Origin of the sequence: Spongiactinospora sp. TRM90649 (assembly GCF_029382225.1) — a bacterium.
Classification (GTDB): Bacteria; Actinomycetota; Actinomycetes; order Streptosporangiales; family Streptosporangiaceae; genus Spongiactinospora.
Genome location: NZ_JARLTC010000006.1, coordinates 229,948 through 287,618 on the forward strand (window position 1 = coordinate 229,948; position 57,671 = coordinate 287,618).

Consider the following 57,671-nt stretch of genomic DNA (forward strand, 5'->3'; position numbering starts at 1 on the left):
ATAACGCGTCCATACTCCCATGCCGGGTGGTCCGAGGGACAAGAGTGTTCCGCACCGGCTCTTCAACGTGGATGGTCAACACGTCTAAGCTGAACGCAAAAACCCCTGCCGAGCAGAGGCGGTAGCGTGTCGATTTCGCACTTCTCCCGGGATTCTGGTCGAGTGCCCGCCATTTGGGGCAAAGTGCCCCAGCAGAATCGAAACTTCACCGGGCGCAGTGACCTGCTCGAAGGGTTGCGCAGGGGGCTCAAGTCCGAGGTCACCGCCGTCGTGCCCTTCGTGCCCAAGGCCCTGCACGGCCTCGGTGGAGTCGGCAAGACCCAGCTCGCCATCGAATACGCCCACCGGTACCGCAGCGAATACGACCTCGTCTGGTGGATCCCCGCCGACCAGCCCATGCTCGTCAAATCCTCACTCGCCGGCCTCGCCCGCGAACTCCGTCTCCCCATCGCCGCCTCCGCGGGCGTGGAGGACGCCGCCGACGCCGTGCTCGACGCGCTGCGCCGGGGCGAGCCGTTCGACCGCTGGCTGCTCATCTTCGACAACGCCGACGACCCGGAGGAGATGAACGACATCGTCCCCCGAGGGCCCGGGCACGTCCTGATCACCTCCCGGAACCACAGCTGGCAGGGCGTTGTCGACACCCTCACCGTCGATGTCTTCCGCCGCGAGGAGAGCATCGAGTTCCTCATGAAACGCGTGCCCAGGGGCATCAGCGAGGAACAGGCCGACCGCCTCTCCGACGCCCTCGGCGACCTCCCGCTCGCCCTCGAACAGGCCGGCGCGTTGCAGGTCGAGACCGGCATGTCCATCGACGACTACCTGCGCATGCTCAAAGAGCAGACCACCCGCGTGCTCGGCGCCAACAAGCCCTCCGACTACCCGCTGTCGATGACCGCCGCCTGGGCCCTGTCGGTGTCACAGCTCGCCGGGCGCATGCCCGAGGCCGTCGAACTGCTGCGCTGCTGCGCCTTCTTCGGCCCCGAGCCCATCCCGCGCGACCTGTTCGACCAGATGCCCGAAGCCTTCGCCACCGGCTCCCGCATGGGCGAGATGCTCGCCGACCCCATCCAGGTCAGCCGCGCCATCCGCGAACTGGGGCGCTACGCGCTCGTCCGGATCGACTCCGAGAACCGCACCATCCACATGCACCGGCTGGTGCAGGCGCTCCTCCGCGACGAACTCGACCCCGCCGAATACGCCGCCTTCCGGCGCGAGGTCCACTTGCTGCTCGCCGCCACCGTCGTCTCCTACGAGGCCGACGACAACACCACCTGGCCCCGCTACAGCGGCCTGCTCGGGCACATCACCCCATCCCAGGTCGCCGAGAGCCGCGACCCGCGGATCCGCGCCTTCGCCCTCAACATCGTCCGCTTCCTCTACTCGTCGGGCGACTTCGAGTCATCGCGCGAACTCGTCGAGAGCTTCATCGCCCGATGGGTCGCCGACGGCGGCGAGGACGACGAGCACGTGCTGTCCGCGCAACGCCACCACGCGATCATCATCCGCGAGCTCGGCGAGATCCAGCAGTCCTTCGAGCAGAACCAGCGGCTCATGGTCCGCATGCGGCAGATCCTCGGCGAGGACCACCGGGAGACCCTCCTCCTCACCAACAGCCACGGCGCCGACCTCCGCTACCGCGGCGAGTTCGCCGCCGCACTCGAACACGACAAGGAGTCCCTGCGCAGGCACCAGGCCGTGTTCCGCGCCGGGCACCGCAGAACCCTGCGCGTGATGAACAACCTCGCTCTCGACTACCTGCTGCTCGGCGACTACGCCACCGCCAGGGAACTCCAGGCCCGCACCTTCACCATGCAGCGCCAGGCTGAGTCCAAGTCCAGCACCGTCAACATCCTCTCCTCGTGGAACGGCCTGGCCCGCGTGGTCCGCCTCAACGGCGAGTACCGCGAGGCGTGCGACATCGGCCAGGACGCCTACGAGTTCGGCGTGCAGCAACTCGGCGCCGAACACCCCTGGACCCTCCGCGTCGCCAAGGACCTCTCCATCGCCCGCCGTCGCGCCGGGCTCGTCGAGGAATCCCTGGAACTCGCCTCCCACACCTTCGAACTGCAAACGCGCGGCTGGGGCGTGGACCACCCCGACACCCTGGCCTCCGCCCTCTGCCTGGCCAACGCTCAGCGGGCCTTCGGCCAGACCTCCGAGGCCCTCGAACTGATCGAGGACATCACCGCCCGCTACCCCCGCATGTACGGCGACAGCCACCCGTTCAAGTACGGCTGCGACTCCAACTACGCGCTGATGTTGCGGGTCAACGGCGACGCCGAACGGGCCAGGGTCATCGACGAGGCGGCCCTCGAAGGCTACGACCGGGTGCTCACCCGCGAACACCACTTCACCCTGACCTGCGTCATCAACCTGGCCAGCGACCTCGCCACGCTCGGCGAGGTGGAACAGGCCAGGATGCTCGGCGAGGACACCCTGGGCAAACTGCGCGTGCTCCTCGGCGAGGACCACCCGCTGACCCTGGCCGGCGCCGCCAACCTGGCCATCGACCTGCGAGTGCTGGGCGATGACGAACGCGCCGATGTCCTGTGGGAGGACACCGTCGCCCGCTACACCCGGGTGCTCGGCGCCGAACACCCGGACGTGCGGGTGATGCGCGCGAACCAGCGGCTCGACTTCGACTTCGACCCGCCGGCCCTCTGAAGCTCAGCCGCCCGCCTCCGCGGCGGCGGTGCGCTCCCGCAACAACCTGATCGCCTCCCGCACGACGGCCGACCGGGATCGGGCCCTGCCCTCCGCGACGCAGGCGGCGAGGAAAAAGGCGTCCTGTGGGGTGAAACTGAGCTCCAAGGAGACGTTTCGAAGGCTCACCGCTTCGTATTTTATTTGCTCGTGGGGCCGTCGGGATTCGAACCCGAACTGTGCGAGACCTAAACTCGCCGCCTCCTGCCGTTGGGCTACGGCCCCTTTATTCTTACCTGCGAAATTGGCCGTCTGTGAATGGCAGTTCGGGCACAGAAATCGTAGGTTGGATTTCCTGTTGTCAAGCCAGTCGCCATTTATGTGGTCGACGTGCAGGGTGAGCGGCCTGCCTTGCCAGACGTCCTCGATCCTACAGCGTGCGCACCGGTGGGGCACCCCGGTATTGAGCAGCGCACGTCGGAGCAGGCCGGGCTTGGGTCGCGGGCGGTCCGGCGGCCACCTGACGAGGACCTGGCTCGGGGTGCGCCTGCGCAGGGAGGGCTGCCCGCGGCGGTGCGCCTGGCCGAGGAAGTGGGGGGTGTCGATGCCGAAGTGCTTGAGGCGGCGGCTGATGTGGGCGTGGGAGCCACCGGTCCATTTGACGCCGAGGCGGCGCAGGACGTCGGCGATGCTGAGGGAATCGGCCGCCGCCGCCGCGAGGAGTTCGCGGGTGTACTTCTCGTTGCCGGGCATGGGGCAAGAGTAGAAGGCGGCACCGACATTTCCCCGGCGGCTGGGATGCGCCGGGGAATGTGCCAGAAAATGTCGCAATAAAAGCGTTGAACCGGAAATTCAGGAAAGGCCGAGCTTCTTCTTCAGACTCGCGACGTGTCCGGTGGCCTTCACGTTGTAGAGGGCCAGTTCCACCTTGCCGTCGGGGTCGATGACGACGGTGGAGCGGATCACACCCACCACCGTCTTGCCGTACAGCTTCTTCTCGCCGAAGGCGCCGTACGCCTTGTGCACGTCGAGGTCGGGGTCGGACAGCAACGGGAAGGTCAGGGCGTCGCGCTCGGTGAACTGGGCGAGCTTGGCCGGCTTGTCCTTGGAGACGCCCAGCACCACGTAGCCCGCGTCGGTCAGCTCGCCGAGGTTGTCGCGGAAGTCGCAGGCCTGCTTGGTGCACCCGGGCGTCATCGCGGCGGGGTAGAAGTAGAGGATCACCCTTTTGCCGCGGTGGGCCTCCAGGGACACGCTGGAGCCGTCGGCGGCGGGCAGCGTGAACTCGGGGGCGGCGTCGCCGGGCTCAAGCCTGGTGTCGTCGGCCACGGGGTCCTCCTCGGTGCCGCGTCCCGGCGGACCGGGCGCGTGAATTATGGGAATAGAGTTCCAGGTCAACTTACCGGCCGCCCAGCGTGCCGGGGGCGGCCGGCACCTGAAAGACTGATCGCCGGCGGCGGCGACGAGAGGAGAGCCATGGCGGACATCGACCCGGATGAGCTGGAGCGCACGATCGAGCGCACACGTGCGGACCTCGCCCGTACGGTCGACGCCATAGCCGATCGGGTGAGCCCCAAGCGGGTGGCCGAGCGCGGGGTCGCCCGGGCGCGGGCCAACGCCGAGCACCTGCTCTCCACGGTGAGCGCGACCGTCGGCGACATGGTGGGTCTCGGCGGTCCGCCGCGTCCCGTCTACGGGCCCGACGCGGAGCTCCCGGCCGACGGCCGGTCCGATGACCTGTGGGTGGACGAGGACCGGGTGCGCGAGCTGGCCCCGGTGCTGATCGGCGTGGGCGCGGTGCTCGTGGTGGGCGCCGCGGTGTGGATGTGGCGCAGGCGCCGTCGCTGAACCTCAACCTGGGCCTGCGCCTGGCCTGAGCCTGAACCGGCCCGTGCCAAGAGCCGGGTGTCACAGGAAGGTCTGGCCCTCGCCGCGGTAGGTTGGGGCGGTGCCCGCGAGCGCGTCGTCCTCGATCAGGTGCAGCGTGTCGAAGTGCTCGCACAGCTCACCCGCCTTGGCATGGCGGAACCACACCCGGTCGCCCAGGCGCAATTCGTCGGCGGGCAGGCCGAGCAGCGGGGTCTGCACCTCGCCCGCGCCCTCGTCGCGGTCGTAGCGCAGGCCGGGGGGCAGGTAGGGCTGGGGGAGCCGGGTCGCGCCCGGCGGGCCGGAGGCGTGGTAGCCGCCGCCGAGCACGGTGACCTGGCCGGGGCCGGGCCTGCGGACCACGGGCAGGGCGTAGAGCGCGGCGGGCCTGCCGCGAAAGCCCCGGTAGAAGTCGAACAGGCGGGGGTGGAAGAACCCCGATCCGGCGGTGACCTCGGTGACGGCGCGCTCGTTCGCGGTGGCGTGGACGCTGCCGGTGCCGCCGCCGTTGACGAACTCCAGGTCGGCGATCTGCCGTACGGCATGCGCCACCCGCCCCCTGCGCACCATCAGCTCCCGCGCCGACGCGCTCTGCATGAGCCGGATGATCCGGGCGCGCGCCGGGTCGCCCGGCGGCGCGTCGCCGACCCCCGCGATCTGCGCCTCGTAGGCCATCAGCCCGGCGAGGCGGAACCAGGGCCGTTTGGCGATCTCCACGGCGAGCGCGACGGCCTGCTCCGGCCGGCGCACGGGGGAGCGCCTGGCTCCGGCGCGCAACCGTCCGCCGAGGGCGAGGAAGGCGGTGTCGATGTCGATGCAGAGCCGGATCTCGTGTCGGCCGCGCACGCCGGTGACGGCCTTCTCGATGAGCTTCAGGTGCGCGGTGCTGTCCACCATGAGGGTGACGCTGGTGGCGGCGGTCTCGTCGGCGGCCAGGCGGGCGAGGGCCTGGGCGTCGGCGGTTGGGTAGGCGACGAGGATGTCGCGCACCCCGGTGGCGGCCAGCCAGAGGGCTTCAGGAAGGGTGTATCCCATGACGCCGCGGAAGCCGTCCATGGCGAGGATGCGTTCGAGCAGCGCGCGGCAGCGGATGGACTTGCTGGCGATTCTGATGGGCTTGCCGCGCGCCCGGCGCACGAGGTCGGCCGCGTTGGCCCGGAGCGCGGCGAGATCGACGACGGCGAACGGTGGGGAGAGTTCGGCCGTCACGCGATCGAGCCGCGATCGGTCGTCCATGAAGGCAGGGTAGCGGGGGTGGACCGGTTTTAATATGAGTTCATCTCATATTTTTTGACGAATGTTTCTTCCGGTAAATTCTGCTACGTCCACACCCCTTGATCTTGCAAGCGCGCGGTTCGTTCGCGCCGGGCCGCGGCGGCCGGGTGTAGGAGTGGTCGGCGTGACGAGTTCGCTGCAGCACATCCTGGATCGCTCGGGCACCTCCGGAGAAGACGGCCACGAGGCGTCCCGGCGCGCGGCGGCGCGGGCTTTGCGCCCCACCCGCGCACCTGCCGGGATCGTGGCCGCCGCGCTGCTGACGGCGGTGCTGCTGCTCCTCGCCGCCGAGGCGATCGGCGCGGTGCTCGGGACCCCGTTGCGGGTGGTGCCGTTCGAGCGCCTGGTCGCGGTGGCCTCGGCGCGGGCCTGGTCGGATCCCCTCGTGCAGGTGGTGGCGGCGGCCTTGGTGGTGCTGGCGGGCGCGCTGCTGGTGTCGGCGGCGCTGCCGGGACGGACCAGGCTGGTGCCGGTCCAGACCCGTGACCCGCTGATCGTCATCGGGTTCACCCGGGCGGGGCTGCGCCGAACGCTGCGGGCCGCCGCCGAGACGGTGGACGGCGTGGGCCGCGTCCGCGTGCGGCTGGTGGACGGCCGGATCGAGATCGTCGTGACCGCGGGAGACGAGCCGCCGGGGGCGCTGCTGCGCGATGTGGGCGCGGCCGTCGGCGATCGCCTGGCGGGCCTGGGCGCGCTCGGCGCGGGCGAGGTCGTGGTCCGCCTGCGCCGGACGGGGGGCTGAGCGGATGCGCGCCTACCTGGGCAACCGGATCGGGCTGGCGGCGGTCGGCGTGCCGGCGCTGCTGGCTGGGGGCTACACGATTCTGCGCGGGCGCGGGGCGCTGCCCGGCCAGGCGGCGGCCGACCGGCTGCCCGCCGGGGCCGTCGCCCGCGCGCTCGCGGCGGACGGCAGGCTGCGCTGGCTGCTGGCGTTCGTCCTCGGCGTGCTGGCCATGCTCGCGCTGCGCTGGCTGATCCGCGCCCTAGGCTGGGGGCGGCTCGGACGGCGGGCGGGCGCCGCCGTCGCGATGTTCGGTGTGGGGCTTAAAGAAGTCGAAGGACTGCACGGGGTCGGAGTCAGGGTCGTGGGAGATGAGAGGCTTCGGGTCGGCCTCGCCTGCGCGCCACACACTGATGTCTGCGCCCTGGTCGCCGAACTGGACGGCGGGCTGGTGGGCCGTGTGCGGCGGGCGGTCCGGGACGACGGGCTTCCCACGCTGGTGCGCCTGCATGTCCGCCGCCGTTAGCTGCGGAGTGTTCGGCGGTGTGCCGTCGCGCACGGGCCACGGCTGCGCCTCCTTGACCGGCTCCGGCGGGGGCGCCTGCGGGTCGACCCGGGGCAGCGGCGCGGTGACCTCCTCCGATGCCAGCGGCGTGCGCGGCGGCGCCGGAGGCGGCCACGGCTCCTGCCGGGAGGCGGCCACGGACTCCTCCTCGGGGTCGGTGCCCGGATCCTCGGCGGGCGCGGCCGGCGCGGCACGCCTGGCGAACGCCAGCCCGGCGGCCAGGCACGCGAACGGCACGGCCGGCACCACGTAGCGGTGGTCGAAGGCCGCGATGAACGGCGGCAGCGCGATCAGTGCGACCGCCACCGCGAGCGGCGGCAGCACGACCCCGCCGAGCCGCCGGATCCGCACCAGCAGCCCGCCCAGGCCGATCGCGAGCACCACGCCCAGCAGCGGCCCGCGCAGGTAACCGTGCTCCTGGTAGGCGCGCAGCCAGCCCGCGTACGGCTCGACCACCCGCACGTCGCCAGGGCTGCCCTGATAGGCCGTGGTGATCTGGGTGGCGGTGCGGTCCTTGGAGGCGATCTGCGAGGGGTCGAACGGCTTGACGGCGCCGGGGAAGACGTAGGCGCTCTGCGGCCCCTTGACCGGATAGACCCGGCGTTCCCAGGCGAAGACGGAGGCGGTGTCGAGCGCGCCGGTGCGCAGGAAGTCGAGCGGCTGGGCCATGATCGCCCGGGTGGCGAACGACGCCGCCAGCGCGTTGCGGTCGACGCCGTTGAGCGCGTCGCTGTTGTAGGGAGAGTCGGCGCTCCAGATGTACTGGGGCGGAGTGAGCCGCTGCCCGAGCGGCTCGCGCGGGCACAGCGCGGCCTCCGGCCCCGGCGGGCGGATCACTCCGCAGTCGGCGAAGGTCATCACCCGGGCCCACAGGAAGACGTTGCTGCGGGTCAGCGCGAGTTCGCCGTGCTCGGTGCGGAACCACAGGGCGTAGCCGCCCAGCCCGAGCGCCGCCGTCAGCGCGGTGGCGAGCACGGCCTTCCACCCGGCCCTGGTGAGCAGCAGCGCGACCACGACGACGGTGACCAGCGCCAGGCCGACCGTCCTGGTGACGGTGGCGGCGGCCAGCAGCAGCCCGGCGGTCGCCGCCGCCCAGACGGCGGGCCGTTCCCGCCAGGTCACCAGGGTCAGCGCGGCGATGGCCAGGAAGGTGAACAGCAGGTCGGCCATGACCAGGTGTTCGAGCTGCACCTGGTGGACGTCGAGCAGCACCGGCAGGGCGGCCAGCGACGCGCCCCAGCCGGGGAGCCGGCCGCGCCGTCTGCACAGCGCGTAGACGCAGGCGGCCATGGCCAGGCCGAGCACGTGCTGCAGGACGACGACCAGCGGCACGCTGCCGAACGGCCGCAGCGCCGCGAGGAACAACGCGTATCCCGCCGGGCGCGACTCCAGCGGGCGGGGGTCGAGCGAGGCGTTGAGGTAGGCGAAGGAGTCGGCCCAGAACCACAGCGCGGGCTGGTAGCCGAGCACCGCCAGGGCGCGCAGCGCGACCCCGGCGAGCAGTGCGAGAAGGAACACCCAATGGGAGCGGAGAAAAGCCACCACCGCCTCCTCCGCCTCGCCTGCTTCACGTGGCCCCGGCGGCGCACGTGGCTCCCTGGCTGCACTGTTCTCACTGGCTCACTTCAGGCAGACCATCTTAGACGCGGATGACACGCCGCCGGGTCGTCTCAGCACTCGATGACGTTGACGGCGAGACCGCCGCGGCTGGTCTCCTTGTACTTGTCCAGCATGTCGCGTCCGGTGTCCTTCATGGTCTTGATCGCGCGATCCAGGTGGACGAAATGGCGTCCGTCGCCGCGCAGCGCGATGCGGGAGGCGGTGATGGCCTTGATGGAGGCCACCGCGTTGCGCTCGATGCAGGGGATCTGCACCAGGCCGCCGATGGGGTCGCAGGTGAGGCCGAGGTTGTGCTCGATGCCGATCTCGGCGGCGTTCTCCACCTGCTCGGGGGTGCCGCCGAGGACCTCGGTGAGCCCGGCGGCGGCCATCGAGCAGGCCGAGCCGACCTCTCCCTGGCAGCCGACCTCCGCGCCGGAGATGGAGGCGTTCTCCTTGAACAGCACGCCGATCGCGCCCGCGGTGAGCAGGAACCGGACCACGCCGTCGTCGTCGGCCTGGGGGACGAACCGGTCGTAGTAGGTGAGCACGGCGGGGATGATCCCGGCGGCGCCGTTGGTGGGCGCGGTGACGATCCGCCCGCCCGCGGCGTTCTCCTCGTTCACGGCCAGGGCGAACAGCGTCACCCAGTCCATGATCTGCATCGGGTCCTTCTCGGCGGACTCCGAGGAGAGCCGCCGGTGCAGGCGGTGCGCCCGCCGCTTGACCTTCAGCCCGCCGGGCAGCACGCCCTCGCTGGCGCAGCCGCGCCGCACGGACGCGGCCATGACGTGCCACAACTCCAGCAGCCGGTCGTGGATCTGCTCGGGGGTACGGCCGAAGGCCCGCTCGTTCTCCAGAATCAGCCCGGAGATCGAAAGGCCCGTCTCGGCGCACTGGGCGAGCAGTTCCGCGCCGGTGGAGAAGGGGTGCGGCAGCACCGTGTCGTCGGGTTTGATCCGGTCGGCGCCGGTGGCCTCCTCGTCCACGACGAAGCCGCCGCCGACGGAGTAGTAGACCTTCTCGCGCAGCGGCGTGCCGGACTCGTCCAGCGCCGTGAACCGCATCCCGTTGGGATGGTGGGGCAGGGAGATCTTGCGTTCGAAGACGAGGTGGTCGCCGGTGACGAACGGGATCTCCCGCTCGCCGTACAGGGACAGGACGCCCGAGGCCCGGATGGCGGCCAGGCGCTCGTCGATCGTCTCGACGTCGACCGTCTCCGGCTTGTCGCCGGAGAGGCCGAGCATGACGGCCTTGTCGCTGCCGTGCCCCTTGCCGGTCAGGCCGAGCGAGCCGTACAGGACGGCTCGCACGGTGGCCACCTTGGGCAGGAGGCCGTCTTGGCGCAGGCCGCGCGCGAACCGGTGCGCGGCGGCCATCGGCCCGCCAGTGTGCGAACTGGACGGGCCGATACCGATCTTGAACAGGTCGAAGACGCTGATCGCCATCGAGGGGTGACCTAACTGTCGTGCTGGGGTGTGTCAGGAGTCGCCGGAGGTGAGGGCGGTGTACTCGGCGGCGGTCAGCAGCTCGGAGGTGTCGCCGTCGGCACGGACCTGGAACAGCCACCCGTCTCCGTACGGGTCGCTGTTGACCAGCGACGGGTCGTCGGAGACGACGTCGTTGACGGCGGTGATCTGGCCGGTGACCGGACTGAAGATGTCGTTCACCGACTTGGTGGACTCGACCTCGCCGACCGACTCGCCCGCCGTGACATTGGCCCCGACCTCGGGCATCTGCACGTACACCACGTCACCGAGCTGTCCGGCGGCGAACGCCGTGACGCCGATGGTCACCAGGTCGCCGTCTTCGAGGCCGGAGACCCACTCGTGCTCCTTGGTGTACTGGAGCTCCTCGGGAACCTCGCTCACTTCTTCCTCCTGTAGAAAGGCAGATCAACAACTTCGACGGGCTCGTGTCCGCCGCGGATGTCGACGGCCAGCTCTGCCGGCGCGTCGGCGTCCACGTAGGCCATGGCGATCGGCCGCCCGAGCGTCTGCGAGGGAGCTCCGCTGGTCACCTCGCCCACGACGGACCCGTCCTCCCGCAGCACCACCGGATAGCCGTGCCGGGGCACCCGGCGGCCCGTGGCCACCAGGCCGACCAGGCGGCGTCGGGGCGGGGTGTCGCGCGCGCGTTCGAGCGCGGCCCTGCCGATGAAATCGCCTGGCTTGTCAAACTTCACCACACGGCCGAGGCCCGCGTCGAAGGGGGTGAGCGAATGCGACAACTCATTGCCGTAAAGGGGCATACCGGCTTCGAGGCGGAGGGTGTCGCGGGCGGACAGCCCGGCGGGGCGCAGGCCGTACGGCTCGCCCGCCTTGGTCAGCGCGTACCACAGCGCCACGGCGTCGGTGGTGGGCACGAACAGCTCGAAACCATCCTCGCCGGTGTATCCGGTGCGCGCGATCAGCACCTCGATCCCGGCGACCGTCCCGGGCAGGCCCGCGTAGTACTTGAGCCCGGCCAGGTCGGCGCCGGTGAGGGTGCTGAGGATCTCCTGGGCGCGCGGGCCCTGGATCGCGATCAGCCCGATCGAGGCGGAGCGGTCCTGGACCTGGGCGTCGAACCCGGCGGAGCGCTCGGTCAGCTCGGCGGCGACCCGTTCGTAGTTGGAGGCGTTGGCGACGACCATGAAGGTCTCGTCGCCGAGGCGGTAGACGATGAGGTCGTCGAGGATGCCGCCGTCGGCGGCGCAGATCATGGTGTATCGGGCGCGGCCCGGGACGAGCGCGGAGAGATGGCCGACCAGGGCGTGGTCGAGGGCGTCACCGGCCCGCGCGCCGGTCACGTAGATCTCCCCCATGTGCGACAGGTCGAACAGGCCGGCCGCCGTGCGGACCGCGTTGTGCTCGGCGGACTCGCTGCCGTAGCGCAACGGCATGAGCCAGCCGGCGAAGTCGGTCAGCGTGGCACCGAGGTTCTCGTGGACTTCGCGCAATGGCGTGGGTCGGGACATGTGCGCAGCACCTCAGAGGAGTCGGATGTGAGCATCCTCCCCCTCTGTCACCTGTGCCTGAGAGTTTCGCCCGGGTTCTTAACCGGACTTTCACCTTCGGCGAGACCGTGGCGGAGACTCCGCCCGGGCTGCTTTCCAGAGGTCGCCCTACCCGGTCGGTCCTTTGCCTTGAGAGGTTCGCGGGGAGGGCTTGCTCCTTCAGGGGCCCTGGCCGGCTGCCAGGACGCTCTCCCGCCGGGATCGTCAGCGACGCGCGCCAGCCTATCAAGACCGGCGGCGGTCTAGGGGCCCGAGACGCGGCCGGGCCGCGATCCGCCGATCGTGACAGTGGTCTCCATCGGGCGGCGGCCGGACGCGGTGGCCGGGGCCAGTACGGCGAAGCCGCGGAAGACCAGGTCACGGGTGGCCCAGACGTGGTCGGGCGACGGGGTCCGGGGGGCGGCGCGGGTGAATCCGGCGCGGGTGAGCGCCAGCCTCTCGGCGGGAGCGGTGCTGCCGAGGTCTCCGGCGATCACGGCGGGGCGCCCGCCGTGCCAGGCGGTGGGCAGCGCGCCGATCGGGGGGCCGTTCCCCTCGCGGTGGGCGGTGGTCAGGCGGAGCGGGCGCCCGCCGTCCAGGGTGACGGTGCCGGTGGCGTAGGACAGCGCCGCGTACGGCGGGCCGCCCGCCCGCCGTTCGGTGAGCGGCACCCGCGCCAGGATCAGGTCGCCGGTCCGCCGGTCGGCCGCCGGGGCCCAGATCCGGGTGGCCGGGCCGAGCCGCCGGGTCAGCCATTCGGCCAGGTCCACGCCGCCGCCGGGCAGGCCCCTGGCGACCGCCTGGAGCAGCACCACGTCGGGGTCGCGTTCCTCGATCACCCGGGCGATGGCCTCGGGGTCCACGGCCGGGGCGGGGCCGTGGTGGACGTTCCAGGAGAGCAGTTTGAGCTGGCCGCGCGGCGGCTTGGCGGCGGGGGAGGGGGTGGTGACCAGTGCGATCACCGGGGCGAGCAGCGCCAGGGCGCATCCGCCCGCGAGGTGGAACTCGTGCGCGACCATGCCGCGCGGCGCACGCCGGGCGCGCCCGGCCCCGGCCGCCAGCGTCAGCGCCGCCGTGGCGGCGAGCGGCCACAGCAGGGCGGGCAGGCCGTCCGGAGTCTCGTGCTGGCAGGGCAGCACGGTCAGCGCGTAGCCCAGGCCCGCGCCGAGCCCCGCCGCGCCGACGCCCTCGCGCCCCGTGCCGGTGAGCGCGCGGGCGAGGAGCACCGCCGCGCAGAGCTGGGCCGCGCCCAGGGCCACCAGGACGGCGGGCCCGTCGAGGAGCGACGCGGCGGCGAGCGAGACGCCGAGGGCCGCCCCCGCGCCCCACAGGACGCCGCGCCGTCCGAACGCCGCCGTGTGCCCGGCCTCCCCGGCCACGACGACGGCGAACAGCGCGCCGACGATCAGCGTCCCGGCCGCGACCGGCAGCGGCAGCCCGGACCGGGCGGCGGCGAACGCCGGATCGCCAAGGGCGAGCGCCGTCAGGCCGAGGAACGGCCCGGCGACCCAGGCGCGCGGCCCGGCCTGGAGTGTTCCGCCCGGAGCCCGCCAGGTGAGGGCGAGCGCCGCCGCGCACAGCAGGCCGGTGACCAGCCACGCGGGCCATCCCGGCTGCCAGACCACGTCCCAGGTGGAGAAGAGCGACCGGACGGCCACGTCGAGCGCGATCCCGGTCGGCAGCCCGGCCGCCCCGGCCCCGCCGTCGGCCCTGGCGACCGCGATCACCAGGGCGATCAGCGCGAGCGCGGTGGCCGCCGGCCCGAGCGCGTACGGCGGGCCGGGGAACGCCTGGAGCGCCAGCCGTGCCGCGACCAGGGCGGCCACCGAGACGATGCTCGCCCTGGCCGCCCGGTCTCCGGCGGCCCGCACGAGCGGCCAGGCCAGCGCCGGGGCGGTGAACACCAGCAGCGCCACCGCCACCACGCCCGGCGTCCCGCCTGGGGCCGAGGCGATCAGCGGGCCGCTGAGCCGGAGCAGCTCCAGCGTCAGCACGGTGAGGACCGCGATCGCCGGACCCGACGACCCGGGGGGACGGATACGCATGAATGGCACCTTAAGCCCCATACGACACTAAAGGCGACAAATGGGGCATATCGCCCTTTGGGATGACTCCCCTCCCAGGTTGACCGACCGCCCGGCCCTCCGCAACGCGTTCCGGCGCACGGCCCGCGACGACTACGCGGCCCCGAACGGGTTGTCGATGACGTAACGTCGGCGGCCGTCCGCGCCGCGCCTGGCCAGGTCGGCCGGCGTCCCGCCGATGTCCACGGTGACGCCGACGGGCGTGGTGCCGCTGATCGACCAGTCCACGAGGAGCGGCGCGATCTCGTCCGCGACGTAGGCGGCCACGATGTCATGAGTATTCATGACAAAATGGTCATATCACTGAAACATCCTGCTCATCGAGCGGATTGGTGGTGATCCGCTCCGTGAAGCCCGTCGCGAAGAACTCCGCGGCCAGGCTGCCGGGCTTGCGCCGGGCCTGGTCGGAGAAGCAGGCCAGGAACTCCCTGGAGATCCCGAGGCGGGGGTGGCCGGCCAGCACCTCGGCGCGGAACCCGGCGGGGAACGCCTCCGGATGGCGGCCCGAGATGTCCAGCGCGGTGGACAGCTCCAGCAGGTGGCCCTCCGGGTCCTCGGCGACGTCCACCTCCGCCCACATGTGCCGCACGATGACCTCGGAGACGCGCTTCCGCCGCTCGGGCGGCCAGCCCGCCCCGGCCGCGAACGCCCAGGCGACGTGCCCGCCCGCCTCCTCGAACGGCACCGTGTGGGCGTCGAACTCCGGCACCAGCCCGATGTCGTGCAGCATCGCGGCCACGTAGAGCAGCTCGGCGTCGAACGCGACGCCGTTCGCGCCCGCGTATCCGGCGGCCCACAGGTAGGAGCGCACCGAGTGGTTCAGCAGCGCGGGCGGGCAGTACGCGGCGGCCACCTCGTGGGCGGCCCGCGCGGCGGCGGTCGCCGGGATCTCGATATCGGCCAGTCTCATCACGTAACCCTCTCGGACGGCGTTATGACGATCTTCACAGGGACTCCCCGGGCCGTCGCTAGACGCGTTCGGCGAAGCGGTCGCGGTACTGCCCCGGCGAGACGCCCAGCGTGCGCCGGAAGCAGCGGTACATGGTCTCCGGGGTGCCGAAGCCGCAGTCGCGCGCGATCCGCTCGACCGTCGCGTCGGTGGTCTCCAGCAGCCGCCTGGCGGTCTCCACCCGTGTGGCCTCCACGTAGGCGGCGGGCGTGCTCCCGACCTCGGTGGCGAACACCCGGGTGAACGTCCGCTCGCTCATCCCGGCCCGCGCCGCGAGCCGCGGCACGGTCAGCCGCTCGGCCAGGTTGTCGGCGATCCACGCCTGGACCTCCCGCAGCGGCTGCCGGGCCGGGCGCTGCGCGGCGAGCTGGACGCTGAACTGGGCCTGGGAGCCCGGCCGCTGGACGAACATGACGAGCTGCCTGGCCACCTTCCTGGCGACCTCGGGGCCGAGGTCGTCCTCGACCATGGCGAGCGCCAGGTCCATGCCGGCGGTGATCCCGGCCGAGGTCCACACGTGGCCGTCCCTGATGAAGATCGGGTCGGGATCGACGGCGACCAGGGGGTAGGCGGAGGCCAGGGTGCCGCAATCCTCCCAGTGGGTGACGACGCGCCTGCCGTTCAGCAGCCCGGCCTCGGCCAGCAGGAACGCGCCCCCGCACACTGACGCGACCCGCCGCGAACGGCCCGCCGCGTCGCGCAGCCAGCCGACCAGCTTGTGGTCGTGCCGCGCCTGCTGCCGGCCCGTGCCTCCCACGACGACGAGCGTGTCGATCGGGCCCAGGCAGTCGCCGATGGCGCCTACGGGGCCGACGGCCAGGCCGCCGCTGGACGGCACCGGCCCAGGCTCGGCGGCCACCGTCTCGATCACGTAGCCGCCCGCCTGGACGAACAGCTCGTGCGGCCCGGTCAGATCCAGCATCTGGAACCCGGGGAAGACCACGAACACGACTCGTCGGACGCTCATCCCCCAAGACTTCCGGGTGCGGGGCCTTGGCGGCAAGGACATGAATATGACGTTTTCCGCCAATCTGCGGTAGATCAGCGCGGGGCGCGGAACACCCGGCTGCGGCCCCTGAACTCGGCGATGACCTCGTCGCCTCGGTGCACGGTGACGTCGTAGACGCCGCTGTTGCCGTACCGGGTGCGCTCCTCGGCCAGCGCGCGGAGCAGGTCGCCCTCCCGCGCCGGGCGGACGAACGTGATGTCGGCGCCGGCCGCCACGGTCACCGGGCCGCGGCTGTTGCAGGCCAGCGCGAAAGCGGTGTCGGCCAGCAGGAAGACGTAGCCGCCGTGCGCGACGCCGTGCCCGTTGACCATCGCGGGCGTCACGCGCATCCACGCCTCCGCGCGCCCGTCGTCCGCCGCGCGCAGCTCGATGCCGAGCGCGCGCGAGGCCCGGTCGGCCGCGAACATGTCGTGTGCCTGGTTCATCGCCCCGCCTCGCCGCCGCCTCCGCACCGATCTCCCCAGCGTAAGATCACGGGCGCGCCGGGGGAACGCCGGGGAGGGCGGGAACGCTCCACCTGCTCACGGTTCGACGAGCCCGGCCCGGATGGCGTAGCGGGTCAGGTCCAGCCGGTCGCGCATGCCGAGCTTGGCCAGGATGTTGGCCCGGTGCCGGTCCACCGTCTTGACGCTGATCACCAGTGTCTCGGCGATCTCCTTGGCCGAGTTGCCCTCCGCGATCAGCTTGACGATCTCCTCCTCGCGCGGCGTCAGCACGCTCTCCGGGATCCGCTCGCCGTGCCTGACCCGGCGCAGGTAGTCGCGAACCAGGGCGGTGACGGCCCCCGGGTAAAGGAACGGCTCGCCGCGCATCGCCGCCCGGCACGCCTCCAGCAGGTCCCGGTCGGCGACCGACTTCAGCACGTATCCGGACGCCCCCGCCTTGAGGGACTCGAAGAAGTACTGCTCGTTGTCGTACATCGACAGGATCAGGATGCGGACCGAAGGCGCGCGCCTGGAGATCTCGCGCGCCGCCTGGATCCCGGTCATCCGGGGCATCGCGATGTCCAGGACGGCCAGGTCCACCTCGCCGCCGGTGGCCGCCTCGACGGCCTCGGCGCCGTTGGCCGCCTCGGCGACCACGGTGAGGTCGGGCTCGGCGTCCAGGATCAGGCGCAGGCCGCGCCGTACCAGGGCGTGATCGTCGGCCAGTAGGATCCTCGTGGGGATGGGCTCGTCTGCCACGGTCAGCTCCGCTCTGCGGGGTCTGCGAGGGCCCGGGCGGGCACCACCAGCCGGACATCGGTGCCCTCGCCCGGCGGGGACGTCACGGTCAGGCGGGCGCCGATCAGCAGGGCGCGCTCCCGCATGCCGCGGACGCCCGCGCCGTCCGGCCTGGCCCCGCCGCGCCCGTCGTCGGTGACCCGCAGCACCAGCCCGCCGGCCTCCGCCCGCAGTGACAGCCGCACGTGGCCCGCCTGCGCGTGGCGGGCCACATTGGTCAGCCCTTCCTGGGCGATCCTGTACAAGACGAGTTCCACCTCGTCGCTCATCTCCGGAAGGTCCGGGTCGATCGTCCGGGTCACCTCGACCCCGCCCGCCTCGGCCAGGTCGTTGGTGAGCGCGCTCAGCGCGCTCTGCAGGCCAAGGTCCTCCAGCACGCCCGGCCGCAGCCGCCGGGCGACCTGGCGCACCTCGTCCAGGCTGCCCCGGACCGTCTCCTGCACGGCCAGCAGCTCCGGCCGCAACTCCGCCGGGGCGCGGCCCAGCGTGTGCTTCAGGCTCAGCAGGACCACCGTGAGGCTCTGCCCGATCTCGTCGTGCAGCTCCCTGGCGATGCGCTTGCGCTCGCCCTCCTGCGCGGCCAGCGCGTGCGCGCTGCTCGCGCTGCGCTCGGCCTCCAGCCGGTCGAGCATCCCGTTGAAGGTGTCGATCAGGCGGGTGAGGTCGCCGTTGCCGCTGTCGGTGAGACGGTCTCCGGCGCGCAGCAGATCGACCCGCTCCATCAGCGTGGTGAGCGCGTCCAGCGGTGCCAGGCTACGGCGCAGCAGCAGCGCGTTGGCCCCGAGGATCAGGGCCAGCCCGACGATCAGGATGGGCACCTCGGCCAGCAGCACGGGCGAGGACACCGTCGCGGGGGACACGGCGAGCGTGAGGGTCCCCAGCGCGAAGACCAGCCCGTTGATCACGAACACCCGGCGGAACAGCGCCTGCGCCGGTCGTGCCCCACGCTCCCCACCTCCCCGCGTTCGGTCCGTTTCGGATGTACCGTCGCGGGGGACGTGTGCGCCACCTCTCGTTCCGCGCGTACCGTTGCCGGGGGTGTCCGCGCCGCCTCCGCCGCCCCCGCCCTCCGCGTCGCTCATCAACCCAGCCTCTTCGTAGCGGCCCCCGGTTGTCCATACGGGCCTGACCCCATCAATTCGCCTTTTCTCTACACGTTCTACCCAGGCCGGTATGGGTGCTGGACCCAATGGCGGCGGGCGGCGATTCCGGGACAGACTGGGGCCACGGACACTTTACGCAGTTGGGAGGCGTAGGGGCCGTGAGCGCCGCCGGGCCGGGGTCGGGTGCCCCGCCGTGCGCGGCCCGCCGTACAGGACGGTCCCGGCGGGCCCGAGGCGACCACGACCGGCGGCCGCCCCGTGCGGCGCCGGGTGCGCCTGCTCGAAGTGGCCGCCCTGATGGCCAGACTGCACAGCCCGCTCGTCGCCGTCGTGGACACCGACGGCGTACTGGTCGGCGCGATCCCCCTGGAGCGCCTGCTCACCAGCCTGGCGATCAGCGGCAGCGGCGGCTGACCCCGCCCCCGAAGCACGACTTACCAGATACGGGCCGGATCCGCGGCCCGTGACCTTTCAGCGCGCGCATTTCCGGAGGTCCTCGTGTACCGCTTCGCCGCGCGGTCGTCCTCATCAGACGGCCGAACGCCTCACACTCATGCCCATGCATTCGCCCATGCCCGCGCTCGTGCTTCGAGCCGCGCCGCTCACGGCGCCGTGACGGACCGGACCGGACCGCCAGGGCCGGGCCGTTGACCGCGTTCGCCTCACTCGGCATCTTCCTGGTCGCCTTCTTCTACATCGCGACCGAGAAGGTGGACAAGGTAAAGGTCGTCCTCATCGCGGCGGGCGCGATGGCGGTCCTCGGGCTCATCCCGGGCGCCCAGGTGTTCTTCTCAGAACACGCGGGCATCGACTGGAACGTCATCTTCCTGCTCTTCGGGATGATGGTGATCGTCGGGGTGATCAAGCAGACCGGACTGTTCGACTATCTGGCCATCTGGGCGGCGAAGAAGTCCCAGGGCCGGCCGTACCGGCTGATGGTCATGCTGATGGCGATCACCGCCGTGGCGTCGCCGTTCCTGGACAACGTCACGACGATCATGCTGGTCGCCCCGGTGACGGTGATGGTCTGCGACCGGCTCAAGATCCCGGCGCAGCCGTACCTGATCGCCGAGGTGCTGGCCTCCAACATCGGCGGCGCCGCTACGCTGATCGGCGACCCTCCCAACATCATCATCGGCAGCCGGGCCGGGCTCACGTTCAACGACTTCCTGGTGCACATGGCCCCGGCCGTCGTGGTCATCTTCACCGTGTTCGTGCTGCTCAGCCGGGTGCTGTTCCGCGATTCGTTCATCTACAACCCCGAGCGGGTGGCGGCCGTGATGGCGCTCCAGGAGAAGCGGGCCATCACCGACCCCCGGCTCCTGCTCCGGTGCCTGTTGGTGCTGGGCGGGGTGATCGTGGGCTTCGGCCTGCACTCGGTGTTCCACATCGAGCCGTCGATCATCGCCCTGGTCGGGGCGGGGGTCATGATCCTGGTGGCCCGCACCGAGGTCTCCGACGTGCTGCGCGAGGTCGAGTGGCCCACGCTGGTCTTCTTCATGGGCCTGTTCGTGTTGGTCGCGGGGCTGGTGCACACCGGCGTCATCGAGACCATCGGCACCTGGGTCATCCAGGCGCTCGGCGACGACTACTTCCTGGCGGCCACCGCGCTGCTGTTCGGTTCCACCGTGCTGGGGGCGTTCTTCGACAACATCCCATATGTCGCCGCGATGGCCCCGATCGTGGAGGGCCTGGTCGCGCAGGTCCCGGACGCGAACACCGGGCAGGCGCTGTGGTGGGCGTTCGCCTTCGGCGCCGACTTCGGCGGCAACGGCACCGCCGTGGCGGCCAGCGCGAACGTGGTCGCGATCGGCATCGCCGCCAGGACCGGCCACCGGATCAGCTTCTGGCAGTTCACCAAGTACGGAATCGTGGTCACGGCGATCAGCGCCCTGCTCGCGTGGGGTTACATCTGGCTGCGCTACTTCATGATCTGACCACTCCGCTGGGGGAGAAGCGCCCCCGGGCCCATCTCGCTCGGGCCCGGGGGTCTTTCCTGCGGGCGTCGCGCCCCCGCGTACTGGCGACGCCGGCTCGTCGGGCAGGCGGTGACGGCGGTTCCCCGATCCCGGCGGTCCGGCGCGCCGCATGCCGCTCCTCGTCTCCCGTAGATCGCAGTGACGGGCGTCCGGGTGGCGTGTGTGTCGGCCACTCGCCAGAATGCGAGTGCGGAGCGCCGGTGCGCCGGCCTCCGCCGACAGCTTGGGCCGTGGCCCGCGGCGGGGACAAGGCTCGGCGCCGGTCCGCTCTGGTCTGATCTGTCCACACAGGTCAGCACCCGTTCGGCGGCGGCCGGGCCGGTCCCGCGGCCGGCCGATCACGACCGGAGGAGCGGCGAGCACCGATGAAGTCCGACGAGTCACCCGACCCGTGGCGGGCGGGAACCCCGGCCGAGTTCGTGGCGGAGATGCGACGGCTGCGGGCGTATTCCGGCCAGACCTTCCGGCAACTTGAGCGCAAGGCCGAGGCCGCGGGCGACGTCCTCCCGCACAGCACCCTGGTGGCCGCTCTCCACCGGGACCGCCTCCCCCGCGAGGAACTCCTCCGCGCCTTCACCCGCGCCTGCGGCTGCTCCCCGGAGGCCGCCGTTCACTGGATGGAGGCCCGCCGCCACCTCGCCGTGGCCGCCGTCACCCCACCCCCCTCCACCGCCGCCTGGGGTGGCGCCCGGCCGGTCGGCCGCTCCGCCGCAACCGGCCCCACGGCGGACGGCGCCGCCCGTGGCCGACCCACGGGCGGCGGCGTGGCCGGCCTGCCGCCGATGAACGCGGCCGGTGGCCCGGCCACCGCGGAGCCCGGTGACGGCCGGGGCGTGGACATGGATACGGCGGGGAGCGGCCTGCGGCCGGGGCCAGGCGGCGGCGTGGACGGCCTGCTGTCGGGGCCTGCGGTCGGCGGCCCGGCCGCCGCTGGGGCTGGTGGCGGCGACGCGGGTGCCGCCGGTAGTGGCGTGCGGGGCGGCGGGGCGATGCCTGAGGGCCTACCTGCTGTGGGCCGTGGCGCGGGTACAGGGGGCACCCGAAGTGGTGCGACGCGTGACGCGAACGGCGACGGCGAGGTGGGGGACCGCGATGTGCTGGACGCTCACGAGGGGGTGAGAGCCGGGTGGGGGGCCCGGGATGCGGGGAAGGTGTGGCGGTTCCTGCTCGGTGAGCGGGGGAGGCAGGGAGTGCTCGTGGCGATCGGGCTCTCCGTGCTGATGGCGTTGGGGGGAAGTTCCGTCGGGGCGACACCGATGGAAGGCCTCCCGGAGACGGGCGGGTGTGTCCGCACGCTCGTCCAAGGCGCCACAGGTCCCTGCGTGCAGGAGCTGCAGGCCCAGTTACGCCGGCGCGGTTTCGACCTGCCCGCCGACTCCTGGTACGGCCCTCTCACCGAGATGCGCGTCATGGCCTTCCAGGCGTACGCCGGGCTCACCTCGTCGGGGATCACCGATCGGGAGACCTGGGACGCGTTGCGATCGCCGCGCCCCCTGCACATCCCGCGCTGGTCGGCGGTCAAGGTCGAGTCCCGGATCAGGGAGGTTTTCGCCCGCGACGCGCAGAAGGCCGTGGAACTGGCCAGGTGCCTTTCCAGCGGCGACCACATGTGGGTGCAGAAGGGAGAGGAGCCGGGGGCCCGCCGCTGGGGGGTGTTCCAGTTCACCGACCTGGAGCTGTTCCGCGCCCGTGTCATGTACGCGCAGGCCCTGGACCCGGAGTGGAACATCCAGGCGGCCCACGCCGTGTGGCGGCGCACCGGCGACTTCCGGCACTGGAAGTGCCGCCCGGGACCGCTCCCCACGCAGGGCTACGGCATGCTCTGACCGCAACCGGCCACAGCGATTTTGATGGTTTCAGGATAATTTGCCGCATTTAGCGATATCTCTGGTAACCACCATGCGTGACGCCAGGAAATGGCGGCCGGTGACCCCCATTATGTATGGGCCTTTCTGACGAAGAATCGTTAATGCCGGTTGCTGGTGGAGTTGGAGCTTTCCGCCGTACCCCCACTTAGAATCGCGGTGCCGTCGGCCGATGGTTCTCCTTCCCTCCCACTGCCTCCGGGCGAGAGCGGCCGGTCGTCGGCGGCTGCATGACGCATGCCAACTGCGGACGACCATCGAGGACGACAATCGATGACCAACAGCATTGAGGACATCCGCCTTCGCAGAGACCGGATGGAGAGGCAGTTCGAGAAGGTCACACAGGAGGGGTGGTTACCCGTCCTGCCGCCGGAGCCGTTGTCCCGGCTGCACCACGCGCGGGCCAGGATGGCCGAGGCCGCGAACGGACCGCTGGGCATCGGGGTGCTCGGGGCCTACAACGCCGGCAAGTCCACCCTGCTGAGCCGCTTGCTCGGGGTCGACGGTCTGCTTCCGGCAGGGAACGTTCCAACAACCGGGAACGTCACCGCGCTGCGGCTGACGCCCGGCGAGGGGACCGGCACCGACCTCGGGAGCGCGCTCGCGGACGTGACGTTCCTGACGCAGGGCGAGGTGCTGGACTGCAAGAAGCACCTCATCGGCGAGATCGCCGCGCACGCCGCGAGGATCGGACGCCCGGCCGACGAGGTCACCGAGGCGGAGTGGCTCGCCGCCAACATCGACACCGCGCCGCTGGAGCGTTTCCAGCGGTGGTGCGACCGAGCATGGGGCAGCAGCGACGCCAACGACCCCGCGCTGCGGCTGGAGATCAAGGAGGTCATCGACCTCGTCCAGGCCGAGCAGATCGGCGGGCGCCTGATCGGCCGGGACGCGCGCATCGGGGTGTCGGTGCCGTGGAACGTCGTACGGCAGGCGTCCACCCTCGGCACGCTCCCCCCGATCGCGCGGATGCCGGTGCCCCGCGTGGTCCCGGGCAGCGCGCTGACCAAGGAGACGGTGCACACCGAGACCGCGCTGCGCAGTGTGCTCGCGCTGATCCACCGGATCACCGTCGAGGTCGAGGTGCCCCCGGCGGTCTGGCCGCTGGACGGCCTGCGCAGCCCCAACGACATCCTGCTGCTGGACTTCCCCGGCCTCGGATCGAGCCACTCCGGGCTGCGGGACAAGTTCCTGGCCAGGCGGGAGCTGGCCGACATCGCGACAGTGCTGATCGTGGTCGATGCCCGGGACCCCTACCGGGGCGAGGCCCTGGACATCAAGGCGGAGTACCTCGGCGGAGTGGAGCAGGCCCAGGACCGCACCGAGAGCGTGCTGTTCGCGGCGGCCCAGTTCGACCGGCTCGACCCGCCGTCCCACGATCTGCTGCGCGACGCCGGCGGCCTGACCGAGAGCCACCTGCTGGCCCGCAATGACCAGGTGCGCAGCGTGATCAACCTGGCCGAGGCCCTGGTCAGCGTGAGCCACCCGGAGCGGATCGTGTTCACCAGCGCCCGCTACGGCATGCCCGCAGGGGGCGAGGGCTCTCCGGGGCGCGACGCGTGGATCGCCGTCGCCGACCGGCTGGCCATCGGCAGCCCGGGGCTCCTGCACCGGGCGCTGGCCGACGTCACCGCCGACGGCGGCGCGGACCGGCTGCGCGGCCTGATCGAGACGCACGTGCGCGAGCACGGCCTGGCGCAGCGGGCCGCCCTGGTCCGTCAGCGCGAGGCCGACTTCCGGGGCGCGCTGCGCGGGCTGATCGACGCGCTGGGGGACGGCGCCGCCGTGCCCGACCCGCTCTCCGGTTCCCGCCTGTCGCTGGGCAAGGTGCTCGGCGAGGTGAACAGCGAGCTGGCCAAGATCATCGAAGGGGTCCGCACCGAGCTGACCGACATCGACCAGCCGCTCGACCCCGCGCCGACCGGCGGGGTGAGCGCGGGTACGCTGACGCCGCGCAGGTTCATCGAGGAGCTGGCCGCTGACAAGGTCGCCCAGTGGGCGCTCTGGACGGACCTGCTGGAGGCCCTGGAGGGCCAGTACCTGCCGGACGGCCGGCCCGACCTGCCCAACACCACGGCGGTGTTCCGGGCGGAGTTCGACGCCGCCGTCGCCGAGCTGGACCGGCACGTGAGCCTGGTGGCGGGCCGGGTCACCCGGGCCTGGATCAACCGGGCGCAGCGCCGGATGGAACCCCTGGACGCGGTGCTGACCGAGCAACTGGGCCCGGCGGCAGAACGGCTCGGCGGGCGGGCCGACGTCCACGCGCTGGCCAGGGCCGTCGATCTGTCGTGGGTCGAGCCGACGCTCGACCAGGACGGCGACATCACCGCCGACGCCCCACCCGCCGCCGGGTTCCCGCTGGCCGAGGCCGACGGCGCCGACGGCCGGTGGCTGCCCTGGCATCCGAGGTTCCCGATCGGGCTGGACAGCGACTACGACCCCGGCGGGCGCAGCAGCCACCATCAGGCCCGGCTGATGCTGATGCGCCGCGAGCTGGTCAACGCGCTCACCCAGACCGGTGTGACGCGTCTGCGCGTCGTGCTCCAGCGGCGCGGCCGGAGCATCAGGGACCACCTGCAGAAGATCATCAAGGCCACTCCCGGGCGCGGCGCCGCGTCCTCGGAGCTGGTGGACGTCGTGTACGGCCAGGTGGTGGGGCACCGGCCGGCGGACCTCGCCACCGAGATCGAGGCGATGCTCCAGGAGCACCACGGCACGGGCAACGGGGCCGGCGGCTGGAAGCCGGAGGGCACGGCGAACTGGAAGAAGATGGGGGCGGCGCTGTGAGCGACCGTTTGGACTTTCGGCCGCACCGGCGGCAGATCGCGCAGGCGGACCGGCACAGCGGGTTCGTGGCGATCGACTTCGGCACCACGAACACCACGATGACCCTGTACGACCGCAACCTGACCGAGCGCCTGCCGCTGCCCGCCGCGCAGCACCTGGCGCTGGTCGAGGCGCTGTCCTCGCTGCTCGCCGACGGGCTCCCGGCCGCCGACCGCCTGCCGGAGCGCCACGCCGCCGAGTGGCAGGCGCTGCTGGCCGAGATCGCGGTGGACCAGGTCGGCCGTCCCGACGTGACCGCGCTGGTGGCCATGCTCACCGCGACCACCAGCGCGAACCCGGCCGGGCTGCACGGGCTGATCCGCGACCTGGACCGCCGCAGCGCGACCTGCAGCGAGCCGGTGCGCCGGTGGCTGCGCTACCGCCTGCACCGCTGCCACGAGGCGGCGTTCACCACGCCCGCGCTCAAGCAGCGCTTCCTGCACGTCGTCACCTTCGACGACATGGAGCGCAGCGAGGTAGTCAGCCGGGTCGAGGTGCGCGACGAGGACCCGCTGTCGGTGGTGCTGCACCGCTTCGCCGCCGGGGCGGAGAAGCCGCCGCTCGAAGTGCTCAACCTCAAGCACCTGGTGACCCGGACGCCGCCCGCCGACTTCATCGACCAGGACGGCCGGCGGATCAAGACCAAGGGCATGCTCGCCGCGGTCGTGGACTTCCTCCTGGAGCGCGGCGACACGTTCGTCAAGCGCGGTCGTCCGGCGTTCGGGCCCGGCCTGCTCGACCACATCGTCTTGACATATCCGACGATGGCGCCGCCCGATGTGCGCCGCGTGCTGCGCTCCACGGTCCGCGACATCCTCGGCGTCACGCTCGTGGACACCGACTACGACGAGGCCATCGCCGCCGCGCTGTTCTTCCTGATGCGCGACCTCGGGCCGCACTACGGCTCCGGCCTGGAGGCGCTGCGCGCCCGCTACCGCCCGGTGCGGCGCAAGTCGCGGGGGGAGGGCGAGCTGGCCGTCGTGCCCGGCGAGTTCGAGGAGAACGTGCTGGTCATCGATGTCGGCGGCGGCACCACCGACATCGCGCTGGTGCGGTTCCGGCTGGAGGACCGCACCGAACGGCTCGGCGTGCCGCCACAGCCGTACACGGGGCGCGACTACGGCATCGTGCCGACCCTGCGCGGCAGCAGCGGCAAGTCCCAGCGCGGCGGCAACTTCCTGACCCTGCGGGTGTTCCACTGGCTGAAGGCCGCCATCGCGGACCTGGTCCTGCGCTCCGCGGCCATCTCCACCTCCGAGGTGACCCGGCAGTGGTCCACCCGCGTGGTCGGCGACCTGCGCAAGGACCTGCGCGACGAGTCGGGCTACCTGCCCGGCTCCCTGCTGACCCGGACGCTGGCGGTGCTCCGCCAGGGCACGGCCGGGCCGCACGCCGAGGACTCCATCGGCGACCGGGAACTGGCCGAGGACGTCGAGCGGGTCGTGCCGACGCACTACCGCCCGGAGGAGCCCCTCGACAAGGAGTCGGAGATCCGGGCGCACAACACCTTCCAGCGCCTGTGGGGCATGGCCGAGCAGGTCAAGCTGACCCTGAACGAGCAGGGCACGATGGTCCTCGACGACCTGGCCATCCGCCCGGTGGTGGACCTGGTGTTCGGGCGCAAGAACGCGGCCAAGCCCGAGATCTTCGAAGGGCTGGAGCTGTCCCAGGAGATCCTGCACGACATCACCAGGCCGATGCTCGTGGAGATCGCCGACCTGGCCTTCGGGCTGGCCAAGGCGAGGCTGGACGGCCCCGACGACCGGCTCGACCGGATCCTGCTCACCGGCAAGGCGAGCATGACCCCGCTGCTGCAGACCGTGATCAGGGCGCGGTTCGCCGAGCGCGAGGGCGTCGCGGCGTTCGAGTCGGTGGAGATCGTCGGGGAGAAGCGGTTCGCCAAGAACGCCGCCTCCATCGGCGCGGCCTGGGCGGCGATGGTTCGTGGTTACCACCTGTCGGACGACGAGGTCCGCGACGTCGTCGCGCACGGCGGCACCGACGTGGACATCGACATCGACAACCTGTTCAGGAACCTGCCCTACCGGCTGATCCGCGGCGGCACCGGCGACCACAACGCCCTGCTGTTCCGGGCGGGGGCGGAGTTCCCCCGCAGGAAGGGCGGGCGGGCCTGGCTGCGCAGCGGCCACCGGCGGCTGCGCGACGGCTTCACGGTGCTGCGCGTGGTCGAGGGCGGCACCAACCAGGAGTGGGGCACCTTCAAGTACGAGGCGCTGCTGTCCGACGCCGAGAAGGACCCGTCGAGCGGTTACCGGCGCACGCCGGGGGTGTGGCCCGAGCAGATCTGGGCGCAGGTGGAGGTGGACGACCAGCAGGACCTGCGGCTGCACCTGTGGCGCGGGACCCAGCCCAGCCACGAGGTCGGCGACAAGCGGGCCACGGGCGTGCTCGACGTGGCGGCGCGGCTGCTGGTCCAGGACGTCGCCTTCGACCTGGCCAAGGTCGCGGGGCGGATCAGCGTGAACAAGGCCGCGGGCACCGACGACGGCGGCGGCTCGCGGGTCTTCACCCCGCCCGCCCCCGGCCCGTCCGGCGAAGTGGCCTGGCACCGGTTCGTGGACGACGGGGGCGCGGAGCTCGACGGGATCATCGCCGCCCGGCCGCTGCCCGACCCGCCGCGCAACGGCAACTGGACGTTCTACCTGGACGAGGACGGCCGGACCCTGGAGCTGGGCAACGTCACCGCCCCCGCCGACGCCTCCTTCGGGTCGTACTGGGCGACCCTGGACGAGAAGGGTGTCCTGCGGGTCCACCCCGACCAGCCGCCGTACTGGGCGGCCCGCGACGTGGCCGAGGTGGAGGACCAGTCCGGCAGGGTCCTCACCCTGCCCATCTCGGTGGCCAGGCAGAGCGAGATCGACCCGGACGATCCCTACAACGGAAGGCAGTGATGGGCCTCTCCCACGAGGAGTCGGTGCGTCTCGTCGGCGAGATGGAGACGCTGCTGGCCACGCGCGGCTCCCAGGCGGCGGAGAACCTGCGCGAGGCCCTGGTGACGGCGGTCGAGCGGCTCAACGAGGCCGAGGTCGCGGCGCTGCGGCGCCGCGACCCCGACCCGGGGGCGGAGCACGGCCGGGCGGTCCACGGGCTGATCCTCCGGCTGCTCCATCAGCAGGTGGACGGCCCGCCGCCGCCCGTGCGGCAGGAGGAACCCGAGGCCGGGGAGCCGGGGCGGGAACCGGAGGAGCCGCGGTTCGAGGAGCCGGAGCGCGAAGCGGACGAGGGGAGTCCGGCCGGGATCGGCCCCGCGCCGCGCTCCCGGCGCGAGGCGGTGCCGGGGGCGCTGGCCGTCCGGTTGGACAAGCTGTACCACGACGTGCGCCGGGCCTGCTGGCAGGCGGACCGGCGAGACCAGGACGACGACCCGCGGGCGCTGCGCGAGGAGGAGCACGCCGACCGCTGGCAGCAGGTCAACATGATGCTGCTGCGGATGTCCACCGAGCGCGCCGCCCCGTACGCCGAGCGGGCCGACGAGATCGCCGGGGTCGCGGCCGCGTCCCCCGGTGCGGCACGGGTGATCCGGCGACCGCCGCCCCCGATAGCCGGGCGGTCCAAGGTGCTGCTGCGCGGCTGGCCCGCGCTCGGCGTGCCGACGGTCACCACCGACCCCGAGGGCGACATCCACCCCGCGCTCCCGCCGACCGGCGACGACAGGTACGCGATCCGGATGACCCGGCTCGCGTCGCTGGTGCTGACCGTCGCCGACCACGATCCCGGCCTGTACTGGTATCGCGAGCTGGAGAAACCCGAACCCCTGCACGGGCAGCGCGCCGACTACCAGGACCTGCTGGCGTCGGCCCTCATCGAGGCGGAGCGCGCCGACTGTCTCCCCTACCGGCGTCTCTTCCTGCTGGCGAGCGTGGACACCCTGCTCTCCTCGGTGGTGCACGGGCCGCCCGCCACGCGGCCGAGCTGGTGGGACGACCTGCGGGAGAACTCCTTCCAGGTGGTCGTCGACGCCGGTCGGCAGGTCACCGACCACAAGATCGTCGTCGAGCGGTACACCATGATCCATCAGCTCGGCGAGAACGATGAGATCGTCTATGCCGCCGTCCCCAAGGAGTCGGACTACTCGCGCCGCGACGTGCTCGCCTGCCTGCGGCTGGAGATCGACGTGGACGGACGGATCGAGCAGCCCACCAAGGTGCTACTGCGGAACGCCTACTGACTCCCATACGGGCCGGTCGCCGACCGGTCCGCGCCGGAAGGAGGTCCGGGTATGTCACTTTTCCGGACGAAACGGTGGATCCTACCGGCCGTCCTCGCGCTGACGCTGGCGGTCTGCGCCGGTCCGGCGGCGGCCCTGGCCGCCGCCGGGCGGGACGTCCCCCAAGCCACCGTGCAGGAGGTCCTGGCCCGGCTCGACGTCGGCTCGCTGCCCGCCGACTACGCGGTCCTGCTCGACACCTCGGGCTCCATGCAGGAACGGGGCGGCCCCGACCTGTACCGCGACGCCCGCGCCGGGCTCGCGCCGCTCCTGGACGCGCTCGACCCCAAGGACCGCCTCACGCTGATCAACTTCGACTCCGCGCCGAGGATCAACTTCACCGGCTCGGGCGCGGGGGCCGACGCCCTCGACCGGCTCCCCGCCCGTGCCACCGGTGACAACACCGACCTGGGCGCGGCGATCAAGGCCGCCGTGGACGCGCTGGACGAGACCGGCGTCACCGACCCGGCCACCGTCCTGCTGCTGACCGACGGCGAGCACGACCCCGCGCCCGGCTCGCGCTACGGCCCGGACACCGCGTCCTGGGTTCCCGGGCTGCGGGCCGACGCCGACCGGATCGCCGAGCGGCGGTCCGTGCGCGGCTACGCGCTGCCGCTGGCCGAGCGGACCGACGCGCGCCTGCTCACCGAGGTCTTCGGCGACGCCACCGTGGTCAACCTGCCGCGCGCGCAGCTCCGCGAGTACCTGGACGACATCAAGGACCGCGTCCGCGTCGACAAGGCGGCCGGATACCTGCGCGGCGACCGGCTCGCGGTGGAGGTCCGGCTGCCCAGGCAGGTCACCGTCCCGGCGGAGGGGGCCGACATCGTCGCCGAGCTGACCTCGGCCGCCGGGCGCGTGCCGCTGCACGTGTCCGGGCTCACGCTCACCGTGGACGGCGTGCCGGGACGGCTCGTCGCCGACCCCGTGGACCTCGCGCCCAAGGCCACCGCCAAGGTCAGGTTCCGGGCCGCCGCGCCGCAGGCGTGGAGCTGGGGGTTCGGCACCAGCGAGCGCGTCGTCCCCGGCCGGGCGCGCCTGACCGGGACCGTCGAGTCGCCCTGGTCCCAGGTGATGACCCGGGACCTGCGGTTGCCCTTCAAGCCGCCGAAGGCGGAGGCCGAGACCCGCTCGCGCGTGGTGACCACCGCCGGCGTGCCGCTCTGGTGGTTCGGGGCGGCGCTGCTGCTCCTGCTGCTGCTCGCCGCGCTGCTCAGATATCTGGCGATGCGCAGGTGGGTGACCATGAACGACGAGCTGGAGGTCGCGCCCGCCGACGGCCCGCCCGACGAACTCCGCCTGATCGGCCGCAGGGTCCGCCTGCCACGCGGGGGAAGGCCCGAGGGCCTGACCGGGCAGGTGGACGTCCGGGCCCAGCGGCAGGCCAGGCTCGGCCGGTCGGGCACCGAGCGCGTGCTGTACCTGAGCTACCTTCGCGCGGGCCGTACCGAGCACGCGCGACTCCGTCCTGGGCAGTCGGCCACCCTGCACGGGGACACCCGTTTCACCCACGTCGATCGCTCGGGCCCCTGACCGGGGACGGGCGGAACCGAAAGGCGTCACGTGCGTTCTTCTCTCGTAGTCGGCCTCGGCGGCACCGGAAGCCAGGCCGTGGTGCACCTCAAGAGGCGTCTGTACACCCATGAGCAGTGGCGGCGGCTGGACGGCGGCGGGGGGCCCCTGGCCCCGGCCACCGACGTGGTCCTGCGCGCGGTGGACGTGGACAACTCCCGCCCGCACGCCGGGCTCGTCAGCCTGGACGGCAACAACGAGGACATCGCCCTGGCCGCCGAGGTGGCCCCCGTCATCCGGCGGCTGAAGGACTGGCGGCCGGGCGAGCAGCCGCCGCCCAGCCCGATCGCGGCGTGGTTCAAGCCGGACGACGCCCGCCACATCAAGGAGTCGCAGACCACCGCGTTCATGACCAACGGGGCGGGACAGATCAGGGCGTTCGGCCGGATCGCCTTCTTCCAGGACATGATCGGCGACAAGCGGGCCAGGCAGGGGCTGTCCTCCGCGTTCGACGCGATCAGCCAGAGCCACGGTGAGCTGGACATCTACGTCGTCACCTCGGTCGCGGGCGGCACCGGCGCGGGGCTGGTCATCGACACGCTGGCCTGGCTGCAGAAGGAGGGCCGCGACCGCGACCTGAACTTCCGCACCACCCTGTTCTGCGTAATGCCCGCCGCGTTCAAGGGCACCCTCAGCGACCTGACCTTCCAGGCGGGCGAGGCGAACGGCTTCGCCACGCTGCGGGAGCTGGACCGCCTGATCAAGGCCGAACAGCCGGTGAAGTTCACCTGGTCGGTCAACGACAGCCACGTGATGGAGGAGGCGCCGGTCAGCCAGATCTACCTGCTGGACGGCACGCGCCAGACCAGCAGCGCCCGCCGGCTGCGCGGCTACCGCGCCGACCAGGTGTGCCCGGTGGCCATCGCCGACGCCATCTACGCCCAGTTGCTGCCCGGCCCCCAGGCGGGCCGGATCAGCCGCCAGGTCAACGAGGTCGCCTACACCAAGGCGGAGAACGACCTGTACTCCACGTTCGGCATCTACGTCGTGGAGTACGCCTGGCAGCCGCTGGTCAGCGGGCTGACCGTGCAGGCCGCCGCCCGGTTCACCGCCGACCTGCTCGGCCCGGCCCCGGCGACCATCGGGGAGACCGTGGACCGCTTCCTCAGCGGCACACTCGACGGGGCCACCGGGGTGCCCCGCCTGGTCGGCCGCGAACTGGGCGGCGGGGTCCAGCGGCGGGCCGCGCCGCGCTGGCTGGAGCCCGCCGAGGGCGCGGTGCCGTTCCCGCCGGTCCCGGTGCTGGCCGAGCCGTACCAGGACGTCAAGGCGTTCCGCACCAAGCACGTCAACGCCGACGTGGACGCCGACGTCACCTCGCGGACGGCCCGCTTCCTGGGCACCGCGACCGGCACACAGCGGCAGTTCTATCCGGCCGCCGAGCGCAACGTGGAACTCGCCCGCGTCCAGTGGCGCGAGTCCCTGTACGCGGCGGTCGGGCTGCTGCTGAGCGGCGGGCCCGGCGGGGCGAACGCCGCCGTGGCTTTCCTGACCGGGGTGGGCGGCCGGATCCGCCAGTACGAGGAGGACCTGCAGCGCAGCCCCGCTCCGGAGCCGGGGGCCAAGCGCGGGCTGGCCGAGCAGGAGCGCCAGACGCTGCTGGCCGCGCACAAGTCCGGCCGCAAGCAGCTCCGCTACCTGGCGGCGCAGCAGGACGCCTTGGACGCGCTGGTCGAGCGGGACTGCTGGGAGCGGGCCACGCGACTGCTGGGCTACCTGGGCCGCACCGTGGCCGCCGCGGTCGCCGAGCTGACCAGGCTGCGCGACGTACTGGAGGAGACCGGGCGCGTCTTCGAGGCCGACTCCCAGGCCATCGCGGGTGACCGGGGCGAACTCGACGCCGCGCCGCTGCGGCGCGTGGTCCCGCCGTCCACGCCGGAGATCACCGACCGCTTCTACGCCGAGTGCGTCGGCCCGCAGGCGCAGGGGGAGACCCTGCCGGTACGGCTGGCCGAGCGCCGCCGCGCGCTGACCTGGTCGCTGCGCCCCGGAACCGGCGACCAGGTGCGGCTGCACGTCGGCGAGGGCGGCGGGCCCGAGCGGGAGGCCGGGCCGGCCGAGGTCGCCCGTGCGATCCGCGGCTGCATCGGGCGGCTGTTCGACCCGCTGCGGCACAAGTCGGTCTTCGAGATCCTGGAGACCTCGGGGGAGTCGCCGGACAAGCTGGCCGAGGAGTTCGAGGAGGGCGGCGGCCTGCTGGCCAACTACGACCGGGCCAGGCACTTCGACATCCAGCGCGAGTCGCAGTCCGCGCCGCAGCTCAGCGCCTACGTCTACGCCGACGTACCGGCCGAGGGGCGCGGCCACGAGCTGGGTACGCAGTTCGAGGGCCGCCTGTCCCGGCACGGCATCCGGGTGCTGCCGATCGCCAAGCCCGGCGAGGAGACCGAGTACCCCACCACGGACAAGATCCTCTACTTCGCGGTGCAGCACCGCCTGGTCCTGCCCGCGTTCACCAGCGTGGAACGGCTGCGCCCCTCCTACGACTCCCGGCGCGGCGGCACGATCTCCCCGCACGTGCTGATCGAGGAGAAGGGCGCGGCCCGGATCGAGGACCGCGCCAAGGAACTGGCCGAGGAGGGCGTCCTCGCCGAGCCGATGGGAGACCTGAAGGAGACCGCGCTCAGCCTGTGCGCGGACGTCGAGCTGCTGCGCTGCACGGCGATCGCCTACGCGCACAGCCGCCTGGAGTTCCGCAGGAACGCCGACAACGTCGGCGGCCGGTGGTACGCCCTGTTCCCGGGGCGCACCGACGTGCCGTTCGGCCGGAGCCGCGACCTGGCGCAGTCGTTGGAGCCGCTGTCCCTGGCTCGCACGCCCAGGGACGCGGCCACCGCCGCCGAGCTGAAGCGCCTGGCCGCCGAACTGGCCGAGCAGTACGACGACCCGGCCGCCACCACGAGGGACTTCTTCGCCGCGGGCCCGCCCGGCGAGCCGACGCCGGGCATCGCCCCGTGGCTGTGGACGGTGCTGACCGTCGCGTCCCACATCGATCCCGGCTAGCGCGCCGCCGAGGCGGCGGCCACGAGCGCGGCGAACAGCGAGGGGTCCTCGCCGCGCTCGGGATGCCACTGCACGGCGATCGTGAACGGGTGCTCCTCCAGTTCGACGGCCTCCACCGACCCGTCGTCGGCGTAGGCGGAGGCCGTCAGGCCGGCGGCGAGGTCGGCGACGGCCTGGTGGTGGTAGTGGTGGACGTCGCCCGGCGAGACGATCTTCGAGACCAGCGTGCCGGGGATCGGGTACACCGGCATGACGCCGAAGCTCCCCGGCGCGGGCGCGTGGCGGGTGTGACCGACCACGTCGGGCAGATGCTGGCACAGCGTGCCGCCCAGCGCCACGTTGAGGACCTGCAGGCCCCGGCAGATCCCCAGGTAAGGCAGGCGCGCCCGCAGGGCCGCGCGGGTCAGCGCCAGCTCGGCCTCGTCGCGGAACGCGCGGACGGCGGTGGTGCGCGGGTGGAGCGGCCTGCCGTATCGGACGGGGTCGATGTCGCCGCCTCCCGCCACGATCAGGCCGTCCAGCCGGTCGATCAGCGACTCGGCCGCGCCCGAGGGCGGGATGACGACCGGCACGCCGCCCGCCCGCTCCACGTGCTCGACGTATTCGTACGGCAGGACGGCGCTGCGCAGGTCCCACGCGCCGAACGCCGCCTGCTCGACGTAACAGGTGATGCCGATGACCGGCCCGTGCGTCACAGCGGCGTCACGTACGCGCCGGAGATGCCGCCGTCCACCAGGAACTCGGAGGCGGTGATGAACGAGGAGTCGTCGGAGGCCAGGAAAGCCGCCGCCGCGGCGATCTCCCACGCCTCGGCGAACCGGCCGAGCGGCACGTGCACCAGACGGCGCGCGGCCCGTTCGGGGTCCTTGGCGAACAGCTCGCGCAGCAGCGGGGTGTTGACCGGCCCCGGGCACAGCGCGTTGACCCGGATGCCCTCGCGGGCGAACTGCACGCCCAGCTCCCGCGACATGGCCAGCACCCCGCCCTTGGAGGCGGTGTAGGAGATCTGGCTGGTCGCCGACCCCATCACGGCCACGAAGGAGGCGGTGTTGATGATCGAGCCCTTGCCCTGCCGCCGCATATAAGGGATCGCGTACTTGCAGCACAGGTAGACGCTGGTCAGGTTGACCTCCTGGACCCGGCGCCAGGCGTCGACGCCCGTGGTGAGGATCGAGTCGTCCTCGGGCGGGGAGATCCCCGCGTTGTTGAACGCGATGTCCACGCTGCCGTAGGTGTCGAACGCGGTCTGGAAGAGCCGGGCCACGTCCGCCTCGTCGCTCACGTCGGCCCGGACGAACAGGCCGTCCACCTCGGCGGCGGCCTGGGCGCCCGCGGTCTCGTCCACGTCGGCGCACACGACCTTGGCGCCCTCCTGGGCGAAGCGGTGCGCGGTGGCGAGGCCGATGCCGCCGCCCGCGCCGGTGATGACCGCCACGCGGTCCTGCAGTCTCTCCATGGTCACTCCGGTGGTCGGTCCGTTGATTCAGTCCGTCGAGTCGATTCGTCGGATCAGTCCGTCGCGAGGAAGACGTTCTTGGTGTCGGTGAACGCGGAAAGCGCGTCCGGTCCCAGTTCCCGGCCGAGACCGGACTCCTTGAAGCCGCCGAACGGGGTCCAATAGCGGACGCTCGCGTTGGAGTTCACGCTGAGGTTGCCCGCGTCCACGGCCCTGGCCACGCGCAGCGCCCGCCCCACGTCGCGGGTCCAGATTGAGCCGCTGAGGCCGTAGCGCGTGTCGTTGGCGATCCGGACGGCGTCGGCCTCGTCGTCGAACGGCAGCACGCTCACCACCGGCCCGAAGACCTCCTCGGTGAACGCGCGGTCGCGCTCCTCCGACAGCAGCACGGTCGGCGGATACCAGTACCCGGGCCCGGCCGGGCAGGTTCCCAGCGCGTACGGCGTGCCGGTCACGAACGCGGCCACCCGCTCCCGGTGCCCGGCGCTGATCAGCGGCCCCATCTCGGTCGCCGGGTCGAGCGGATCGCCCACCCGCACGCCCTTGACCGCCTCGGTGAGCGCGGCCAGGAACTCGTCGTGGACCTCCCGCTGGACCAGCACCCGCGAGCGGGCGCAGCAGTCCTGCCCGCTGTTGTCGAACACCGCGTACGGCGCCGCCGCCGCGGCCTTGGCGACATCGGCGTCGGCGAACACGATGTTGGCGTTCTTGCCGCCGAGCTCCAGCGTGAGGCGTTTGACGGTGGCCGCGGCCCGCGCGGCGATCAGCTTCCCGACCTCGGTGGACCCGGTGAAGACGATCTTGTTGACGTGGGGGTGCTCGACGAGGCGCGCCCCTGCCACCTCCCCTGCTCCGGGCAGCACCTGGAGCACCCCCTCGGGGAGGCCGGCCGTCACGGCCAGTTCGGCGAGCCGCGCGGCCGTCAGAGGGGTCTGTTCGGCGGGTTTGACGATAACCGTGTTCCCCGCCGCGAGTGCGGGGGCCGTGCCCCACATCATGATGACCATCGGGAAGTTCCACGGGACTATCACGCCGACCACCCCGAGCGGTTCGGCGAACGTGATGTCCACTCCGCCCGGCACCGGGATCTGCCGCCCGAAGAGGCGTTCGGGCGCGCCCGCGTAGTAGTGCAGCACGTCACGGACGTTTCCCGCCTCCCAGCGGGCGTTGCCGATGGTGTGCCCCGCGGCGGCCACCTCCAGCAGGGCCAGCTCCTCGGCGTGCTCGCCGACCAGGTCGGCGAAGCGGCGCAGCAGCCGGGCCCGGTCGCCGGGCGCGACCGCGCGCCAGGCAGGTGCCGCCCGCCTGGCACGTTCCACCGCCCGGTCGACCTCGGCGGCGTCGGCCGCCTCGACCTCGGCGACGACCTCTTCGGTCGCGGGGTTGACGATCCGCATCGGTCACATCCGTTCGAAGCCGCGGAAGAGTTCCCAGTCGGTGACCGCCGCGTCGTAGGCGGCCAGCTCGATCCTGGCGTTGTTGGCGTAGTGCGCGACGACCTCTTCGCCGAAGGCGGTCCTGGCCACCTCGGAACCCTCCCACAGCAGGGCGGCGTCGCGCAGCGTGTGGGGGACGGTCTCCGCCCCGGACTCGTAGGCGTTTCCGGTGACCGCGTCCTCCAGGGCGAGCCCCTGGTCGATGCCGTGCAGCCCGGCGGCGACCAGCGCGGCCACGGCGAGGTAGGGGTTCACGTCGCCGCCGGGGACGCGGTTCTCCACGCGCAGCGAGTCCCCGTGGCCGACCAGCCGCAGTGCGCAGGTGCGGTTGTCGACGCCCCACTTGACGGCCGTGGGCGCGAAGCTGCCCGGCACGTAGCGCTTGTAGGAGTTGATGTTGGGCGCGTACCAGAGGGTGAGTTCGCGCAGCAGGGCGAGCTGACCGGCGATGAACCGGGTGCCGAGCTCGGACAGGCCGTGCGGGCCGTCGCCCGCGAGGATCGGCTCGCCGTCCGCCGAGCGCAGCGAGATGTGCACGTGGCAGGAGTTGCCCTCGCGGGCGTTGGGCTTGGCCATGAAGGTGATCGACCGGCCCTCCTGGGCGGCGATCTCCTTGGCCCCGTTCTTGTAGACGGAGTGGTTGTCGCAGGTCGTGAGAGCCTCGGCGTAGCGGAACGCGATCTCGTGCTGGCCGAGGTTGCACTCGCCCTTGGCGGACTCCACGTACAGACCGGCGCCCTCCATGCCGAGCCTGATCCTGCGCAGCAGCGGCTCGACCCGGGATGTGCCGAGCAGCGAGTAGTCCACGTTGTAGAGATTGGCGGGGGACAGGTCGCGGTAGCCGCGCCGCCAGGCGTCCTCGTAGCTGTCGTCGTAGACGATGAACTCCAGCTCGGTGCCGACGAACGCCTGCCAGCCGCGCTCGGCCAGGCGGTCGAGCTGGCGGCGCAGGATCTGACGTGGGGAGGCGACCACGTCGGAGCCGTCCTCCCAGGTCAGGTCGGCCATCAGCAGGGCGGTGCCGTCCAGCCAGGGGATCCGGCGGAGGGTGGAGAAGTCCGGGCGCATCACGAAGTCGCCGTAGCCGCGCGCCCAGGAGGACATGGCGTAGCCGTCCACGGTGTTCATGTCGACGTCGACGGCGAGCAGGTAGTTGCAGCCCTCGGCGGCGTGCGCGGCGACCTCTTCCAGGAAGAACCTGGCGGACAGCCGCTTGCCCTGCAACCGGCCCTGCATGTCCGTGATGGCCAGCAGTACGGTGTCGATCCGTCCGGCGGAGACCTCGGTCCGGAGATCGTCGATTGTCAGCGTGCCTGGCACTCCGCCTCCCATTGGGTCAGTACCAGACCATTGAGTGCCCAAGCGGGGTATCTTGTCAAGAGCGGGAGGTGATGTTGAACGAATCGGCGCGCCTGAGCGCGGTGCTGCGGCCCGTCCGCGCGGGCAACGCCTTCGAGGAGACGGTCGAGCGGCTGCTGCAGGCCATCAAGCTCGGCGTGGTGCCCCCGGGGGAGAAGCTTCCCGCCGAGCGCGAGCTGTCGGCACTGCTCGGCATCAGCCGGGTCACGCTGCGCGAGGCCATCAAGTCGCTCTGCGAGGAGGGCTACCTCGACGTGCGCCGGGGCCGGTACGGCGGCGCGTTCGTCACCTACCGCGCCCCCGCGCCCGACCCCGCCGGCCTGCGCAGGGCGCTCGCCGACATGGGCCAGGGCCTCACCGACGCGCTGGACTACCGGATGGCCGTCGAGTGCGGCGCGGCCCAGGTCCTCGCCGCCTCCCGGCTCGACGACGAACGGCGGGCCACGCTGTGCCGTCGCCTGTCCGAGGTGAACGCCGCGGGGCCCGAGGACTACCGGCGACTCGACACCGCCTTCCACCTGTCCATCGCCGAGCTGACCGGCTCCGCTCTGCTCGCCTCGGCCTGCGCCGACGCGCGGCTGCGGGTGGCCGACCTGCTCAACGCGATCCCGGTGCTGCGCCCCAACATCGACCACGCGGCCACCCAGCACCGGGGCATCGTGGCGGCGATCCTTGAGGGCGACCCCGTCGCGGCCTACCGCGCGGTGTCGGAGCACCTGGAGGGCACCGCCGCGCTGCTGCGCGGATTCCTGGCCTGAGCGTCCCGGCCCGGGGTTCCCCGGTCCATGGGCACCACGATCCCGGCTTACCATCAGAAAGAAGACATGGGGGACTGGTTCGCGGCGCGCATCGTGGACAGCGGCAGACTGCCGCTGTTCTGCTTCTTCGCGGCCCTGATCCTGGCGTTCGTGTTCACCCGCATCAACGTCCGGCTCATCCGGGCCCGGGTGCGCTGGTGGTTCTCCAACGTCAGCATGGGCGAGGTGCACGTCCACCACGTCGTCTTCGGCGTGGTCCTGATGCTCTTCGGCGGCGTCTCCGGGCTGGTCGTGTCGCGGATCTCCGAGGGCTGGTACGCGGTGACCGCCGCGATCCTCGGCGTCGGCGCGGCGCTGGTGCTGGACGAGTTCGCGTTGATCCTGCACCTGCGCGACGTGTACTGGAGCGAAGAGGGACGCACCTCCGTGGACGCGGTCTTCGTCGCCGTCGCCGTCACCGGCATGCTGCTCATCGGCCTGCGCCCGCTCGCCTGGGAGATGCCGGACGGCCTGCCCGACATGCCGTTCTTCGCCCCCGGAATCCTGGTGGCCAACCTGGCGCTGGCCGTCGTCACGCTGCTCAAGGGCAAGATCTGGACCGGCCTGGTGGGACTGTTCGTCCCGGTCCTGCTGGTCGTCGGCGCGACCCGGCTGGCCCGTCCCGGCTCGCCCTGGGCGCACTGGTTCTTCGCCCCGGGCGCGCGACGGCCTAAGCCTGGCAAGATGGCTCGTGCGCTGCGCAGGGAGCGGCGATGGAGGCGCCCGGTGATCCGCGCCAAGATCGCCGTTCAGGAGTTCGTCTCCGGACGCCATGACCTGCCCTCGCCGATCCGGATCAAGCGCCACTGATCGCCGGCCTGGGCCTCGCCGGTGTAACCGACCACCCGAACGGGGGAAGGCATGCCGCGAGACGCCACACTCGAAGACGTCGCCAGGCAGGCGGGCGTCTCGCTCGCCACCGCCTCACGCGTGCTCAACGGCAGCACCCGCCAGGTCGGCAGGATCCTGCGCGAACGCGTGGAGGAGGCCGCCACCGAACTCGGCTACACCACCAACCGCGCCGCCCAGGCACTCGCCCGCAGCGCCAGCGACATCCTCGGGCTGGTCGTGCACGACCTGTCCGACCCCTACTTCGCCGAGCTGGCCAACGCCGTCGTCCGCGCCGCCGACGCGCAGCACCTCGCCGTCATGGTCGGCACCACCTTCCGCGACCCGGAGGCCGAGATCGGCTACGTCGCCACGCTGCGCGCCCAGCGGGTCCGCGCGATCGTGCTGGCCGGCAGCCGGGTGACCGACCACGCCCTGACCGAGCGGCTGCGCGCCGAGCTGATCCGCTTCCACGGCAGCGGCGGCAGGGCCGTCGTGATCGGTCAGGACCTGCTGGGCGTGGACACCGTCCTGCCGGACAACCGGGGCGGCTCACGGGCGCTCGCGGTGGCCCTGGCCGGGCTCGGGCACATCCGCTTCGCCGTGCTCACCGGGCCTTCCGCCCTGCTCACCGCCGCGGACCGGGTCGCCGGGTTCGCCGAGGGGCTGGCCTCGCTCGGCCTGCCGGAGCCGGTGCTGGTCTCCGGTGAGTTCGACCGCGACGGCGGCTATGTGTCCGCGGGCCGCTTATGGGCAGCGGGAACCGGTGTGACTTGCCTCTTCGCCGTCAATGACGTCATGGCCGTGGGCGCCCTCGCCGCCCTGCGCGACGCCGGGGCCGACGTGCCCGGCGAGATCTCCGTGGCCGGTTTCGACGACATCCCCACCCTGCGCGACCTGACCCCCGCGCTGACCACCGTACGGCTGCCGCTCGCCGCGATGGGCCGCCGCGCCGTGGAACTGGCCCTGGGCTCCGCGCCCGTCGTGGCCGAGCGCGCCACCGCCGAGGTGATCATTCGAGAGAGCACCAGGAGGCTCCCATGACGTCGCCGTGGCCATTCGCCGTCTCCACGCTCGGCATGCCCGGACTCGGGCTCGACGAGGTGTGCAGGGTCGCGAAGAACGCCCGGTGTGACGGGCTGGAGCTGCGGGCGCACCCCGGCACCGGCGTCCGCGCCGGGATGGGGCACGCCGCGCTGGCCAAGGCACGCGGCCTGCTGGCCTGGGCCGGGCTGACCGCGCTGAGCGTGGCCGGATACGTGAAGATCGCCGCCGACGCGCCCGACGACGAGGTGCTCGCCGCGCTGCGGGCCGACATCGGCCTCGCGGCCGACCTGGGGGCGCGCTTCCTGCGCGTCTTCCCCGGCGGCGACGGCGAGCGGGACTGGGAACCCGCGGCCCGGCGGCTGCGGGCCGTCGCGCCGCTGGCCCGGGAGACCGGGGTCAGGGTGCTGATCGAGACGCACGACTCGCACCCCACCGGCGTCGCCGTCCGCCGGATCCTGGACGCCACGGGAGAACCGGAGACCACCGGCGCGATCTGGGACGTCCTGCACACCTGGCGGCACGGCGAGACCCCCGCCGCGACATACGCGGCCCTGCACGGCCACCTCGGCTACGTGCAGATCAAGGACGCCGCCCCCGACCTCACCCCCGTGCCGCTCGGCGAGGGCGACGTGCCCCTGACCGAGGTGCGCGCCGCACTCGCCGAAGGCGGCTACGACGGCTGGATCTCCCTCGAATGGGAACGGGCCTGGCACCCCGAGGTCGCCCCAGTCGAGGAGATCCTCCCCGCCGCCCGCGCGTGGGCGAAGGATCAGCCGATCTCCGAGGCGTAACGTGCGCGCACCGCCGCCACGACCTCGTCGGGGTCGGCCGCCCAGACCTCCGCGTTGAAGATCTCCACCTCGATGTCGCCGGTGTAACCCGCCGCCGTCACGGCGCCGGTCAGCGGGCGCGGGTCGATCACCCCGACCCGCCCCGGCAGAGCGGGGAGACCCGCAGCCCCGCGTCGCGGACCAGGTGTCCGCCCGGCTCAGGCCGCATTCGGCCAGGCGGTCGCGCCAGACGCCGATGGCGGGGACGCCGTGCCGTACGCAACCGGCGACGGCCTCGGCCGGCGTCCACCGCTGACGTAGACGTGCTTGCCCGCCGCCAGCGCCCGCAGGACGGCGGGCGCCCGCGCCGGGGTGGCCTGGGCGTCGAAGTACACCTCGGCGCGGGGGGTCGGCGAGGGCGCGGTCCAGGTCGGTGGTCCACCTGGTGAGGCCGTGGCTGGTGGTGATCTCCTTGAGTTCGCCGTCGTCGCGGCCGGTCAGGGTCGGGGCGAGCAGGACGCGGTCGCCGTCGGCCAGCCGTACGCCGCCCCGTTCGTTGATCGCCGGCACCGAGCGCAGCAGATGCCGACGGTGGCCCATCCGGCCGGTCACGCCGAACACCCCGTAACCGCCGCGCGGGCATACTGTCACCGTGCGCGGGGAGTACCCGGCATTGAGGCGGATGGGCCGGGACCGGACGCCGGAGAAGCGGAGGTTCTGGATGACGGCTGACGACGCGGGGACGCGATTTCCGGAGTTCCACGAGCGGCTGATCTCGGCGGTCCTGCCGTCGGGCGCCCGCGAAGGACTCGCCCTGGCCGGGTGCTACGCACTGCGCGCCCACGGGCTCACCGACCGCCCGTGCGCCGACCTGCGCTTCGCCGTCGCCGCCGACGAACCGCTGCCGGAAGTGGCCCGCGCGATGTCCGCCGCCTGGGAGGAGGCCGGATTCGAGGTCTCCCCGGGCGAGGCCGGCCCACGCGCGATCCGCCTGCTCGTCACCGAACCCGTGGTCACCCCACCCCTCCCCGGCCGGACCTGCGAGATCACCCTCCTCGGCGAGTCCCCGCTCCGGCCGGCGGCACGGCGCGACGACCTGCCTGTCGTCTCGGTAGAAGACGCGGCCTCGGCTGCTGTGCGAGCCCTCCACGACCGCGGCCTCGCCATTGACCTGATCGACGTCGCCGCCCTCTCCACCGTGTTCTCGTTTCGTGAGTTGGAGGGGCTGGCCCGCGCCCGGGACGACGCCTTCTCCCTCCACGAGTTGGTCATGCGCCTGGAATTCGCCGCCCTGATCGCCGACCCCGACTTCACCGCCCACGGCATCACCGAAGACCAGACCCACGAAATCCGCCGCTTCGCCTACACCTGGGCCGAAGACATCAAACTCCGCCGCACCGAAGACGGCGACCTCGACGAGCCCAACTTCGACCTCCCCACCATCGACGACTAGTACGAAAACCACGCCCCTCCCCCCGCATCCCGCCCTCCTAAACGGTGGACGCCCCCCGCCGTACGCCGCCGCGACCCCGCCCACCCCTCCCAGACAGCGGCCCGCCCCGCCGTCCCGCCCCTGGGATGGTGCGCCCCATCCGGCCGTTGCCGCCGCACCCCCATCCACTGTGGCCGTGCGCACTGTGCTGCGCTGTTCGCGGAATGGGCCTCGCTTGCGCCTGCGGTGTGAAGGGAGCGATTCTGTCCTGGTCAGAATGTGGCGATCGGGTTGACCGGGCTGCCGGATGTGCCGGCGAGGCGGACCGGTGCGACCGCGAGTTGGAAGTCCCATTGGCCGAGGTCGGCGGCCGTCGTCGTGCACGCCTCCAGGTCGCAGTTGTCGAGCATCCACAGACCCATGGCGACGAGGCTCACGGCGTGGATCGGCATCAGTACGTCGTCATACCCCGACGGCTGGACGTCCTGGGGGGTGTCGGCGCCGATCAGTGCGACCTTCCGTTCGTGCAGCCACGGCAGGCAGGACGCATGCCACCCGGCCTGGGTGAAACCGCTGACCGCACCGGTCTCGTGCCGGACGCGGCCATTGCCGGTTCGCAGGAGTACCGCGTCGCCGGGGCGGACCCGAACGCCCTGACGGCGTTCGGCCTCCTCAAGATCCTCGGGAAACACACCCTGGCCCGGTTCCAGCCACGGCACGTCACGCACGCTCGCGACGTCCAGCAGGACGCCACGCGTGATGATCCCGTTAGCGGCCGCCGTGACGGAGGCCCACGCCGATCCCGTCTCGGCGTCGACCAGCGAGTGCGATCGGCCGTTGTACATCATGCCGTCCCAGAAGATGTGGCACGGCGAGTCGATGTGGGTGAGGGTGTTGCCGTGGAACGTGACGCCGAGCCGCTCGGTCGAAAAGCCCCAGCGCCGGTCGTTGCGGAATCCGGGCGCGGGCATGTTCTCGGCACCGGGCATGTCGGCGGCGCACGGGCACGCCGTCGTCGACCGTTCCATCTCCTCAGGTACGGCGACCTCCCACGCGCACGACACGCTCCTGCCGTGGCGCACGGCCCGCGCCGCCGCCAGGCGGACGTCGTCGGTGATGTGGTTCAGCGTGCCGAGCTCGTCGTCGTCGCCCCACCGTCCCCAGTTCGACAACGCGCCGAAGTATCCGAGCACGTCGTCCTGCGTGGGCATCGGCCGCCCTGTCGTCATCCCAGCATCGACTCCTCCGGTCACGTGGTCCCGAGGCACCGCAGGCAGGGTATCCCGCTCGCTTCTCCGATGTGACCTCGCCGGGGCCCATGTCGATCGCAGGGGCTCGGTCGTCGTCGCGGTCAAAGTACATGTGGACGGCGCGGCGCGCCCCTGCGAAGTGGCTTCAATTCGCCTTTTCGGCCATTAGCTGGATTCGGCTTTGGGGCCGATGATTCCGAGGGTGTCGCCTATCGCGGCCGTTTCGCCTTCCTGGACGACGATCTCCCGGAGGACGCCTGAGGCGGGGGCGACGACCTCTATGTTGACCTTGGTGGATTCGACCTCGACCACCGGTTCGTCGGCGTCTACGGCGTCGCCGGGCTTCTTGAGCCAGCGGACGACGGTGCCTTCGGTATCGGATTCGCCCAGCTTGGGCAGCACGATGTCGGTTACTTCCTGCCCGGCGGTGGGCGTGGGCGTAGGCGACTGCATGGCCGTCGAAGAGGGTGTCGCTGCGGCGATGGCGGGTGCGAACCCTGCGGAAAGGGACAGTGTCGCGGCGAGACAGGACTCACCGATGATTCGGGGGACGCGCCCCCGCGTGATTTCGAGCATGGCGATCCATCCAATACATGGGACGGCGACGCGTGGTTTTCCCGATGCGGTGACCTCCTTATTCAGAGTACATCCGGTTCGCCCCGTTGATTCGTCTCGATTATTTTCCCGTCGGACGGGTTTGAATTTTAGCGGGATGCCATTGTCGTGCTATATCGCGCCGGAGAGGCTGCGGACGGTGAGACCTGCGCCGAGGAGGACGACGATGGTGGCGGTGCCGATGGGTGTGAGGGTGGAGAGACGGGCGGGGAGGCGGTCGAGGTGGCTGGTGAGGCGGACCAGGAGGAGGCCGGTGACGGTGAGGGTGGCGGCCATGCCGAGGCCGTAGGCGGCGACCAGGGCGATGCCGAACCAGGTGCGGCCAAGGGCGATGGCGCCGAGGAGTACGACCAGGGCTGATGGGCTGGGGACCAGTCCGCCTGCGACGCCCATGCCGACTAGGCCGCTGCGGGAGTGCCCGTGCCCGTGCCCGTGCCCGTGGCCGTGCCCATGGCCGTGGGGATGGGGGGTGCGGCGGTTGTGGAGGGCGGAGCGGAGGAGGACGGCTCCGACGATGACGATCAGGATGCCGCTCAGGACGCCCAGCCAGCCGAGTACCGATTCGCCCGCCAGCGCCGAGAACGCGCTCAGCAGCAGGCCCACCACGATCACGCCGGCCGTGTGGGTGGCGGTGACCGTCGCGCCGACGATCAGGGCGTCTCGGCGGCGGCCGCGGCGTCCGGCCAGGTAGGCGGCCATGATTGTCTTGCCGTGGCCAGGGATCAGCGCGTGGCCCGCGCCCAGGACCAGTGCGAGGAGGATCGCGAGCAGGCCGAGCGGCACGGTCAGGGCGTCCGCGCCCGTGAGCGAGGTGAAGAGGCGGTCGATGCCGCCGAGCAGGTCGCCGAACGGCCCGCCGGACGGCAGGAGCGGCAGCCCCCGGCCCGCCGTCCCTCCCGCGTTTTCCGCGCCGGGTTCGACGGTCAGCCGTGCCGACCGCTGGTCGAGCGGGCTGGACAGCGAATCTTCGGGATAGACGCGCAACTCGCGGCTGACGCTCGTCGCGGGCACCGAGGAGGCGGTCAGGCGCACGCCGTCCGAGACGGCGGTGATCTCACGCCATCCGGCCCGGCCGAGCTGGTGGGCGTCGGTGAACTCCACGGACGCCTTCCCCGACAGGTCGGCGCGGGCGCTCAGCGCGCAGGTGAGGGTGCTGGTCCGCAGTCCGCCCTGTCCCGGCCGGTAGGCGAAGGAGGCCTTCTCGACCCGCCAGGGCACGGTCACGCCGTTGACGGCCAGCCGCTGGTCCCTGGCCAGTTCGGCGCAGCGGGCAGTGGCGTGGCGGGTGGTTCCGGTCTTGGCCACGTCGGGTTCGGCCTGCAGGGTGGGCAGTTCGGCCGCGTCCACGACGGCGGTGTTCTCGACCCGGTCGGGCAGCACCCGCAGCCCGTCGTAGTGGTTCACGGTGAAGTTGCCGAGCGGGTGCGCCGCCAGCGCGGCGGCCAGGATGAGCGCGATCATGACGGCCTTCCGAGGGCGGGCAGAGCGGGGTCGAACGCCGGGTTGAACTCGCGGACCAGCGCCCGGCTGCGGCGGGCCTCGGCGTCCATGCCGAGCGCCTTCTCGATCTCGGCCCGGTGGTGCGCGGCCAGCGCGTCGCGCCGTCCGGTGGCCAGGGCCTCGCGGGCGAACGGCAGCGCCTCGCGCGGGCGTCCGGCGCGGAACAGCGCCCAGGCCAGGGCGTCGGCGGCGGCCAGGTTCGGGTTGCGGGCGTACTCGGTCCGCGCGTGGCGGACGGCGAGCGCCGGATCCCCGTGGTCGGCCTCGTACTCCGCCCACATCACGTCGTCGCGGACCCCCGCCGCGCTCGACAGGTCGCGCACCGCCCGCAGCAGCCGCCACTGCTCCGCCGGGTCCTGCCCCGACGCGACGCGGACCTCGGCGTACTCGATCACGTGCTGGGGGAGCGGCAGCCGGTCCACGGCGGTGCGGTAGAGCTCGGCGGCGGTGTCCAACCGTCCGGCGAGGGCCGCCGCGCGGGCCTTGCCGACGACGGCCGGCAGGTAGGTGGGATAGGCGGCGAGCGCCCGGTCGTACTCCTCGTCCGCCGTGCGCAGGTCGCCCGCGCGCAGCGCCAGCTCGCCCAGCCGGTGCCGGCAGTAGGCCACGTCGGCCGGGTAGAAGGCGTCGGCGAGCGCGGAGCGCAGCAGTTCCTCCGCCCGGCCGAGGTCGCCGCGCAGCTCGGCGGCGTAGGAGGCGCGGCTGAACGAGGCGACGCCCGGGCGGAGGCGCATCATCCGGTCGATCGCCCGGTCGGCGTCGGCCAGGCGGCCGAGCTGGGTGTAGGCGTCGGCGAGCACGCCGTACCCGGCTGGGCCGTAGGGGTTGGCGCTGGTGGCGCTCCGGGCCAGCCGTACGGCCTGCGCGAACTCGTGCCGCCCGGCGGCGAGGGCGGCCTGCCCGGTCAGCCCGGCGGCGTTGCCGGGGGACAGGCGCAGCGAGGTCGCGAGGGCCTGTTCGGCCTTCGGGTAGTAGGCGGGGTCGGCGGTGAGCCTGGCCTGTTCCACGTAGGCCGTGCCGAGCGTGGCCCACGCCTGGTGGTCCTTGGGCAGCCGGGTGAGGCGGGTCTGCAGCGCGGTCACCGTCCGGTCCAGGTCGGCGGCCGAGCCCGCGGCCCGTTCGTAGGCGATCCCGGCCGGCGGGGCGGTGGGCGGCGAGGCGCCGGGAGACGAGGTCGGTGAAGAGAAGGGGACGAGCGTGGCGAACGCGGTCAGCGCCCCGGCCACCGCGATCGCCGCGGCCGGTGGCGCGGCCCTGCGCAGGAGCGTTCTGCTGCGGATGTTCATCGTGATCTCCCGAGGGGATCCTGGACTTCAGTCGTGGCGCGGAAACGTGGCTGAAGCGGGAAGATCCAGCCGTGGGGAGCGGGGCAAGGCGGCCCGTCCGAGGTAGGGGAAGGGCATGGAAAGGAGCGGGGCCCGCCCTGCGGCGGGCCCCACGGAGCGCGATGACGCCTTAGTTCTGGTTGACGGCCTTGTTGCTGGGGAGCGGGAGGTAGGGGAAGGTCGTGCCGAACGGCACGTCGTTCTTGTCCACCTTGTCCCCGGCGGCCAGCGGCTGGACGATCTTGCCCGTCTGTGCCGCGCCCTCCAGCGCCTGCAGCTCGATGTCCACCACGTCGTCCGCCAGGCGGCGGCCGTTCGGGAATCCGGCGAGGTCGCCGCCGATCACGCCGAGCCGATTCGGGTCCTTGGTGGGCGGGATCGACATGTTCAGCCGCAGCATCTCCGACGGGCGGAACTTGTCGGGGTTCACGTCCTTGTTCAGGAGCTGCGAGTTGAGGTCGGCCTTGATCGGGCCGTTGGCCTTGGCGATGCCGGTCAGGAAGATCTCGACCAGGTCGTTGCGCGGGGTCTTCGGCGCCTTGATCCCGTAGATGGACTCGATCAGCGCGGGCACCTCGGGGTTGGTGACCCTCTTGACCAGGGCCGGCACGTCGGCGTCCTTGGCCGGCGGCAGGGCGTTGAAGGCGTCCTTCATCCCGGCCGCCGCGACGACCTCGTTGACCAGCGGGTTGCCCAGCCGGGAGACCTGGGTGTAGCCGTGCGAGCCCTTCTTGTCGGTGGTGGACCACACGCCGACGACCGGGTTGCGCTTGGCGTCACCCTTCAGCGCGAGGTCCTCGGCGGGCACCTGGAGGACGAGCGCGCTGGTGCTGTAGCCCTTGAGGGTGTCCTGCCCGACCTCGGACAGGTCGCCTCCGTAGACCAGGTCGAAGATGCGCAGGTCGAGGAAGAACGGGTCGTCGGCCTGGCCGGCGTAGGCCTTCCCGCCGTCGGGGAGGCCCTTGACGGCCTGCGAGCGCAGCGTCCCGTAGTTCGGCATCGAGGCGGGGCCGACGTTGCTGGGGGCGGCTATGGCGTCCGAGAGGAGCGTCTTGGTGCCCGACTCGGTGATCCTCTTCAGCGTGTAGCGCTGCTTGTAGAGCAGGTTCGGGTCGTCGAGCGAGGTGACGGGGCCGTTGTTGTACAGGAACGTGGTGTTGCCACGCCTGTCGTTGTCGCGGAACGTCCACTGGTAGGTGATGTCCGGCTTGGCGTCGCCGTCATTGTCGATTTTGATGTTGTAGCGGGAGTTCGTGTCCCACGTGTAGAAGTTCGGGCCGCCCTGGGGGTCCTGGAACGGGATCCAGTTGGCCACCAGGGTCACCGTGTCCGCCTTGTCCGGGCTGACGAAGGCGTAGACGTCGGTGTTGTCGTTGCGGGGGTCCCCCGCGATCATCGGTGCCTCGCGGTGCGAGGAGGCCGTGCCGGTTTCGGCGCGGAGCAGGGTGATGGAGGAGGCGGCCAGCGCCCCCACCAGACCCAGCCCGATCAGGGCGCGCCGGTTGATCCGGAGTTCCATGTCGGTTCGGTCCTTTCGACCAAGCGTGCGGTCGCCAGATCGCGGTGACCACAGGTGATTGCGAGAGGTCCGGCCGGGTCCTCGCCCACCTATTCGCAGCCACCGTCGCTTCGGATCGAACCGAAATCAATCGTTTACTCGGCGCCCTCCGCCGCCATCGCCTCCTCACCGACCACGAACTGCGTCGTGGCCAGCTCGCGGTACAGCTCGTCGCCGTGCACCAGCTCGGCGTGGGTGCCGGAGGCGCGCACCCGTCCCGCCTCCAGGACCACGATCCGCTCGGCCCGGGTGACCGTGGACAGCCGGTGCGCGATCACCAGCACCGTGGTGCTGCCAGAGACCTCCTCGATCACGTCGCGCAGCCGCAACTCGTTGACCGCGTCGAGCTGGGAGGTCGCCTCGTCCAGCAGCAGCACGCGCGGACGGCGCAGCAGCGCCCTGGCGATCGCCACCCGCTGCCGCTCGCCCCCGGAGAGCATCAGGCCGCGGTGCCCCACCTGGGTCGCCAGGCCCTCGGGCAGGCGGGCCACCAGGTCGGCGAGCTGGGTGCGTGCGACCACCTCGTCAAGCTCCTCGTCGGTGACGCCGGGGGCGCCGAACACGAGGTTCTCCCGGAGCGACCCGGCCAGTACCGGGGTGTCCTGCTCGACGTAGCCGATCATGGCGCGCAGCTCGCTCAGCGGGATGTCGCGCAGGTCGGCGCCGTCGAGGGTGATCGTGCCCGAGGTGGGCTCGTAGAAGCGTTCGAGCAACGCGAAGATGGTGGACTTGCCCGCTCCTGACGGCCCGACGAGCGCGGTCATGTGCCCTGCGGCGATCTCGAAGGACACGCCGTCCAGGGCGGGGGAGCGGTCGGCGTCGTAGCCGAAGCGCACGTCGGCGAGGGCGAGCGCGGCGGGCGCGGAGCCCGTCCTGGGCGCGGGGTCGTCGAGCGGTTCGACGTCGAGTTCCTCGACCTCGCGCATCCGGGTCACGGCGGCGAGGCCGGTCTGGAGCTGGGTGGCGCCCTCGACCAGCATCGCGATCGGGCCGGTCAGGTAGAAGAGGTAGAGCAGGAAGGCGATCAGCGAGGAGACCTCCAGTGTCCCCGAGGCCACCCGCACGCCGCCGACGCCGAGCACGGCCAGGAACGAGAGCTGCACTCCGAGCCAGGTCGAGGTGCCCGCGATGGCGCTCCAGCCGGCGGCGGTGACGCCCTTGCGCCAGGCGCGGTTCGCCGCGCCGCGCACGGCCTCCGTCTCGCGCGCCTCCGCGCCCGCCGCCTTGACCGTGCGGAACGCCTGCAGGGCGCGGTCGAGTACCGCGCCCATCTCGCCGAGGGCCTCCTGCGCCTGGGTGGTGGCCCTGCCGATGCGGGGAAACACGAACAGCGCCGTGGCCCCGACCACGACGAGGACGCCGAGGGTGACCCCGAGCAGCACCGCGTCCATCACCGCCATCAGTGCCAGGCATCCGGCCAGCATGAACAGCGCGGTGATGCCGTTGGTGACGCCGCTGGTGCACACCGCCCGCAGCAGCGTGGTGTCGGCGGTGACGCGGGAGATCAGGTCGCCGGGCTTGAGCCGGTCCACATCGGGGACCCGCAGCCGCAGCATCCGGCCCACGAGCCGCAGCCGGGCGTCGAGCACGATGCTCTCCGCCGTGCGTTCGAGGATGTAGGCGGCGGCGGCCGACACCGCGGCGCCGAACAGCACCAGCACGGTCAGCGTGACGATCGGGGCGACCAGGGACGCGCCGGAGCCGAAGGCGTCGATCACGGACTTGGCCACCAGGGGTTCGGCCAGTCCGGACATGCCGCCGACGAAGCCGAGCAGGCCGCCGCCGACGAGCGTCCACTTGCGCGGGCGGATGTGGGTGAGCAGGAGTCGCCACGAGCCCTTGGCGGGCGCGGGCGCGGACCCCGGGGAGAGCGAGGCCGCGGGGGCGGCCGGCGAGCCGTTGGGGGAGTTCACAAAACGGTCAACGGGGCCGCTCCGCGCGGGCGTTCCTGCCGGGCGGGAAGTTCGTTACAAAGTCGGGGGCGAGTCAGCCCAAAGTATGAGGCGGGGCGGACACCCGCGGTGATTGGCCGTACGGCAAACCGGGAACGGCGGTGGTTGCGAAGCCTCTCCTTCGCGTATCGGGGGCCGAACTCCCGGGGCGTGCGCCCGGGCCTGCGGCCACGAGGGGCATCCCCGCCGGAGAACCCGACCGGGGATGCCCCCCCGGTAGAACCCGCAATGTCGCTGGTGCCGGGCCTAATGTCCCTTATGGGAGGTATTGCGGGGATACGGCTCCCATAGGGATGGGTTGGTGGAGGTGCACCCGTAGGATCCGCTTACGGAGCCCTCGGCTCCTTGAGGAGAGGACGCATCATGGCGACTGGCGGCAAGGCCGTGCGCGCGCCGCGCGGTACCACGTTGAGCGCGAAGGGATGGCCGCAGGAAGCGGCCCTTCGCATGATCCAGAACAATCTCGACCCCGAGGTGGCCGAGCATCCCGAGCGGCTCGTCGTCTACGGGGGCTCCGGAAAGGCCGCGCGCGACCACGCCTCCTTCCAGGCGATCATGCGGACCCTCACCACCCTCGGCGACGACGAGACCCTGCTGGTCCAGTCCGGACGGCCGGTCGGCGTGATGCGGACCCACGAGTGGGCCCCCCGGGTGCTCATCGCCAACTCCAACCTGGTCCCCGACTGGGCCAACTGGGACGAGTTCCGGCGGCTGGAGGCGGCCGGGCTCACCATGTACGGGCAGATGACCGCCGGGTCCTGGATCTACATCGGCACCCAGGGCATCCTCCAGGGCACCTACGAGACCTTCGCGGCCGTCGCCGCCAAGCGGTTCGGCGGCTCGCTGGCGGGCACGATCACGCTCACCGCCGGGCTGGGCGGCATGGGCGGGGCGCAGCCGCTGGCCGTGACCATGAACGGCGGCGTCGCGGTCTGCATCGACTGCGACCCCCGTTCCATCGAGCGCCGCATCGAGCACGGATACCTGGACGTGCGGGCCTCCTCCCTGGCCGAGGCGATGCGGATGGCGCGTGAGGCGCGCGACGCCCGCCGTCCGCTGTCGATCGGCGTCGAGGCCAACGCGGCCGAGGCGGTGCCCGAGCTGCTCGCGGCGGGCGCGGAGATCGACGTGGTCACCGACCAGACCAGCGCGCACGACCCGCTGATGTACCTCCCGATCGGCGTCGAGTTCGCCGACATGGCCGACGCCCGTGACAAGGACCCGGCCGGATTCACGGCCAGGGCGCGCGAGTCGATGGCCCGCCATGTGGAGGCCATGGTCGGCTTCCAGGACGCCGGGGCCGAGGTCTTCGACTACGGCAACTCGATCAGGGGTGAGGCGCTGACCGCCGGATACGCCCGTGCCTTCGACTTCCCCGGGTTCGTGCCCGCCTACATCCGGCCGCTGTTCTGCGAGGGCAAGGGCCCGTTCCGGTGGGCCGCGCTGTCCGGCGACCCGGCCGACATCGCCGCGACCGACCGGGCCGTGCTCGACCTGTTCCCGGACAACGAGCCGCTGGCCAGGTGGATCCGCCTGGCGGGGGAGAAGGTCAAGTTCCAGGGCCTGCCCGCGCGCATCTGCTGGCTCGGCTACGGCGAGCGCCACCTCGCGGGCGAGCGGTTCAACGACATGGTCGCCTCGGGCGAGCTGGCCGCCCCGGTCGTGATCGGGCGCGACCACCTCGACTGCGGATCGGTGGCCTCGCCGTACCGGGAGACCGAGGGGATGGCCGACGGCTCGGACGCGATCGCCGACTGGCCGCTGCTGAACGCGATGGTCAACGTGGCGTCGGGCGCCGCCTGGGTGTCCATCCACCACGGCGGCGGGGTCGGCATCGGCCGGTCGATCCACGCGGGTCAGGTGACCGTGGCCGACGGCACGGCGCTGGGCCGGGAGAAGCTGACCCGCGTGCTGACCAACGACCCGGGCATGGGGGTGATCCGCCACGTGGACGCCGGTTACGACACCGCCGTCGAGGTGGCGGCCGAGCGCGACGTCCGCATTCCCATGCGCGAATCCGAATGATTCACCACATGCAGGAATGACTCTTGGTGTCAGGGTGTTCGTTGATACGTGGGCGAGGGACTGAACTGTTTCGATGCCATGCCGCCCGGCAGGGGGCGGCGTGGCAGGTGAGAAAGGTCCGCTGGCCACGCTCTTCAACGGCAGGAAGATGTCGCCCGTGCAGCGGCGCATCGCGCACTATCTGTCCGGTCACCTGACCGAGGTCATCTTCCTGTCCAGTGTGGAGCTGGCCGAGCGGGCTGGGGTCAGCCAGCCGTCCGTGACCAGGTTCGCAATGGTCCTGGGCTTCGCGGGCTATCCGGAGCTGCGCAGGGCGCTGCGCCCGCTGGCGATGGGCGGTGAGGAGCCGGCCGAACCCGCTCCTCCACCGCCCGGCGCCGCCGGGCACTGCGAGCCGGTCGAGGCGGGGCTGCGCGGCCTGGTCACGCTGCACCAGCGGCTGCGCACCCCAGAAGACGGACACAGCGAGGGGCACGGAGACGGGCACGGAGACGGGCACGGAGACGGGCACGGCGAGCGGAACGGCGACGGCGGGCAGCGCGGGCTGGCCGCGCGGATCGCCGACCTCGGCGGGGCGCTGGCGGCGGCGGAGCCGCTGCCGGTGCTCGGCCTGCGCTCCTCGGCGGGGCTGGCGGTCACATTGGGTTACTACGCCCGGCGGGTGCACCCCGACGTGCGGGTGCTCACCGGAGGCACGGAACTGGCCGACGGGCTGCACTCCGCGCGCCGGGCGGGCGCGGAGTGGCTGCTGGCCGTCATGCTGCCGCGCTACCCGGCGGAGGCGGTGCGCGCGCTGACCTACGCCGACCGGCTGGGGCTGCGGGTCGCCGTGATCACCGACCGGCCGGCCGTCCCGTTCCCGGCCGAGATCGTGCTCGACGTGCCGGTCGTCCACCGGCCTGTCACCGGCTCACAGGAGGCGGCGATGGCCCTGGGCATGGCGCTGGTGGAGGCGATGGCCGACGCCGCGCCGCTGCGCACGCGGGCCAGACTGGAGGAGTTCGACCGGATGGCCGAGGAGACCGGGGCGTTCCATGAGGGCTAGCGCCGCTCGGCGGTGCGGCGCAGCAGCAGGTCGCGCGCCTCCAGGAACGGCGCGCGCAGGAAGGCCAGGTGGTCGTCGCGGCCGTGCCGGTGGCAGACCTGGCCGGGCCACATCCGCCTGCTGCGTTCGTCGATGTACGCCATGGACCCCTCGACCAGGCTGAGCATGTGCTCGACGGTGTCCGCGTCGAAACGCCCGTACTCCTCGCCGGTGCGCAGGTACACCGGGGACGTGTGGGCCATGATCGGCCGGGCCCACACGTCGTGGTGCCGGGCGACGTCCGCGCCGGGGCCGTAGCAGCGGGCGGCGATCCACGAGTCCCCGGTGACGGTCAGGTCGGCGGAGATCTCCAGGGCGTGCCCGGGACGGCCCGGCGCGTGCTCGGCGACCACCCGCCCGTCGCGCACGATCTCGATCCGGTCCACCGGGAAGATCGACTCCGCGCGGGCCTCGACGCGCACCGCTCCGGACCCCACCGCGCGGGGCTCGTGGCCGTCCACGCGCAGGCTCAGCAGCGGCCCGCTGGTCACGAACGTGGCGCCGTCGCGCACGGCGGCGCACCAGCTCCAGTAGTCGAGCTCGCCGGGCGGCGGCACGTGGGCGTAGGTCCTGATCAGCCCGATCGGCACCTCGCTGCTCATCTTGTCGGTGCCGCCGACGAGCGTCACGCGGTACCCGGCGTTCAGGTAGCGGTAGTACTCGCCGATGTTGTACGGGTCGTAGGCGATCATCTCGACGGCGTCCAGGCGGTCGGTCGCCAGCAGCGCGGCGGCTTCCCCGTTGGGCACCGGGAAGTGCGCGAGGACCACCGTGCCGCCCTGTTCGTGGCATTCGTCCGCCCAGTGCGACAGCGTGGTCTCCAGCCCGCCGCCCAGTTCCGCCTCCTCCGCGCCGCCGGTGCACCAGGGCATGACCGGACGGCGCAGCCCGAGCAGGTTGACGTGCCCGAGCATGCCGCTGCGGTTCTCCTGACCGGCGAACACGTGGGTGTGGCCGTCGGCCGAGGTGTGCGGGCGGCCGGTGAACTCCTCGGTGTTGGTGAACAGGTGCCCCCACTGGCTGAGCAGCAGGTTGGTGACGCTCACGTCCTCGCCGCGCGCCTCCAGCTCGGCGCCGAGGGTGGAGACGAAGTGGACGTGGGTGTCTCCGGCGTACCAGCCGTCCGAGGGAAGGTCGGCGACGCGGGTGAGGGTCAGCTCCAGTTCGGCGGGCGAGCCGGGCCGTACCGTGATGGTCGTGCGCAGCGGGCGGTACTCGAATCCGCGCGCCACCTCGACGGTGACCTCGCCCAGCGGCAGCCAGCCCTCGCAGGTGCCGTCGATGTAGGAGTAGGTGGTGGCGCCGAGCCGCACGTCGCCGCCGATGTCCAGGTTCCAGGTGTTGCCATCGGAGTTGATGTGCCCGTGGTGGCCGTGGGGCGGGTACGGCACGCCGTCCGCCGACCTGAAGTGGATCCGGCACGGCACCGGCTCGCCGGTGGCCGAGTCGCGGACCACCGTCCGCACCCAGGCACGCCCCGCGTCGGGCAGCCGCCAGGTGACGCCCTCGCCGGAGATCTCCCCGGCCGACACCAGGTCTCCCCAGCCGCAGGCGGCCAGCTCGGTGCCGCCCCTGGTGAGCGTCAGCCGCGCCGACGGCGTGGCCGCCACGCGCACGTAGGCGTGCGGCCCCGGCGCGGGCGGCGACCCCCAGGCCGGTGTCCCGCCGTCGTCGCCGCCGGTCAGGCGCTGGTAGACGTACGTCGCCGAACCCCGGTCCACGCTCACCGACAGGTCCTCTGAGACCGGTTCGCCGTGCAGGTCGAGCAGCACGTCGCGCCACACGGTGCGCCCGAACGGGTCCTCGGCGAGCGCGCTCGCGGTCACCGCCCCGACCAGGACGGCCGGCCCCAGCGAACGGATCTCCACCGCGCGGACCGGCACCCCGGGACGCGGGTTGCGGCACGGCCACAGGTAGAACCGGTAGGGCAGCACGTAAGGCGACCTGGCCTGCGGGTCGTCGATGTCCACGAACCGCGCCCCGGCCGCGTCGTAGCGGCCGTGAACGCGGGGCATCAGCCGGTGCTCGGCGTCCGGCACGGCCAGGAACGGGGTCTGCCCCCAGTCCAGCGGGATCGGCCGGTCGCTCCACAGACGGGGCGTCGGCCCGATCTCGAACCGGCGGCGTACCGGGATCGGCTCCTCGTGGCCGTCCTCGTAGACCAGCGTGTACCGGGCGCACGCGCCGCCCACCGGCCGGCCGTCGAACAGGTCGGGGCTCTCCAGGGCGTGCGCGAAGAGCAGCCATTCCACGGCCCGGCCGACGGGGACGGTCACCGGCTCGCCCGCCACGCGCAGCAGCGCCGTCCCGGCGCGCTCGTCGCCGAACAGGAACGGGATGCCGTACAGCGTGCGCGGGCCGAGCGGATACCGGTCCCCGTCGTCGAGGAGCGTGCGCGGCGCGTTGAACAGCCCGGTCAGGTCGAGCGGCCGGTAGCCGCGCTCCTCGGCCGGGCCGTCAGGCACGATCGGCCACCGGCTCGCGGTCGTCCACCGAGGTCTGCGCCAGCCCGTCGTAGAGACGCGGCGCACGCGAGCGCAGGTAGAGCGCCCGCGCGACCCCGCCCGCGACGGCGAACAGCGCGATGCCGATGAGCACCGCGTGGGTGCCGATCCCGGCACCGGTCAGCAGCGACAGGTTGGCCAGCACCAGCACGAGCACCACGGCCAGCCCGATGAAGCTCAGGCCGGGGGCGATCGTGGTGCGGAACAGCCCGGCCTCGGGCGCCTGGCGGCGCAGGAACCGGATGACCGCGAGGCTGCACAGCGCCCACAGCGCGATGATGCCGAGGAATCCCAGGGCGCTGCCCCACAGCAGCAGGCCCAGGTACGGGTCCAGCCCGAAGATCGCGAAGGCGCTCACCGCGACGGCGGCGATGACGGTCTGCAGCAGGCCCGCCGCCCACGGGGCCTTGGTCCGCGCGTGGGTACGGCCGAGCACGCGCGGCAGCATCCCCTCGCGGCCGAGCGCGAAGAAGTACCGGTTCGCGGCGTTGTGCAGGGCCAGCAGCGCGGCGAACGCGCTGGTCAACAGCAGGATGTTCATGACCTCGACGATCGGCGCCGGGACGTACCTGTTGAACACCTCGACGACCAGGTTCACCGGGTCCTTCTCGGCCGCTCCGGCGATGGAGCCCGAGCCGTAGGCGACGACGATGACCCAGGTGACGAACGCGTAGAAGACCGCGATGAACCCGACCGCGATGTAGGTGGCCCGGCGGACCGTGCGGATGCCGCCGCGCGCCTCCTCACTGAAGATCGCGGTGGCCTCGAATCCCATGAAGGCCCCGGCGACCAGGGCGAACATGGCGGCGTTGCCCGGGTCGAAGACCGTGACGGGGGAGAAGGAGGTGGCCGACCAGTCGCCGGAGCCGCCGCTGATCAGCACGGCCACCACCATGACCACCAGGACGGCGATCTCCAGGACCAGCAGTACGCCCAGGATCCGGGCGCTGGTGTGGATGCCCCGGTAGCCGAGCCAGCCGACGAAGGCCAGGCCGACCAGCGCGAACATGTACCACGGCACGTCGACGTTGAAGTACCTGGCGAACGTGGTCGTGGCGTAGACGCCGAGCGCGCCGTACGTGCTGATCTGCAGGGCGTTGTAGGCGACCACGGCGAGCAGCGCCGCCCCGGAGCCCACGGGCTTGCCCAGCCCCCGGGAGATCGTCGCGTAGAACGCCCCGGCGTTGCGGACGTAGCGGCTCATGGTCATGAAGCCGACCGCGAAGAGTCCCATGATCACACC

47 protein-coding genes, 1 tRNA gene and 1 riboswitch (1 of these 49 running past the window's edge) are annotated in these 57,671 nt (G+C 72.3%); of the genes, 19 read left to right on the forward strand and 29 right to left on the reverse strand.

What is annotated here, in order from left to right:
• The first annotated feature begins 183 nt into the window (after positions 1-183).
• Positions 184-2,667, forward strand: coding sequence for an FxSxx-COOH system tetratricopeptide repeat protein (fxsT, locus tag P3X83_RS08395; protein WP_277304308.1), 2,484 nt, complete (start codon positions 184-186; stop codon positions 2,665-2,667).
• 3 nt (positions 2,668-2,670) lie between these two features.
• Here the strand turns inward: fxsT and P3X83_RS08400 are convergent, their stop codons facing one another.
• Both P3X83_RS08400 and P3X83_RS08405 read right to left on the reverse strand, forming a co-directional pair.
• Positions 2,671-2,835, reverse strand: a complete 165-nt coding sequence (locus P3X83_RS08400) for a type II toxin-antitoxin system ParD family antitoxin (RefSeq protein ID WP_277304309.1) — start codon at positions 2,833-2,835, stop codon at positions 2,671-2,673.
• A 22-nt stretch (positions 2,836-2,857) separates the two neighbouring features.
• Positions 2,858-2,931 (reverse strand) — tRNA-Leu (locus tag P3X83_RS08405).
• A 288-nt stretch (positions 2,932-3,219) separates the two neighbouring features.
• Between P3X83_RS08405 and P3X83_RS08410 the strand changes: the two genes are divergently transcribed.
• Positions 3,220-3,480, forward strand: coding sequence for a hypothetical protein (locus P3X83_RS08410; protein ID WP_277304310.1), 261 nt, complete (start codon positions 3,220-3,222; stop codon positions 3,478-3,480).
• An 18-nt stretch (positions 3,481-3,498) separates the two neighbouring features.
• Here the strand turns inward: P3X83_RS08410 and bcp are convergent, their stop codons facing one another.
• Positions 3,499-3,975 (reverse strand): thioredoxin-dependent thiol peroxidase, encoded by a 477-nt coding sequence (gene bcp, locus P3X83_RS08415; protein ID WP_277304311.1) that lies wholly within the window; start codon positions 3,973-3,975, stop codon positions 3,499-3,501.
• Between the two features lie 147 nt (positions 3,976-4,122).
• Here bcp and P3X83_RS08420 point away from each other — a divergent pair, with 147 nt between their 5' ends.
• A complete protein-coding gene (locus P3X83_RS08420) occupies positions 4,123-4,494 on the forward strand; it encodes a DUF3618 domain-containing protein (RefSeq protein WP_277304312.1) in 372 nt (123 codons plus the stop codon).
• A gap of 60 nt (positions 4,495-4,554) precedes the next feature.
• Here the strand turns inward: P3X83_RS08420 and P3X83_RS08425 are convergent, their stop codons facing one another.
• The gene (locus P3X83_RS08425; RefSeq protein ID WP_277304313.1) at positions 4,555-5,748 is read right to left on the reverse strand and encodes an amino acid deaminase/aldolase; all 1,194 of its coding nucleotides are present in this window, start codon (positions 5,746-5,748) and stop codon (positions 4,555-4,557) included.
• Between the two features lie 163 nt (positions 5,749-5,911).
• Here P3X83_RS08425 and P3X83_RS08430 point away from each other — a divergent pair, with 163 nt between their 5' ends.
• On the forward strand, positions 5,912-6,529 hold the full coding sequence (locus P3X83_RS08430; RefSeq protein WP_277304314.1) for a DUF6286 domain-containing protein: 618 nt from the start codon (positions 5,912-5,914) through the stop codon (positions 6,527-6,529).
• A 72-nt stretch (positions 6,530-6,601) separates the two neighbouring features.
• On the opposite strand, the gene P3X83_RS08435 is transcribed toward P3X83_RS08430, so the two are convergent.
• From P3X83_RS08435 to P3X83_RS08490, 12 genes are all read right to left on the reverse strand, one after another.
• Positions 6,602-6,742 carry a hypothetical protein gene (locus tag P3X83_RS08435; RefSeq protein WP_277304315.1) on the reverse strand — a complete coding sequence of 47 codons (141 nt, stop codon included), beginning with the start codon at positions 6,740-6,742 and terminating at the stop codon, positions 6,602-6,604.
• 28 nt (positions 6,743-6,770) lie between these two features.
• Positions 6,771-8,591: a hypothetical protein gene (locus tag P3X83_RS08440; protein WP_277304316.1), complete on the reverse strand. Its 1,821-nt coding sequence runs from the start codon at positions 8,589-8,591 to the stop codon at positions 6,771-6,773.
• 152 nt (positions 8,592-8,743) lie between these two features.
• The gene (locus P3X83_RS08445; protein WP_277304317.1) at positions 8,744-10,120 is read right to left on the reverse strand and encodes an L-serine ammonia-lyase; all 1,377 of its coding nucleotides are present in this window, start codon (positions 10,118-10,120) and stop codon (positions 8,744-8,746) included.
• Positions 10,121-10,153: 33 nt separating this feature from the next.
• The gene (gene gcvH / locus P3X83_RS08450) at positions 10,154-10,543 is read right to left on the reverse strand and encodes a glycine cleavage system protein GcvH (RefSeq protein ID WP_277304318.1); all 390 of its coding nucleotides are present in this window, start codon (positions 10,541-10,543) and stop codon (positions 10,154-10,156) included.
• A complete protein-coding gene (gcvT, locus tag P3X83_RS08455) occupies positions 10,540-11,631 on the reverse strand; it encodes a glycine cleavage system aminomethyltransferase GcvT (protein WP_277304319.1) in 1,092 nt (363 codons plus the stop codon). The genes gcvH and gcvT overlap by 4 nt, the downstream gene beginning before the upstream one ends.
• Before the next feature lie 146 nt (positions 11,632-11,777).
• Positions 11,778-11,875: riboswitch (glycine riboswitch) on the reverse strand.
• 37 nt (positions 11,876-11,912) lie between these two features.
• Positions 11,913-13,694, reverse strand: a complete 1,782-nt coding sequence (locus P3X83_RS08460) for an endonuclease/exonuclease/phosphatase family protein (protein WP_277304320.1) — start codon at positions 13,692-13,694, stop codon at positions 11,913-11,915.
• Between the two features lie 132 nt (positions 13,695-13,826).
• Positions 13,827-14,018 carry a hypothetical protein gene (locus P3X83_RS08465; protein ID WP_277304321.1) on the reverse strand — a complete coding sequence of 64 codons (192 nt, stop codon included), beginning with the start codon at positions 14,016-14,018 and terminating at the stop codon, positions 13,827-13,829.
• A 10-nt stretch (positions 14,019-14,028) separates the two neighbouring features.
• Positions 14,029-14,643, reverse strand: a complete 615-nt coding sequence (locus P3X83_RS08470) for an HD domain-containing protein (RefSeq protein WP_277304322.1) — start codon at positions 14,641-14,643, stop codon at positions 14,029-14,031.
• A 58-nt stretch (positions 14,644-14,701) separates the two neighbouring features.
• The gene (locus P3X83_RS08475; RefSeq protein WP_277304323.1) at positions 14,702-15,649 is read right to left on the reverse strand and encodes a GlxA family transcriptional regulator; all 948 of its coding nucleotides are present in this window, start codon (positions 15,647-15,649) and stop codon (positions 14,702-14,704) included.
• 74 nt (positions 15,650-15,723) lie between these two features.
• Entirely contained in the window at positions 15,724-16,116 is a 393-nt protein-coding gene (gene paaI / locus P3X83_RS08480; protein WP_277304324.1) for a hydroxyphenylacetyl-CoA thioesterase PaaI, read from the reverse strand.
• Positions 16,117-16,212: 96 nt separating this feature from the next.
• Complete coding sequence (locus P3X83_RS08485; protein WP_277304325.1) at positions 16,213-16,875, reverse strand: response regulator transcription factor; 663 nt, start codon at positions 16,873-16,875, stop codon at positions 16,213-16,215.
• Between the two features lie 2 nt (positions 16,876-16,877).
• Positions 16,878-17,825: a sensor histidine kinase gene (locus tag P3X83_RS08490; RefSeq protein ID WP_277304326.1), complete on the reverse strand. Its 948-nt coding sequence runs from the start codon at positions 17,823-17,825 to the stop codon at positions 16,878-16,880.
• Positions 17,826-18,200: 375 nt separating this feature from the next.
• On the opposite strand from P3X83_RS08490, the gene P3X83_RS08495 reads away from it, so the two are divergent.
• The 8 genes from P3X83_RS08495 to P3X83_RS08530 all read left to right on the forward strand — a co-directional run bounded on the left by P3X83_RS08495 (position 18,201) and on the right by P3X83_RS08530 (position 33,490).
• A complete protein-coding gene (locus P3X83_RS08495; protein WP_277304327.1) occupies positions 18,201-18,431 on the forward strand; it encodes a hypothetical protein in 231 nt (76 codons plus the stop codon).
• A 233-nt stretch (positions 18,432-18,664) separates the two neighbouring features.
• Positions 18,665-19,954 carry an ArsB/NhaD family transporter gene (locus P3X83_RS08500; protein ID WP_277304328.1) on the forward strand — a complete coding sequence of 430 codons (1,290 nt, stop codon included), beginning with the start codon at positions 18,665-18,667 and terminating at the stop codon, positions 19,952-19,954.
• 407 nt (positions 19,955-20,361) lie between these two features.
• Positions 20,362-21,822: a peptidoglycan-binding domain-containing protein gene (locus P3X83_RS08505; RefSeq protein WP_277304329.1), complete on the forward strand. Its 1,461-nt coding sequence runs from the start codon at positions 20,362-20,364 to the stop codon at positions 21,820-21,822.
• A 312-nt stretch (positions 21,823-22,134) separates the two neighbouring features.
• Positions 22,135-24,648: a dynamin family protein gene (locus tag P3X83_RS08510; RefSeq protein ID WP_277304330.1), complete on the forward strand. Its 2,514-nt coding sequence runs from the start codon at positions 22,135-22,137 to the stop codon at positions 24,646-24,648.
• Positions 24,645-27,599, forward strand: coding sequence for a hypothetical protein (locus P3X83_RS08515; protein WP_277304331.1), 2,955 nt, complete (start codon positions 24,645-24,647; stop codon positions 27,597-27,599). Before P3X83_RS08510 ends, P3X83_RS08515 begins: the two co-directional genes overlap by 4 nt.
• Positions 27,599-28,876 carry a hypothetical protein gene (locus tag P3X83_RS08520; protein WP_277304332.1) on the forward strand — a complete coding sequence of 426 codons (1,278 nt, stop codon included), beginning with the start codon at positions 27,599-27,601 and terminating at the stop codon, positions 28,874-28,876. The genes P3X83_RS08515 and P3X83_RS08520 overlap by 1 nt, the downstream gene beginning before the upstream one ends.
• Positions 28,877-28,927: 51 nt before the next feature.
• Entirely contained in the window at positions 28,928-30,448 is a 1,521-nt protein-coding gene (locus P3X83_RS08525) for a vWA domain-containing protein (protein WP_277304333.1), read from the forward strand.
• A 30-nt stretch (positions 30,449-30,478) separates the two neighbouring features.
• Positions 30,479-33,490 carry a tubulin-like doman-containing protein gene (locus P3X83_RS08530; RefSeq protein WP_277304334.1) on the forward strand — a complete coding sequence of 1,004 codons (3,012 nt, stop codon included), beginning with the start codon at positions 30,479-30,481 and terminating at the stop codon, positions 33,488-33,490.
• On the opposite strand, the gene P3X83_RS08535 is transcribed toward P3X83_RS08530, so the two are convergent.
• From P3X83_RS08535 to P3X83_RS08550, 4 genes are read right to left on the reverse strand one after another with little or no spacing between them, the layout of a single operon-like run.
• Positions 33,487-34,185: a gamma-glutamyl-gamma-aminobutyrate hydrolase family protein gene (locus P3X83_RS08535; protein WP_277304335.1), complete on the reverse strand. Its 699-nt coding sequence runs from the start codon at positions 34,183-34,185 to the stop codon at positions 33,487-33,489. The genes P3X83_RS08530 and P3X83_RS08535 overlap by 4 nt on opposite strands.
• Positions 34,182-34,946, reverse strand: coding sequence for a 3-oxoacyl-ACP reductase (locus P3X83_RS08540; protein WP_277304336.1), 765 nt, complete (start codon positions 34,944-34,946; stop codon positions 34,182-34,184). Before P3X83_RS08540 ends, P3X83_RS08535 begins: the two co-directional genes overlap by 4 nt.
• Before the next feature lie 53 nt (positions 34,947-34,999).
• Complete coding sequence (locus P3X83_RS08545; RefSeq protein ID WP_277304337.1) at positions 35,000-36,343, reverse strand: aldehyde dehydrogenase family protein; 1,344 nt, start codon at positions 36,341-36,343, stop codon at positions 35,000-35,002.
• Positions 36,344-36,346: 3 nt separating this feature from the next.
• Positions 36,347-37,714 (reverse strand): glutamine synthetase family protein, encoded by a 1,368-nt coding sequence (locus tag P3X83_RS08550; RefSeq protein ID WP_277304338.1) that lies wholly within the window; start codon positions 37,712-37,714, stop codon positions 36,347-36,349.
• A gap of 59 nt (positions 37,715-37,773) precedes the next feature.
• Here P3X83_RS08550 and P3X83_RS08555 point away from each other — a divergent pair, with 59 nt between their 5' ends.
• From P3X83_RS08555 to P3X83_RS08570, 4 genes are all read left to right on the forward strand, one after another.
• Entirely contained in the window at positions 37,774-38,499 is a 726-nt protein-coding gene (locus P3X83_RS08555; protein ID WP_277304339.1) for an FCD domain-containing protein, read from the forward strand.
• Between the two features lie 66 nt (positions 38,500-38,565).
• Complete coding sequence (locus tag P3X83_RS08560; protein WP_277304341.1) at positions 38,566-39,348, forward strand: hypothetical protein; 783 nt, start codon at positions 38,566-38,568, stop codon at positions 39,346-39,348.
• A gap of 51 nt (positions 39,349-39,399) precedes the next feature.
• On the forward strand, positions 39,400-40,410 hold the full coding sequence (locus P3X83_RS08565) for a LacI family DNA-binding transcriptional regulator (protein WP_277304343.1): 1,011 nt from the start codon (positions 39,400-39,402) through the stop codon (positions 40,408-40,410).
• On the forward strand, positions 40,407-41,204 hold the full coding sequence (locus P3X83_RS08570; protein WP_277304344.1) for a sugar phosphate isomerase/epimerase family protein: 798 nt from the start codon (positions 40,407-40,409) through the stop codon (positions 41,202-41,204). The genes P3X83_RS08565 and P3X83_RS08570 overlap by 4 nt, the downstream gene beginning before the upstream one ends.
• On the opposite strand, the gene P3X83_RS08575 is transcribed toward P3X83_RS08570, so the two are convergent.
• Positions 41,183-41,335 carry a hypothetical protein gene (locus tag P3X83_RS08575; protein ID WP_346742692.1) on the reverse strand — a complete coding sequence of 51 codons (153 nt, stop codon included), beginning with the start codon at positions 41,333-41,335 and terminating at the stop codon, positions 41,183-41,185. The genes P3X83_RS08570 and P3X83_RS08575 overlap by 22 nt on opposite strands.
• Before the next feature lie 569 nt (positions 41,336-41,904).
• Here P3X83_RS08575 and P3X83_RS08580 point away from each other — a divergent pair.
• Positions 41,905-42,636 (forward strand): hypothetical protein, encoded by a 732-nt coding sequence (locus tag P3X83_RS08580; RefSeq protein WP_277304345.1) that lies wholly within the window; start codon positions 41,905-41,907, stop codon positions 42,634-42,636.
• Positions 42,637-42,887: 251 nt separating this feature from the next.
• Here the strand turns inward: P3X83_RS08580 and P3X83_RS08585 are convergent, their stop codons facing one another.
• The 6 genes from P3X83_RS08585 to P3X83_RS08610 form a co-directional block, all read right to left on the reverse strand.
• The gene (locus P3X83_RS08585; protein ID WP_277304346.1) at positions 42,888-43,844 is read right to left on the reverse strand and encodes a cyclase family protein; all 957 of its coding nucleotides are present in this window, start codon (positions 43,842-43,844) and stop codon (positions 42,888-42,890) included.
• A 186-nt stretch (positions 43,845-44,030) separates the two neighbouring features.
• A complete protein-coding gene (locus tag P3X83_RS08590; protein ID WP_277304347.1) occupies positions 44,031-44,441 on the reverse strand; it encodes a lipoyl domain-containing protein in 411 nt (136 codons plus the stop codon).
• Positions 44,442-44,591: 150 nt separating this feature from the next.
• Positions 44,592-45,941: a sulfite exporter TauE/SafE family protein gene (locus P3X83_RS08595; protein WP_277304348.1), complete on the reverse strand. Its 1,350-nt coding sequence runs from the start codon at positions 45,939-45,941 to the stop codon at positions 44,592-44,594.
• Complete coding sequence (locus P3X83_RS08600) at positions 45,938-47,266, reverse strand: hypothetical protein (RefSeq protein WP_277304349.1); 1,329 nt, start codon at positions 47,264-47,266, stop codon at positions 45,938-45,940. Before P3X83_RS08600 ends, P3X83_RS08595 begins: the two co-directional genes overlap by 4 nt.
• A gap of 169 nt (positions 47,267-47,435) precedes the next feature.
• Positions 47,436-48,824 carry a DUF4331 domain-containing protein gene (locus tag P3X83_RS08605; RefSeq protein WP_277304350.1) on the reverse strand — a complete coding sequence of 463 codons (1,389 nt, stop codon included), beginning with the start codon at positions 48,822-48,824 and terminating at the stop codon, positions 47,436-47,438.
• Between the two features lie 134 nt (positions 48,825-48,958).
• On the reverse strand, positions 48,959-50,776 hold the full coding sequence (locus P3X83_RS08610) for an ABC transporter ATP-binding protein (protein WP_277304351.1): 1,818 nt from the start codon (positions 50,774-50,776) through the stop codon (positions 48,959-48,961).
• A 402-nt stretch (positions 50,777-51,178) separates the two neighbouring features.
• Here P3X83_RS08610 and hutU point away from each other — a divergent pair, with 402 nt between their 5' ends.
• Positions 51,179-52,840 (forward strand): urocanate hydratase, encoded by a 1,662-nt coding sequence (hutU, locus tag P3X83_RS08615; RefSeq protein WP_277304352.1) that lies wholly within the window; start codon positions 51,179-51,181, stop codon positions 52,838-52,840.
• A 100-nt stretch (positions 52,841-52,940) separates the two neighbouring features.
• A complete protein-coding gene (locus tag P3X83_RS08620) occupies positions 52,941-53,885 on the forward strand; it encodes a MurR/RpiR family transcriptional regulator (RefSeq protein WP_277304353.1) in 945 nt (314 codons plus the stop codon).
• On the opposite strand, the gene P3X83_RS08625 is transcribed toward P3X83_RS08620, so the two are convergent.
• Entirely contained in the window at positions 53,882-56,389 is a 2,508-nt protein-coding gene (locus P3X83_RS08625) for a CehA/McbA family metallohydrolase (RefSeq protein WP_277304355.1), read from the reverse strand. The genes P3X83_RS08620 and P3X83_RS08625 overlap by 4 nt on opposite strands.
• Positions 56,382-57,671: the 3' portion of an APC family permease gene (locus P3X83_RS08630; protein ID WP_277304356.1), read on the reverse strand. 183 nt of this gene lie beyond the right edge of the window; the window shows 1,290 of its 1,473 coding nt (coding positions 184-1,473); its start codon lies off the right edge, out of view; the stop codon is at positions 56,382-56,384. Before P3X83_RS08630 ends, P3X83_RS08625 begins: the two co-directional genes overlap by 8 nt.

Bases quoted from the DNA above. Each gene is read 5' to 3' on its own strand.
- P3X83_RS08580 (WP_277304345.1), top strand. From the start codon at position 41,905: ATGACGGCTGACGACGCGGGGACGCGATTTCCGGAGTTCCACGAGCGG.
- P3X83_RS08570 (WP_277304344.1), top strand. From the start codon at position 40,407: ATGACGTCGCCGTGGCCATTCGCCGTCTCCACGCTCGGCATGCCCGGA.
- P3X83_RS08605 (WP_277304350.1), bottom strand. From the start codon at position 48,824: ATGGAACTCCGGATCAACCGGCGCGCCCTGATCGGGCTGGGTCTGGTG.
- gcvT (WP_277304319.1), bottom strand. From the start codon at position 11,631: ATGTCCCGACCCACGCCATTGCGCGAAGTCCACGAGAACCTCGGTGCC.
- P3X83_RS08505 (WP_277304329.1), top strand. From the start codon at position 20,362: ATGAAGTCCGACGAGTCACCCGACCCGTGGCGGGCGGGAACCCCGGCC.
- P3X83_RS08550 (WP_277304338.1), bottom strand. From the start codon at position 37,714: ATGGGAGGCGGAGTGCCAGGCACGCTGACAATCGACGATCTCCGGACC.
- hutU (WP_277304352.1), top strand. From the start codon at position 51,179: ATGGCGACTGGCGGCAAGGCCGTGCGCGCGCCGCGCGGTACCACGTTG.
- P3X83_RS08585 (WP_277304346.1), bottom strand. From the start codon at position 43,844: ATGACGACAGGGCGGCCGATGCCCACGCAGGACGACGTGCTCGGATAC.
- P3X83_RS08555 (WP_277304339.1), top strand. From the start codon at position 37,774: ATGTTGAACGAATCGGCGCGCCTGAGCGCGGTGCTGCGGCCCGTCCGC.
- P3X83_RS08510 (WP_277304330.1), top strand. From the start codon at position 22,135: ATGACCAACAGCATTGAGGACATCCGCCTTCGCAGAGACCGGATGGAG.
- P3X83_RS08600 (WP_277304349.1), bottom strand. From the start codon at position 47,266: ATGAACATCCGCAGCAGAACGCTCCTGCGCAGGGCCGCGCCACCGGCC.
- P3X83_RS08525 (WP_277304333.1), top strand. From the start codon at position 28,928: ATGTCACTTTTCCGGACGAAACGGTGGATCCTACCGGCCGTCCTCGCG.
- P3X83_RS08435 (WP_277304315.1), bottom strand. From the start codon at position 6,742: ATGGCCAGCACGCCGAGGACGAACGCCAGCAGCCAGCGCAGCCTGCCG.
- P3X83_RS08465 (WP_277304321.1), bottom strand. From the start codon at position 14,018: ATGAATACTCATGACATCGTGGCCGCCTACGTCGCGGACGAGATCGCG.
- P3X83_RS08445 (WP_277304317.1), bottom strand. From the start codon at position 10,120: ATGGCGATCAGCGTCTTCGACCTGTTCAAGATCGGTATCGGCCCGTCC.
- P3X83_RS08590 (WP_277304347.1), bottom strand. From the start codon at position 44,441: ATGCTCGAAATCACGCGGGGGCGCGTCCCCCGAATCATCGGTGAGTCC.
- P3X83_RS08545 (WP_277304337.1), bottom strand. From the start codon at position 36,343: ATGCGGATCGTCAACCCCGCGACCGAAGAGGTCGTCGCCGAGGTCGAG.
- P3X83_RS08420 (WP_277304312.1), top strand. From the start codon at position 4,123: ATGGCGGACATCGACCCGGATGAGCTGGAGCGCACGATCGAGCGCACA.
- P3X83_RS08470 (WP_277304322.1), bottom strand. From the start codon at position 14,643: ATGAGACTGGCCGATATCGAGATCCCGGCGACCGCCGCCGCGCGGGCC.
- P3X83_RS08425 (WP_277304313.1), bottom strand. From the start codon at position 5,748: ATGGACGACCGATCGCGGCTCGATCGCGTGACGGCCGAACTCTCCCCA.
- P3X83_RS08520 (WP_277304332.1), top strand. From the start codon at position 27,599: ATGGGCCTCTCCCACGAGGAGTCGGTGCGTCTCGTCGGCGAGATGGAG.
- P3X83_RS08595 (WP_277304348.1), bottom strand. From the start codon at position 45,941: ATGATCGCGCTCATCCTGGCCGCCGCGCTGGCGGCGCACCCGCTCGGC.
- P3X83_RS08460 (WP_277304320.1), bottom strand. From the start codon at position 13,694: ATGCGTATCCGTCCCCCCGGGTCGTCGGGTCCGGCGATCGCGGTCCTC.
- paaI (WP_277304324.1), bottom strand. From the start codon at position 16,116: ATGAACCAGGCACACGACATGTTCGCGGCCGACCGGGCCTCGCGCGCG.
- P3X83_RS08565 (WP_277304343.1), top strand. From the start codon at position 39,400: ATGCCGCGAGACGCCACACTCGAAGACGTCGCCAGGCAGGCGGGCGTC.
- P3X83_RS08475 (WP_277304323.1), bottom strand. From the start codon at position 15,649: ATGAGCGTCCGACGAGTCGTGTTCGTGGTCTTCCCCGGGTTCCAGATG.
- P3X83_RS08540 (WP_277304336.1), bottom strand. From the start codon at position 34,946: ATGGAGAGACTGCAGGACCGCGTGGCGGTCATCACCGGCGCGGGCGGC.
- P3X83_RS08560 (WP_277304341.1), top strand. From the start codon at position 38,566: ATGGGGGACTGGTTCGCGGCGCGCATCGTGGACAGCGGCAGACTGCCG.